The organism is Ancylobacter mangrovi (assembly GCF_024752355.1).
GTDB lineage: Bacteria > Pseudomonadota > Alphaproteobacteria > Rhizobiales > Xanthobacteraceae > Ancylobacter > Ancylobacter mangrovi.
Map to the genome: position 1 here is coordinate 1 of NZ_JANTHZ010000015.1, position 55111 is coordinate 55111.

The following is a 55111-nucleotide window of genomic DNA, read 5'->3' on the forward strand; positions in this document are numbered from 1 at the left end:
TCGACTGCACCTCGCTGGCGAGCTGCTCGTCCTTGAGCTTCTTGTTGCCCTCGAAGGCGACGCGGTTGATGACCTCGTTCTCCTTGACGGAGACGACGAGCCGGCCGCCGCGATGGCTGATGGTGACATCCGAGAACAGCCCCGTCGCGTAGAGCGACTTCAGCGCCTCGTCGATCTTCGCCGGCGTCAGCGACTGTCCCGGATCGGTCGCGAAATAGGAGCGGATCGTGTCCGCGTCCACACGCTGGTTACCCTCGACGATGATCGAGCTCGAACTCTGGGCGACAGCGGCGACGGGCGCCACGACAGTTCCGGCGACACCGGCAACAGCCATCAGTGCGACGACACCGACGACCGAGGCCATTCTACTCACAAACCGGACACAAGCAGCCATCTGGTGCGCAACCTTACCGTTGTTCTGACGTCGTGACCGCAAGCGCGCGCACGCTGCCACGATCCTTCACCGTGCGTCCCGCTTGTACAGGCTTTTGCTGGGCCTGCAAACCGAACGGAACCCTCACAGACACCTTTTCCCCGAGGCGTGGCGCGTGCGCCACGCCGCTCTCCAAGCGGCTCAAGATTTTGATATATTGAGGATATCGTTCCAAGTCGCAAACAGCATCAGCATCAGCACCAGAGCCAGTCCGATCCGGAAACCCACCTCCTGCGCCCGTTCGCTGAGCGGCCGGCCGCGCAGCGCCTCGATGGCGTAGAAAAGCAGGTGTCCTCCGTCCAGCAACGGTACGGGAAAGAGGTTAAGAAGACCGATCGACACCGAGAGCACCGCGGCGAGCTGAAGCAGCGCCGCCATGCCGAAGGTCGCGACCTGACCCGATACCTGCGCGATTCGGATCGGCCCGCCAAGCTGGTCGGCGGATTCGCGTCCCGTCACCACCCCGCCGATATAGCTGAAGGTGCGGTCGACGATGAACCAGACCTCGCGCGCCGCCATGGTGACGGCCTGCACCGGGCCGTAGGTCTGGGTCTTGATCTCCCCGCCCCCGGTCGAGCGCGAGATTCCCAGCACGCCGAGCCGCTGCACGTTGCCGAAGCGGTCGGTGATCTCGCGCCGGTCCGGCGTCGCGGTCAGCGTCAGGTGCTGGCCATCGCGGTCGATCTCGATGCGCAGCGGCTCGTCGGCGCTGACGCTGACGATGCGCTGCATGTCGCTGAAGGTCTCGATCGGCGTGCCGTCGATGGATAGGATGAGGTCGTGCGGCTGGAACCCGGCCTTCTCCGCCGCGCTGCCCGGCTGCACCGCGTCCACCAGTGGCGTCATCACCGGCCGGCCGACGGTCATGAACAGCACCGAGAAGATGACGATGGCGAGGATGAAGTTGGCGATCGGGCCCGCCGCCACGATGGCCGCCCGCGCCGCCACCGGCTTGTGGAAGAAGCTGCCGCGCCGGTCGGCCTCGCTCATCTGCTCGAGCTGGGCACGGTCGGGCGTGCTGGCGGCGTTGTCGTCGCCGAGGAACTTGACGTAGCCGCCGAGGGGAATCGCGGAAATCTTCCAGCGCGTGCCGTGCCGGTCGTAGAAGCCGACCAGCTCGGGGCCGAAGCCGATGGAGAACGCGACGATCGTCACGCCCGCCCGGCGCGCCACCCAGAAATGCCCGAGCTCGTGGAAGAAGACCACGATGGTGAGCACGAACAGGAAGGGGATGACGTAGCCGAGAAGCCAGCTTGCGGTGCCGCCCATCGAGGCGAGAATTTCCATATCGAGTTTCCCAACGTCTGCGCCGAATGATCCGCAGCTCACCCTTTAGGGGTGGTTTAAGGCGAACTTGGGCAAAAGTCCTGAGCAATTGACCGGTCTTTGGCGCCGCGTTGCCGCATTACCAGATCAGCAGCCCCTGGGCCGGCGCGGCACCGTCGCGCAGCAGCCCGACCACGAGCGCCAGCGCGGCCGCGGCGATGAAGCCGTCCAGCCGGTCCATCAGCCCGCCATGGCCGGGAATCAGGGCGCTCGAATCCTTCACCCCGAAGCGCCGTTTCATCGACGATTCGAACAGATCGCCCGCCTGGCTCACAACGCTGGCGAGCACCGCCACCGGCGCGGCCAGCATGAAGCTCTCGATGCCGGCCAGATGCACCACGATCATGCCCGCGAGCGTACCGAAGGCCGTGCCGCCGATGGCGCCGGACCAGGTCTTGTTGGGGCTGACGCGCGGCCAGAGCTTGCGCCCGCCGATCAGCCGGCCACAGAAATAGGCGGCGACGTCGGTGCTCCACACCACGGCGAACAGCCAGACGAGGCTCGCGAGCCCGAGCGCGGGATCGTCCCGCAGCACGCCGACCGGAATCGCCATCGCCGCCGCATAGAGCACGCCGAACGGCGTCCACAGCCGCGCGGTACGCCCGCCGCGCGCGATCAGCGCGGTCGCCACCAGCGCCAGCGCGACGATCATCACCGCCGAGGCCGGCGGACGTATATGGAGAATCAGCAGGGCGGCGAGCAGCCCGGCCCCGCCGACCGACACAAGCACCGCGCGCGGCCGGCCGCCGACGATACCGACCCATTCCCACAGCACCAGCACGGCGGCGACGCCAACCAGGATCTCGAACGGCCATCCGCCCAGGATCGCGGCGCCGATGACGACCGGCGCCAGCACCAGGGCGGAAGCCAGCCTTGGCAGGAAATCGGCACCGAGCCGCACTGCGTCACCGCTCCGTCGGGTCGAGGCCGCCGAAACGCCGGTCGCGCCGGGCGTATTCCGCCAGCGCCTGCTCCAGCCAGCTGCGATCGAAATCGGGCCAGAGCACCGGAAGGAAGACCAGCTCGGCATAGGCCGACTGCCATAGCAGGAAGTTCGACAGGCGCTGCTCGCCGCTGGTGCGGATCACCAGATCGAGTGGGGGCAGGTCGGCGGTGTCGAGCGCGCCGGCGAGGTCCTGCTCGGAGATTTGCGACGCCTCCAGCCGGCCGGCCGCGATCTCGGCGGCGAGCTTGCGCGCCGCGCGCAGGATCTCGTTGCGCCCCCCGTAATTGAACGCCACCGTCAGGTTGAGGCCGGTGTTGTGCCGGGTCAGTTCCTCGGCCTCTTCCAGCAGCGCCTGCACCTCGTTATCGGAGGGATGGCGCTCGCCGATGATGCGCACGCGCACATTCTTGGTGTGCAGGTCCCTGAGGTCTGAGCGGATGAAGCGCTTGAGCAGCGACATCAGCTCGCCGATCTCCGCCGCCGGGCGCGACCAGTTCTCGCTCGAGAAGCTGTAGATCGTCACCGCCTCGATGCCGAGCTCGCGCGCGGCCGCTATCGTCCGGCGCACCGCCTCGACGCCGCGGCGATGACCCTCGGCGCGCGGCAGCCCGTGGGCCCTCGCCCACCGGCCGTTGCCGTCCATGATGATGGCGACGTGGCGGGGGCCCGCACCGCCCGCCCGCGACATCTTCTCCGGTCCGATCGAGGCACTCGGTCGTGCCCCCAGCTTCATGACATTCACGGAGGCCCCCCTCCAGGAGCCTGGCGCGCCTAGACGGCCAGTATCTCTTTTTCCTTCGTCGACAGAACCTGGTCGACCTCGACGATCGACTGGTCGGTAGCCTTCTGGACCTGATCGGACATGCGGCTGAGCTCGTCCGAGCTCATCTCGCCATCCTTCTCCGCCTTCTTCAGCGTGTCGAGCCCGTCGCGACGCACGTGACGGATCGAAACGCGCGCGGCCTCGGCATATTTGTGCGCGACCTTCACCAGTTCCTGGCGCCGCTCCTGGGTGAGCTCGGGAATACGCACGCGCAGCACCTGCCCCTCGGTCTGCGGGTTGAGGCCGAGATTGGAATCGCGGATCGCCTTCTCCACCGCCGAGACCATGCCGCGGTCCCACACCTGCACCGACAGCAGGCGGGGTTCGGGCACGTTCACCGATGCGACCTGACTGAGAGGCATGTGGCTGCCATAGGCTTCGACCTGGATCGGTTCCAGCAGGCTTGCCGAAGCGCGGCCGGTGCGCAATCCGGAAAGCTCCTGTTTCAGCACGCTGATCGCGCCCTGCATGCGGCGTTTCAGATCGGCAATGTCGATCGTCTCAGAGCTCATGGCAAACCTCGTCTCTTCATGCTCCCGGCGCGGCAGGCGCGCCGATAGTCCGCCGCCGGGCCCGTTTCGGGATGCGGCTATATCAATGGTCTTGCGCCCGGAGGCAAGCCGTTAAGGCGCAACCGTGGTCGCGCGCCCCTGCCCCCGGATGGCGGCGGCGATGGCGCCCGGCTCACGGATCGAGAACACCACGATAGGCAGGCTGGCTTCGCGGGCGAGAGCGAAAGCCGCAGCATCCATGACCTTGAGGTCCTTGGCCAGAGCCTCGTCATGCGTCAGCCGGTCGTAACGGGTGGCGGAAGGGTCGAGCTTGGGATCGGCGGTGTAGACGCCGTCCACATTGGTCGCCTTCATCACGGCGTGGCATTCGAGCTCGGCCGCGCGCAGCACCGCGCCGGTATCGGTGGTGAAATAGGGATTGCCGGTGCCGCCAGCGAGCAGGACGATGCGGCCGCGCGAGAGGTGGCGCGCCGCCGTCTGGCGCGCATAGGGCTCGCAGATCGTCGGCATCGGGATCGCCGACAGGGTGCGCGCCGGGCTGCCGGCATGCTCGACCGCCTTCTCGAGCGCCAGCGCATTCATCACCGTGGCGAGCATGCCCATATGGTCGGCGGTGGCGCGGTCGAGCCCCTCGCCGGCGACGCTCGCCCCGCGAAGGATGTTGCCGCCGCCCACGACGACGGCGATCTCGGCGCCGGTTTCCTTGGCGTCGACCAGGTCGCGGGCGATGCGCTCGATGGTCGGCCAGTGGAGGCCGAAGGCCTCGCTTCCCATCAGCGCTTCGCCGGAAACCTTAACCAACACGCGCCCATAGGCGAGATTGTCCGGCTCGGACGGCATCGTCATGGGGCACCTCGGCTTTGCGCGATTCGCGACCGCGCGCAGTAAAGCACGCCGGGCAGCACGGTGACGGCCCGGCGTGGACTTATCAACGATCGGCGATCAGGCGCCGGCCGCGGCCGCGACCTCGGCGGCGAAGTCGCTCTCCTGCTTCTCCACGCCCTCGCCGAGCGCGAAGCGCACGAAGCCGACGATGCGCACCGGCGCGCCGACCCGGCCCTCGCTCTCCTTCACCGCCTGGGCGACGGTCTTGGAGGGATCGTGGATGAAGGCCTGCTCCACCAGAGTGACCTCCTTGTAGAAGGTCTTCAGGCCGCTCTCGACGATCTTCTCGACGACGTTCTCCGGCTTGCCGGAGGCCTTGGCCTTCTCCGCCAGCACGCCGCGCTCGCGGGCAACGACATCCGGGTCGATGGCGGCAGCGTCGAGCGCCTGCGGATTGGCGGCGGCGACGTGCATGGCGATCTGCCGGCCGAGCTGCGCGAGCTCGTCCGCCTTGCCCTCGGATTCGAGCGCGACCAGCACGCCGATCTTGCCGAGGCCCTCGCTCACCGAGCCGTGCACATAGGTGCCGACGACGCCGGACGTCACCTCGAGCTCGGCGGCGCGGCGCAGCGTCATGTTCTCGCCGATGGTGGCGATCGTGGAGGAGATGGTCTCCTCCACCGTGCCGCCGGCCGGGAACGGCGCGGCCTTGATCGCCTCGATGTCGGCGCCGGCGGTCAGCGCCACGGTGGCGATGCCGCGCACCAGCTGCTGGAACTGGTCGTTGCGCGCGACAAAGTCGGTCTCGGAGTTGATCTCGACGACGACGCCCTTGTTGCCCTCGGTGGCAATGCCGATCAGGCCCTCGGCGGCGACGCGGCCGGCCTTCTTGGCGGCCTTGGCGAGACCCTTCTTGCGCAGCCAGTCGACAGCGGCCTCGATGTCGCCCTCGACCTCGTTCAGGGCGGCCTTGCAGTCCATCATGCCCGCGCCGGTCTTCTCGCGCAGTTCCTTCACCATGCCCGCGGTGATGTTGGCCATATTCAATTCCTCACACGATCTCATGTGTCATTCGACGACACGGCCGGCCGGAGGGTTCCGGGCCGGCCGCGCGGTGCAGTATCTGGCGCCGCCAATGCTTGGCGCCGCTATGTGACGCCGTCGCGAAGGCGAACGGTCACTCGACCTCGGCGGTGAGGCCCTTCGCCTGGGCGATCCAGCCTTCGACACGACCCGGCAGGCCGACTTCCTCGCCGAGGCGATGCGCGTCCGCCGCGTCGAGGCCGGCGATCTGCGAATAGTGGAAGATGCCGAGGTCGGTCAGCTTCTTCTCGATCTCCGGCGAGACGCCGGTCAGCTTCTTCAGGTCGTCGGCGATGCCGCGCGGGCCCGAGAGCGGCTCGAAGCTCGACCAGGTGGCCTCGGCCTCGACCGGCAGGTCCTCGACCATCGGCACCTCGGAGGCGCCGACGTCGATGCCGAGATCGCCCTGGGCGCGGCCGATGCCGTCGATCGCGGCGCGGGCGATGAGGTCGCAATAGAGGTTGATCGCGCGGCCGGCATCGTCATTGCCCGGCACCGGGAAGGCGATGCCGTCGGGATCGCAATTGGTGTCGAGGATCGCCGCGACCGGGATGCCGAGACGGCGGGCCTCGGCGACGGCCAGATCTTCCTTGTTCGTGTCGATCACGAACAGCAGGTCGGGGATGCCGCCCATATCGCGGATGCCGCCCAGCGCGCGATCGAGCTTCTCCTTCTCGCGCTGCAGCGTCAGGCGCTCCTTCTTCGTATAGCCGACGCCCTCGCCGGCGTTCAGGAGCTCCTCGAGCTTCTTCAGGCGCGCGATCGAGTGCGAGATCGTCTTCCAGTTGGTCAGCATGCCGCCGAGCCAGCGGGAGTTGACGTAGTACTGGGCCGACCGCTTGGCGGCATCGGCCACCGCGTCCGACGCCTGGCGCTTGGTGCCGACGAACAGCACGCGGCCGCCGCGGGCCACGGTGTCGGACACCGCCTGCAGCGCACGGTGCAACGAGGGCACGGTCTGCGCCAGGTCGATGATGTGGATGTTGTTGCGGGTGCCGAAGATGAACGGAGCCATCTTCGGGTTCCAGCGGTGGGACTGATGCCCGAAGTGCACGCCAGCTTCAAGGAGCTGACGCATGGTGAAATCAGGAAGCGCCATCGTCGTTTCTCGTCCGGTTAAGCCTCCGCGGACATGGCCGTGCCGAGGGATTTCGGCTTACGGCACCGGAACGGCGATGGATGCCCCGTCAGAGCCACGTCTCGGTCACGTCGAAGCGTGCAGTCGTGTCAAAGGGTATCCGGCCGCGAGTCCGCGTGCGGAATGGCGCGGCTTATAGGCGAAGCCGCGCATACGCGCAAGCATATGGGCCGGATGGGACGCAACGGCAAGGACAGAGGCGGATCGCGCCGATTGCGGGCCGGCCCGAAAGCCGCGCCGCCAATGATTCAGCGATAGCCGGCCATGGCCTCGGCGCAGAACTTCTTGCCCGTGGCGCGGCGCAGCCGCCGCCTCGCCGAGCGAAGACCCCGACAGCGTCTGCGCGTTCTGTATCACCTGTTCCTGGTAGATGACGACGCCGGAGGCCTTCTTCAGGCGCATCGCTATGGGCACCGCTCCCGCCGCGATGGCCGAGGCCCCGACCTCGCCCGGGAGGAGAGCCCGACGGCAAAGACCCCGGCGGCGGGATCAGGAAGCACGATCCGAAGGCAAGTTCCCGAGGCTAGTGCGCCTCCACCTCCACCACGCCCGGCACCGCCTTGATGGCGCCGGCGATCTGCGGCGAGAGGCTGAAGCGCCCAGGCAGCTTCACCTCGACCTCGGTCGCCCCGCGCTCGCCGAGCAGCAGCACGAAGGCGACCTCCCCGTCCCCTCGCCCGCCGCCCAGCGCGCCCAGCCGGGCCGCCACGCTCTCCAGCGGATCGGGAGAGCGCAGGAAGATGCGCATGCCCTTCTGCATGCGCGCGGTCGCCGCGTCGAGCGGCTCGGCGGTCTGGATGCGCGCACGCACATCCTCGCCCTGGAGCTCGGCCGAGACCTGCAACAGCAGCGCCGTGCCCGGCTCCAGCAATTCGCGATACTGCGCCAGCGCCTCGGAGAACAGCACCGCCTCGAACTGGCCGGACGGATCGGAAAGCCCGACGATGCCCATCTTGCTGCCGCTCTTGGTCCGCCGCTCCTGCTTGCTCACCACGGTGGCGGCGAGGCGCCCGGCGATCGAGCCCGCGCGCACGGAGCGGGTGAAGTCGGTCCAGCGCTGCACGCGCAGCTTGTCCAGCGCCTTGGCGTAGTCGTCGAGCGGATGGCCGGTGAGGAAGAAGCCGATCGCCTCGTATTCCTTCTGCAGCCGGTCGGCCGGCAGCCAGGGCGCGGCGGCCGGGATCGGCAGTTCCACCGCCTGCGTCGGCCCGCCGAACATGTTGCCCTGCCCGATCGCGGCTTCCGCGCCGACCGAGGCGGCGTGCGCGAGGATCGAATCGATCGCCGCCGCCGCCCGCGCGCGGTTCGGCTCCAGCGCGTCGAACGCGCCGGCATTGACCAGGCTCTCCATGGTCCGCTTGTTCAGCGCCTTGGCGTTGATGCGCGAGGCGAAGTCGGCGAGGCTGGCGAACGGCCTGTCGCCGCGCGCCTCGACGATGGCGTCCACCGCGAGCACGCCGACGCCCTTGATGGCGGCGAGCGCGTAGAGGATGCGCCCCTCCTCGACCGCGAATTCGCGCCCGGAATAGTTCACCGACGGCGGCATCACCTTGATGCCGAGCCGCTGCGCCTCCTGGCGGAATTCCGCCAGCTTGTCGGTGTTGCCCATGTCGAGCGTCATCGAGGCGGCGAGGAACTCGGTGCAGTAGTTCGCCTTCATGTAGGCGGTCTGGTAGGCGACCAGCGCATAGGCCGCCGCGTGGCTCTTGTTGAAGCCGTAGTCGGCGAACTTGGCCAGCAGGTCGAAGATCTCCGACGCCTTGGCCTTGGCGACGCCGCGCTCGACCGCGCCGTCGACGAAGCGCGCGCGCTGCTTGTCCATCTCGGCGCGGATCTTCTTGCCCATGGCGCGGCGCAGCAGGTCCGCCTCGCCGAGCGAATAGCCCGACAGCGTCTGCGCGATCTGCATCACCTGTTCCTGGTAGATGATGACGCCGTAGGTCTCCTTCAGGCTCGCCTCGAGCGCGGGATGGACGTAGACCGCGTCCTCCTGACCGTTCTTCACCGCGCAATAGACCGGGATGTTCGCCATCGGCCCCGGCCGGTAGAGCGCGACGAGGGCGATGATGTCCTCCAGCCGGTCGGGCTTCATGTCGACCAGTGCGCGCCGCATGCCCGCGCTTTCCACCTGGAACACGCCTACCGTCTCGCCGCGGGTGAGCATGGAGTAGCTGGCCGCGTCGTCGAGCGGTATGGTCGACAGGTCGAGCTTGATGCCCCGCTGCGCCACCAGCCGCACCGCCGTCTGCAATACGGTCAGCGTCTTCAGGCCGAGGAAGTCGAACTTCACCAGCCCCGCCTGCTCGATCCACTTCATGTTGTACTGCGTCACCGGCATGTCGGAGCGCGGATCGCGGTAGAGCGGCACGAGCTTCGCCAGCGGCCGGTCGCCGATCACGATGCCGGCAGCGTGGGTCGAGGCATGGCGGTTGAGGCCCTCCAGCTTGGTGGCGATGTCGAAGGCCCGCTTCACCACCGGGTTCGCCTCGCTCTCGCCCTGCAGGCGCGGCTCGTCCTGGATCGCCTGCTTCAGCGACACCGGGTTGGCCGGGTTCTGCGGCACCAGCTTGCAGAGCTTGTCGACCTGGCCGTAGGGCATCTCCAGCACGCGGCCGACGTCGCGCAGCACGCCGCGCGCCTGCAGCGTGCCGAAGGTGATGATCTGCGCCACCTGATCGCGCCCGTAGCGCTGCTGCACGTAGCGGATCACCTCGTCGCGGCGCTCCTGGCAGAAGTCGATGTCGAAGTCGGGCATCGACACGCGCTCGGGGTTCAGGAAGCGCTCGAACAGCAGCCCGAACCGCAGCGGGTCGAGATCGGTGATGGTCAGCGAATAGGCCACAAGAGAGCCCGCGCCCGAGCCACGACCCGGCCCGACGGGAATGCCCTGCGCCTTCGCCCACTTGATAAAGTCAGACACGATAAGGAAGTAGCCGGGAAACTTCATCTTCTCGATGATCCCGAGCTCGAAGGCGAGGCGGTCCTCATAGTCCTTCTCGCTCAGCCCCGGTGCCGGCCCGTGGACGGCGAGCCGGCGCGCCAGCCCTTCCTGCGCCTGGATCCGCAGCTCCTCCGCCTCGTCGCGCTCCAGCGTGAAGCGCGGCAGGATCGGCTTGACCGTGCGCGGGCGATAGGCGCAGCGGCGGGCGATCTCGATCGTGTTCGCGAGCGCCTCCGGCAGGTCGGCGAACAGCTCCATCATCTCCGCCCGGGTGCGGAACCGGTGCTGCGGCGAGAGCTGGCGACGGTCCGGGTCGGCGACGATCCGGCCCTCGGCGATGCAGATCAGCGCGTCATGCGCCTCATAGTCCCCCTCGGCGGCGAAGAAGGGCTCGTTGGCGGCGATCAGCGGCAGCTCGAAGCGGTAGGCGAGCTCGATCAGCGCCGCCTCGACCCGCCGCTCCTCCGCCACGCCGTGGCGCTGGACCTCGACATAGAGCCGGTCGCCGAACAGGCCGGCCAGCGCGGCGAGGCGCTGCTCGGCATGGTCGTTGCTGCCGGCTGCCAGCGCCCGGTCGATCGGGCCGGCAGGGCCGCCGGTCAGGGCGATCAGCCCGCCCGTGAGACCTTCCAGCCAGTCGAGCTTGAGGTGCGGCGCGCCGTCGGCGGCGGTGTCGAGATAGGAGCGCGACACCAGCTCCATCAGGTTGCCCCAGCCCTCCTCGCTCGCAGCCAGCAGCACGATGCGCGGGCGCTGCGCGCTGGCGGGCCCACGCGGCGGGGAGCCGGGAAACTCGATGGCGAGCGAACAGCCGAGGATCGGCTGGACCCCCGCCCCTGCGAGCTTCTCCGAGAATTCGAGCGCGCCGAACAGATTGCCGGTATCGGTGAGCGCGATCGCGGGCTGGCGGTCCTGCTTCGCGAGCTCGGCGAGCTTCGCCACCGAGAGCGCGCCCTCCAGCAGCGAATAGGAGGAATGGACGTGCAGGTGCACGAACCCGACATCCGACAGCGCCATGTTCACCTCTCCCGACTCACTGACTCAAGGGTGGGCGCTCGGGCGCGGCGCGTCTACCGCTCGCGGGCGCCATCCCCGCTGTCCTCAGATGCCGGTGAAGACGCCGGCCCACAGGCCGATCATGGCGACGAACAGCCCGACCGAAGCGAGCGTGGCGACTTCCTGAAGAAGGATACGGATCATGTCGACCTCCATGGAACATATGGAGAACATTACCCCCGCAATCCCCAGAATCAACCCTTGTTCTTCTTTCGTTCCGCGCAATGGTTTACGATACGGAAATATTTGCGGACAGTTTCCCGCTATCAGCGCGGCTCGCGCAGGCGCGGCGGCCAGACGAGATCGAGCCTGAGCTGCAGCCCGGAACGGGCGCTGCCGACGACGATGGCGTCGCAGCGCGCCGCGCGCCCCTTCAGCACCTTCTCGAAATGGACGATCTCGTGCACGGCGACATGGCCGACGCGGGCCTCCTCGACGCGGACCCAGATCGCGGTCAGCTCGCCGGTCTGCGCCGCTTCGGGAATCAGCTCGGCGAGGCACTCCTGCCCCGATGCGGGCGGGTTGCGCCCCGCGATCCGCCCCAGCGCCGGCTGGTGCGCGTCGGCGCCGGCGACGCCGTATTCGAAGCTGCCGTCACCGCTGAGCGCCAGCCGCGCCTTCGGCGCGACGTAGCGCTGGCCGGTCCAGCGCAGGGCGATGATGATCGCCACCGCCGCCGCCACCGCGATGGCGAGCAGCGTCATATGATCGAACCGGCCGAGATACTGCGTCAGATACTCCACCATCGCCCCCGTTCCGCGCCCATGGGCACAAATTAGGGGAGGTAGCATGTCACGGCAACGGCGCCCGAACCGGCGGCCGGTTTCGCCTCTGCCGACGCCCTGCCCGGCGCTCTAGCGCAGCTCGACGACCTTGCCTTCCTGGAGCGTCACCCTGCGGTGCATCCGCTGGGCGAGGTCCAGATTGTGGGTGGCGATCACCGCCGCGAGGCCGGTCGCCTCCACGAGCTGCGACAGCGCGTGGAACACGTGGTCCGCCGTGTGCGGGTCGAGATTGCCGGTCGGCTCGTCCGCCAGCAGCACCCGCGGCGCGTTGGCGACCGCGCGGGCGATGGCGACGCGCTGCTGCTCGCCGCCGGACAGTTCGCCCGGGCGATGCTCCAGCCGCTGGCCGAGGCCGAGATAGCTCAGCAGCTCCTTCGCCCGCGCGGAAGCCTCGCGCCGCGACAGCCCGCGGATCATCTGCGGCAGCATGACGTTCTCGAGCGCGGAGAACTCCGGCAGCAGGTGGTGGAACTGGTAGACGAAGCCGACATCGGTGCGGCGGATGCGGGTGCGCGCGGCGTCGGCGAGCCCGGCGGTCGCTGTGCCGCCGATATAGACCTCGCCCTTGTCCTGGTGCTCCAGCAGGCCGGCGATGTGCAGCAGCGTCGACTTGCCGGTGCCGGACGGCGCGACCAGCCCGACCGACTGGCCCTCCATCACCGTGAACTCCGCGTCGCGCAGGATGTGCAGCGTACCCTCGCCCTGCACATAGCTGCGTTCGATGCCTTCGAGGCGCAATGCGACCGTCATCCTCGCCTCACTCGTAACGGAGCGCTTCGACCGGATCGAGGCGCGCGGCGCGCCAGGACGGGTAGAGCGGAGCGAGGAAAGACAGGACCAGCGACATCAGCACCACCGTCGCGGTCTCGCCCGCGTTCATCTCCGCCGGCAGCCGGCTGAGATAGTAGAGCTCGGGGGAGAACAGCTCGGTGGCGGTGATCCAGGAGATGAACTGGCGTATCTCCTCGACGTTCAGGCACACCACCAGCCCCAGCACGAAGCCGGCCAGCGTGCCGACGACGCCGATCGCCGCGCCGGTGACGAGGAAGATCCGCATGATCGCCCCGCGCGAGGCGCCCATGGTGCGCAGGATGCCGATATCGCGCCCCTTGTCCTTCACCAGCATGTTGAGGCCGGAGACGATGTTGAACGCCGCCACCACCACGATGAGGGTGAGGATGAGGAACATAACGTTCCGCTCGACCTGCAGCGCGTTGAAGAAGGTCGCGTTCCGCTGGCGCCAGTCGACGATGTAGACCGGCCGCTCGGCGGCGGCGTGCACCAGCGGGCGCAGGCGCTCCACGTCGTCCGGGTTGTCGGTGTAGACCTCGATCGCGGTCACGTCGCCATTCTTGTTGAAATAGGCCTGGCTCTCGGTGAGCGGCATGAAGACGAAGGCGCTGTCATATTCCGACATGCCGATCTCGAACACCGCCGCGATCTTGTAGACCTTGATGCGCGGCGTGGTGCCCATCGGCGTGACCGAGCCGCGCGGCGCCACCAGCGTGAGGTTGTCGCCCGCCCGGAGCGAGAGCTGGTCGGCGAGCCGCTTGCCGATGGCGATGCCCGAGCCCTGGTCGAAGCCGTCCAGCGTGCCCTCGCGGATGTTGGAGCCGATGGAGGGCAGCGCGCGCAGATTGGCCTCGGAGATGCCGCGCACCAGCACGCCGCCAGCGTTGAAGGCCGAGGAGGCCAGCGCCTGCCCTTCCACCAGCGGCACGGCGAGCTTGATGCCCGGCACGCCGGCGATGCGCTTGGCCACGGCGTCGTAGTCGGTCAGCGGGTTGTCGAGCGGCTGGATCAGCAGATGGCCGTTGAGGCCGAGGATCTTCGACAGCAGCTCGGTGCGGAAACCGTTCATCACCGCCATGACGATGATCAGCGTCGCCACGCCGAGCATGATGCCGAGAAAGGAGAAGCCGGCGATGACGGAGATGAAGCCTTCCTTGCGGCGCGCGCGCAGATAGCGCAGCGACAGCATCCACTCATAGGCGCTGAACGGGCGCGTGCCGGTCGGCTCGGCGTCCGGCATCGCCGACGCGCCCGTCGCCGCCTTGCTCGCCTTCGCCTTGCCGGCCGATCCCCTGGCCACCTTGCCCCGCCGCGCCTCGCTTCGTGCCGCCATGCGTTCTCCGCTCGCCCTTCGCGCTCAGCCGACGATCTTCGCCAGCGCCGCCTCGACCGGCAGCGTCTCGCGCGAGCCGTCGGCGCGGCGCTTGAGCTCGACCGTGCCGGCGGCGAGGCCCTTCGGCCCGACGATGATCTGCCACGGCAGGCCGATCAGGTCCGCGGTGGCGAATTTCGAACCCGGCCGCTCGTCGGTGTCGTCGTAGAGCACGTCGACGCCGCGGGCCGTCAGTTCGGCATAGATGGATTCGCACGCCGCGTCCGTCGCCGCGTCGCCCGCCTTGAGGTTCAGCACGCCGACCCGGAAGGGCGCGATCGCCTCCGGCCAGATGATGCCGTTCTCGTCGTGGGAGGCCTCGATGATCGCGGCCGCGAGGCGCGACGGGCCGATGCCGTAGGAGCCCATATGGACCGGCCGCTCGACGCCGTCGGGGCCGGCGACCTTGGCGCCCATGGGCTCGGAATATTTGGTGCCGAAGTAGAAGATGTGACCGACCTCGATGCCCCGCGCGGAGAGACGATTCTCTTCGGGAATCGCTGCGAAGGCCTCCTCGTCATGCTTTTCCTCCGTGGCCGCATAATGGCTTGTCCAGCGGTTCACGATGGATTGCAGTTCCCCAGCGTTATCGAAATCCACCCCGGAATCGGGGGTGGGCATTTCGAGATAGGCCGAATGGCAGAACACCTGGCTCTCGCCGGTGGTGGCGAGGATTATGAACTCGTGGCTGTGGTTGCCGCCGATCGGCCCGGTGTCCGCCACCATCGGGATCGCCTTCAGCCCGAGCCGTTCGAAGGTGCGCAGATAGGCGACGAACATGCGGTTATAGGCGGCGACCGCGCTCTCGAAATCGAGGTCGACCGAATAGGCGTCCTTCATCAGGAACTCACGCGAGCGCATGACGCCGAAGCGCGGGCGCACCTCGTCGCGGAACTTCCACTGGATGTGGTAGAGGTTCAGCGGCAGGTCCTTGTAGGACTTCACATAGGCGCGGACGATCTCGGTGAGCATCTCCTCATTGGTCGGCCCGTAGAGCATCTCGCGCTCGTGCCGGTCCTTGATGCGAAGCATCTCCTTGCCATAGTCCTCGTAGCGCCCGCTCTCGCGCCACAGATCGGCCGACTGGATGGTCGGCATCATGATCTCGATGGCGCCGGAGCGGTTCTGCTCCTCGCGGATCACGGCGCAGATCTTGTCGAGGACGCGCTTGCCGAGCGGCAGCCAGGCATAGATGCCAGCGCTCTCCTGCCGGATCATGCCGGCCCGCAGCATCAGCCGATGCGAGACGATCTCCGCTTCCTTCGGCACTTCGCGGAGGATCGGAAGGAAATAGCGGGAAAGACGCATAGGAAAGGACTCGCGATTCGACCGGCGCCGCGCCTGCGGCGGGATGGGCGAGTGAAACCGGATCGGTCGCGAAAAGACAAGCCCTTGCGGCCACCGCAGCTGTCCGGCCCGAACTTACGTGCGGGGCCGGCGCTCCCCGATCCCGTTCTATTGCATTGCACAATAGAACTATTGCGACGCAGGGATGACAAGCGCGCTTCGTTTGCTCTATGTTGCCGGCCTCTAGAAAGAGGTCCGCCAGTCGCCGCTTCCAGCGCGATGCCGGTCCAGGTCTCGGGAGGAATGACGGTCAAGAAAGCCCCCCGGCAGACGCCGAAACGGCGCGGAACCGGGTGCGGGCGGTCAGATCAAAGAGTAGGCGGGGCCGAGGTCCCGCCTCTTTTTTTTTTGCTCGACTGGCTTTTTCTTCGACCGCGCCGGGGCGTTATTTCAGGTCGTAGAGCTTCGGGTCGAACGGCATCGGGAACATGTCGAGCCTGATCCAGCCCGACTCGATGATCCAGGCGATGACCAGCACAACGATGAGCGCGACCACCGAGGTGATCAGCGCCTTGCGCAGCAGCTGCGGGCGCTGCGGCGCACCCGGCTCGGTACCGTCCTCCACCTTGCCGTCCTCATGCTGCGAGCGCACGCCGAACGGCAGGACGGCGAAGATCACCACCCACCAGACGATGAAATAGATGGCGATGTAGGTGGTCAGCCCCATGTCAGCCCCACGTGGTCAGCCCCATGACGTCACCTCAGGCCTGCTCGAGCTCGACGAGCGTGCCGAGGAAGTCCTTCGGGTGCAGGAACAGCACCGGCTTGCCATGGGCGCCGATGCGCGGCTCGCCCGAGCCCAGCACGCGCGCCCCGGCCGCTTTCAGCCGGTCGCGCGCGGCGACGATGTCGTCGACCTCGTAGCACAGATGGTGGATGCCCCCGTCCGGGTTGCGCTCCAGGAAGCGGGCGATGGGCGATTCCTCGCCCAGCGCGCCGAGCAGCTCGATCTTGGTGTTGGGCAGTTCCACGAACACCGTGTCCACCCCGTGTTCGGGCTGCGGCACGATGGCGGAGACGCTCGCGCCGAGCGTGTCGCGGTAGGTGGCGATCGCCGCGGCGAGATCGGGCACGGCGATCGCGACGTGGTTGAGGCGGCCGATCATGATGCGCCCTCCGTTCGTTCGAACGGCTCCTTCATACCGTGATGACGAGCACATGGCAGAGCGGCTTCTTGCCCCATGAGGCATTCAGCGCGCCGCGCACGGCCCGTGTGAGCGATTCCGCCACCGCGTCGGGATCGCGCCGGCGCGGCTTGGGCAGGCCGTCCAGGCAATCGAGCACGGCATCCTCGATCACGTCGTCGAGCAGCTTGCCGCCGGAGCCGCGCTGGGGGACGCCCGACAGGTCGATCATCGGATCGCCGACCACCTCGCCCTTGGCGCTCATCGCCACCGCGACCGAGACCAGCCCGGCGAAGGACATGCGCCGGCGCTCGGCGATCGAGGAATCAGCCGAGGCGACCAGCACGTGGCCGTCCTTGTAGAGACGCCCGACCGGCACCTCCTCGATCACCTCGGCGGCGAGCGCGGGATCGGCGCTGGCGAGGCGCACCATGTCGCCGTCGACGAGGCGCACGACCTCCCGCACGCCCGTTGCCCGGGCGAGATCGGCGTGCTCGGCGAGATGCAGCGGCTCGCCATGCACCGGCACAGAGACCTGCGGGCGCAGCCACTTGTACATCTGCTCGAGCTCGCCCCGGCGCGGATGGCCGGAGACGTGCACCAGCCCGTCGCGGTCGGTGATGACCTTCACCCCCTGCAGAACCAGCGCGTTGATGATGCGGTTCACCGCGCGCTCATTGCCGGGAATGGTGCGCGAGGAGAAGATCACCTGGTCGCCGGGCGAGAGCGCGATCTCGGGATGGTCGTCGTCGGCGATGCGGGCCAGCGCGGCGCGCGGCTCGCCCTGGCTGCCGGTGAGGATCGCCACCACCTTGTCGCGGGGCAGGAAGCCGTAGGCGTCCGCCGAGCGGAACGGGGGCAGGCCGTCGAGCAGGTGCTGCTCGCGCGCGACCGTGATCACCCGCTCCATGGCGCGCCCGACCAGCACGCATTCGCGCCCGGTGCGCATCGCCGCCTCGGCGATGGAACGGATGCGCGCGACGTTGGAGGCGAAGGTGGTCACGGCGACCCGGTGCGGGGCCTTGCCGATCAGCTCCGCCAGCACGCCCTGAACGTCGGTCTCGGAGGGCGAGATGCCCTCGCGGATGGCATTGGTCGAATCGCAGACGACCGCGCGCACCCCCTCGTCGCCGAGCGCGGAGAAGCGCGCCGGGTCGGTGACGTTGCCGACCACGGGCGTCGGGTCGATCTTCCAGTCGCCCGTGTGCACGACGAGGCCGAGCGCGGTGCGCAGCCCCAGCGCGTGGCTGTCGGGAATGGAATGGGCGACCGGCAGGAACTCGACGTCGAACGGGCCGATCTGTGCCCGCCCGCCCGAGGGCACCACGTGGAAGGGGATCTTCGGCGCGCCCGGCTCGCCGAGCCGGCGCGCCTCCGCCAGCGCGTGGGTGAAAGGCGTCGTATAGACCGGGCAGCCGAGCTTCGGCCACAGGTCGACCAGCGCGCCGACATGGTCCTCATGGCCGTGGGTCAGCACCAGCCCGACGAGATTGCCGCGCTCGCGCTCCTCCTCGAGAAAGGCGACGTCCGGCATGATGATGTCGATGCCCGGAATTTCCGGCGGCGCGAAGGAGATGCCGAGGTCGACCGCGAGCCATTTGCGCCGGTTCTTCGGGCCGTATCCATACACCCCGAGATTCATGCCGATCTCGCCGACACCTCCCAATGCGGCGAAAACCAACTCGTCCGGCGACTTGCTCACTCAACTTGCCTTTCACGCCTGAGCGCCGGGCGACGGGAATACGTCGCCGGCGCTGATCGTCTCGCGCACGCCATCGGCGCGGCGCAGAACCATAGCACCGGAAAAGTCCAGCGCCTCGAACACTCCGCTGGCCTCGCGGTCGCCGAAGCGCACCGTCACCTCGCGCCCGAGGCCGGGCGCCCGCCGGATCCAGGCCTCGCGCGTCTCGTCGAAACCGGCGCCGCGCGCCCATTCGTCGAGCCGCGCGCGCAAGGCGAGGTCGAGCGCGCCGAGCATCTCCATCGGTGCGGTAGGATAGCCCGCCGCCGCGAGGTCTGTCGTCGGATAGGGCGTATCGGCGGGGTGGTGCGCGCAATTGACGCCGAAGCCGATCACCGTCACCGGGCGTCCATCCGGCAGCACCGTGCCCTCCAGCAGGATGCCGGCGAGCTTGGCGCCGTCGATCAGAACGTCGTTCGGCCATTTGAGGCCGATGCGCAGCGGATCGATTCCCGTCACCGCCCGCACCGCGTCGTAGAGGCCGAGCGCGGAGACGAAGCAGAGCTCCGGCAGGCGGGCCGAGGGACCCGCATCCACCAGCAGCAGCGAGGCGTAGAGATTGCCGGGCTCGGACGTCCATGGCCGGCCGCGCCGGCCGCGCCCGCCGGTCTGGCGGTCGGCCACAAACCAACGTGGCGCAGGCCCCCTCGCCTGCGCCAGCGCTTCCGCATTGGTCGAGCCGATGCTCGGATAGTGAACGACCGGCGTCGCCCCCGGAACGCGGACCATCCCTAGAAGAGCGCCCTCGCCGCCGCGCCCGCCGCCGCCAGCAGCGGCGCGGGATAGACGAAGAACAGCAGCGTGAACAGGCCGGCGATACCGAGCACCGCACGCAGCTCGGTCGGCATCGGCTCGAACGCCTCGGCGGGCTCGTCGAAATACATCACCTTGACGATGCGCAGATAGTAGAAGGCGCCCACCACGCTCGACAGCACGCCGATCACCGCCAGCGTGTAGAGCCCGGCCTGGATGGCGGCGAGGAACACGTAGTACTTCGCCAGGAAGCCGGCGAGCGGGGGGATGCCCGCCAGCGAGAACATGAGCGCCGCCAGCAGGAACGCCTTCACCGGGCTGGTGCGGGCGAGCCCGGCGAGGTCGTCATAGTTCTCGACCATGCCCTCCTTGCGCCGCATCGACAGGATGCAGGCGAAGGTGCCGAGCGTCATCGCCACATAGATGGTCATGTAGACCAGCACGCCGCGCACGCCCTGCTCGGTGCCGGCCGCGAGGCCGACCAGCGCGTAGCCCATGTGGCCGATCGAGGAATAGGCCATCAGGCGCTTGATGTTGCGCTGGCCAATCGCCGCGAAGGAGCCGAGCAGCATGGAGGCGATGGAGACGAAGACGACGATCTGCTGCCACTGGTGGACGACATGCGGCAGCGCCTCGATCGCCACCCGCACGAACACGGCCATGGCCGCGACCTTCGGCGCGCCGGCGAAGAAGGTCGTGACGGGCGTGGGCGCGCCCTCATAGACGTCCGGCGTCCACATGTGGAACGGCACCGCCGAGACCTTGAAGCACAGCCCCGCGAAGATGAAGACGATGCCGAAGATCAGGCCGAGCGTCGGCTCCTGCGCCGCGGCGGCGATGTGCAGGAAGTTGACCGAGCCGGTGAAGCCGTAGATCAGCGAGGCGCCGTAGAGCAGCATGCCCGAGGACAGCGCGCCGAGGACGAAATATTTGAGGCCCGCTTCCGTCGAGCGCACGGAATCGCGGTTGTTGGCCGCGACCACGTAGAGCGCGAGGCTCATCAGCTCGAGGCCCATATAGAGTGCGATCAGGTCGCCGGCCGAGATCAGCATCATCATGCCGAGCGTCGACAGGATGACCAGGATCGCGAACTCGAACCGGGCCTGCTTCTCCACCTTCAGCCAGTCGACCGACATGGCGAGCGTGCTGCCCGCCGCCAGCAGCGCCAGCACCTTGAGGAAGCGCGCATAGGCGTCGAGCTGGAAGCTGCCGTTGAACAGCGTCGCCTCGGACGGGCCGAGGATCACCAGCACCAGCGCCGCGAAGATCGCCGCGAGCGCGAGGCCGTTGACGGTGTCGGTCGACTTCGGCCCGGCGATGGCGCCGAACAGGATGAGGATGACGGCGGAAACGGCCAGCAGCAGTTCGGGCAGCGCGGGACCGAGCGCGGACAGGGTGAAGATCATGAGCGGGGCTCCGCGGGGCTCTCGGTTCGGGTCACGGCAGCATCAGGCTCGCGGCCTTCACGGCGCCGCTCGCCATGTCGGCGCGCGCCATGATGGCGTTCACCGCGACATTGCAGGCGTCGAGGATCGGCTGCGGCCAGATGCCGAACAGGATGGTGAAGAACAGCAGCGGAATCAGGGAGAGCATCTCGCGATGGTTGAGGTCGAGGATGCTCTTGAGGCTCTCCTTCTCCAGCGGCCCGAAGATCACGCGGCGGTAGAGCCACAGCGCGTAGCAGGCGGACAGGATGACGCCGCTGGTGGCGAAGAACGCCACCCAGCTGTTCCGGCCGAAGGTCGCGATCAGGGTCAGGAACTCGCCGATGAAGCCCGAGGTGCCCGGCAGGCCGACATTGGCCATGGTGAACACCATGAACACCGTGGCGTAGATCGGCATGCGGTGCACGAGCCCGCCATAGGCCGCGATCTCGCGGGTGTGCATGCGGTCGTAGACCACGCCCACGCACAGGAACAGCGCGCCGGAGACGAAGCCGTGGCTCACCATCTGGAACACCGCGCCCTGGATGCCGGCCTGGGTCAGGGTGAAGATGCCCATCGTCACGTAGCCCATATGGGCGACCGAGGAATAGGCGATCAGCTTCTTGATGTCCTCCTGCATCAGGGCGACCAGCGAGGTGTAGACGATCGCGATCACCGAGAGCGTGAAGACGAAGGGCGCGAAATAGGCCGACGCCTCCGGGAACATGGGCAGGCTGAAGCGCAGGAAGCCGTAGCCGCCCATCTTCAGCAGGATGCCGGCCAGGATCACCGAACCGGCGGTCGGCGCCTCCACATGCGCGTCCGGCAGCCAGGTGTGCACCGGCCACATCGGCATCTTCACCGCGAAGGAGGCGAAGAACGCCAGCCACAACCACTTCTGCATGCCGGACGGGAAGTTGAAGTGCAGCAGCGAGACGATGTCGGTGGTGCCCGACTGCCAGTACATGGCCATGATGGCGAGCATCATGAGCACCGAGCCCGCCAGCGTGTAGAGGAAGAACTTGAACGTCGCGTAGATGCGCCGCTTGCCGCCCCAGATGCCGATGATGATGAACATCGGGATCAGGCCGCCTTCGAAGAAGATGTAGAACTGCAGCAGGTCCAGCGACGAGAAGGTGCCGATCATCAGCGTCTCGAGCACCAGGAAGCAGATCATGTACTCCTTGACGCGGAGCTGGATCGACTCCCAGCTCGCCAGGATGCACATCGGCATCAGGAGCGTGGTGAGCAGGACGAAGGGCAGCGAGATGCCGTCCACGCCCATGCGGTAGGCCGCGATGTCGCCGATCCAGCTCCGCGTCTCCACGAACTGGAACTCGGTCGCCGACGGATCGAAGCCGAGCAGCAGCAGCAGCGAGATGACGAAGGTCACCAGCGTCGCCCACAGGGCGACCCAGCGCGCATTGCGCTTGGCGACCTCGTCGTCGCCACGGATCATCAGCACGATGAGAAGCGCGCCGACCAGGGGCAGGAAGGTGACGACGGAGAGAATGGGCCAGTCGTACATCAGTGCGCGCCCCCGAACATGAACCAGGTGATGAGGGCCGCGACGCCCACCAGCATCACGAACGCATAGTGATAGAGATAGCCGGTCTGCAGCCGGATCACCCGGTTGGTGACGTCGACCACGCGGGCCGACACGCCGTTCGGGCCGTAGCCGTCGATGACGCGGATGTCGCCCTGCTTCCAGAGGAAGTTGCCGAGCCACTTCGTGGTGCGCACGAACAGGAAGTCGTAGATCTCGTCGAAGTACCACTTGTTCAGCAGGAAGCGGTACAGCACGTCGTTCTGCTTCGCGAGCGCCTTCGGCACCGCCGGGTTGGCGATGTACATCCAGTAGGCGGTGAGGAAGCCCAGCGCCATCATCGCCGTCGGCGCCCATTTGGCCCAGCCGGGAATGTGGTGCATCTCCTCGAGGATCTTGTTCTCCGGCCCCATGAAGATCGCTTCGCGGAAGAACTGATCGACGTCGTGCCCCACGAAATACGGGTACAGGATCATGCCGGCGAAGAGCGCGCCCAGCGAAAGCACGCCCAGCGGGATCAGCATGGTCTTGGGAGATTCGTGCACGTGATCATATGTGTGATGATCCGCGCGCGTCTCGCCGTGGAAGGTCATGAACATCTGCCGCCAGGTGTAGAAGGCGGTCAGCGCCGCGGCGGCGACGGTCAGCACCCAGGCATAGGTCGCGAACGGGCTGCTGCTGACGAAGGCGGTCTCGATGATCGCGTCCTTCGAGTAGTAGCCCGCGGTGAAGGGGAAGCCCGTTAGCGCGAGGCCGCCGATCATCATGGTGCCGTAGGTGAACGGGATCTTCCGCCACAGCCCGCCCATGTGCCGCATGTCCTGCTCGTGGTGCATCGCCGTGATGACCGAGCCGGCGGCAAGGAACAGCAGCGCCTTGAAGAAGCCGTGCGTCAGCAGGTGGAAGACGCCGACCGAATAGGCCCCCGTGCCGAGTGCGGTGAACATGTAGCCCAGCTGCGAACAGGTCGAGTAGGCGATGACGCGCTTGATGTCGTTCTGCACGCAGCCGATCGTCGCCGCGAAGAAGGCGGTCGAGGCGCCGACGAACAGCACCACGTTGAGCGCGGTCTGCGACAGTTCGAACAGCGGCGACAGGCGCGCCACCATGAACACGCCGGCGGTGACCATGGTCGCGGCGTGGATGAGCGCCGACACCGGGGTCGGGCCTTCCATCGCGTCCGGCAGCCAGGTGTGCAGGCCGAGCTGGGCTGACTTGCCCATCGCGCCGACGAACAGCAGCAGGCAGATGATGGTCGGCGCGTGCCATTCATGGCCGAGGAACAGGATGTTCTTGTCGACCAGCGAAGGCGCGCTGGCGAACACCTGCTCGAACGCGACCGAGCCGGTCATCATGAAGACGGCGAAGATGCCGAGCGCGAAGCCGAAGTCGCCCACGCGGTTGACGATGAACGCCTTCATCGCGGCGGCGCAGGCCGAGGGCTTGTCGTACCAGAAGCCGATCAGCAGGTAGGAGGCGAGGCCCACCCCTTCCCAGCCGAAGAACAGCTGCACCAGGTTGTCGCTGGTCACCAGCGTCAGCATGGCGAAGGTGAACAGCGAGAGATAGGCGAAGAAGCGCGGCCGGCTCGGGTCCTCGTGCATGTACCCCATCGAATAGAGGTGCACGAGCGCCGAGACGGTGGTGACCAGGATCAGCATGACCGCGGTGAGCGAGTCGACCCGGATCGCCCAAGTGACGTCGAGCCCGCCGGTCGACATCCAGGTGAACAGCTCGACCGTGCCGTCCTCGCCCCCGAAGGTGGTGCGGAAGAACACGATCCAGGCGAAGAAGGCGGCGATGAAGAGCAGCGTCGTGGTGACGAGCTCCGACGCGCGCGCGCCGATCATCCGCCCGAACAGTCCAGCAATCAGGAAGCCGAGCAGGGGGAGGAAAACGATGACCTGATACATGAAAGGCCCCTCACCCCTTCATCGTGTTGATGTCCTCGACGGCGATCGAACCGCGATTGCGGTAGAACACCACGAGGATGGCGAGGCCGATGGCGGCCTCGGCGGCGGCCACCGTCAGCACGAACAGAGCGAAGATCTGGCCGGTGATGTTGCCGAGGAAGGCGGAGAAGGCGACGAAGTTGATGTTCACCGCCAGCAGGATCAGCTCAACCGACATCAGGATGACGATGACGTTCTTCCGGTTGAGGAAGATGCCGAGCGTGCCGAGCGTGAACAGGATGGCCGCGACGGTCAGGTAGTGCGGAAGTCCGATTCCCATGGTCACAGCCCCTTGCCCGACGGCACCTTGACGACGTCGATCGCCGCCGCCTTGGTGCGTGCGTTCTGCACCGGGATGCTCTGGCGCTTGACGTTCGTCTTGTGGCGCAGCGTCAGCACGATCGCGCCGATCATCGCCACCAGCAGCACCAGCCCCGCCGCCTGGAAGAAGTAGACGTAGTCGGTGTAGAGCACCCGGCCGATCTGGACCGTGTTCGACACGCCGGCCGCGGCCGGCAGCACCGCCCCGGTCACCCCCTCGCCGAAGGTCCAGGAGCCGAACACCAGCACCAGCTCGGCGAGGAAGACGAGGCCGACCAGCGCGCCCACCGGCAGGTACTGCAGGAAGCCCTGGCGCAGCTCGACGAAGTCGACGTCGAGCATCATCACCACGAACAGGAACAGCACCGCGACCGCGCCGACATAGACCACCACCAGCAGCATGGCGAGGAACTCGGCGCCGATCAGGATGAACAGCCCGGCCGCGTTGACGAAGGTCAGGATCAGGAACAGCACGGAATGAACGGGGTTCCGCGACGCGATGACCATGAAGGCCGACGCCACCGCGACGGCGGCGAAGAGATAGAAGAACAGCGCGGCGAGGCTCATGTCCGGCTCCCCCTGACCCGTCCTGCCGCACGGACAGCCCGTCCGCCGGCAGCGCTCGCCTTTACGGCTTCTCTCGTCACGATCTTCACGTCGTCCAATCCCTTGCGTCGCTCAACGGTATGGTGCGTCGAGCACCATGTTCCGTGCGATTTCTCGCTCCCAGCGGTCGCCATTGGCGAGCAGCTTGGCCTTGTCGTAGTAGAGTTCCTCGCGGGTCTCGGTGGCGAACTCGAAGTTCGGCCCCTCGACGATGGCATCGACCGGGCAGGCCTCCTGGCAGAAGCCGCAATAGATGCACTTCACCATGTCGATGTCGTAACGCGTGGTGCGGCGGGTGCCGTCGTTGCGGCGCGGGCCGGCCTCGATGGTGATGGCCTGCGCCGGGCAGATCGCCTCGCACAGCTTGCACGCGATGCAGCGCTCCTCGCCGTTCGGATAGCGGCGCAGCGCGTGCTCGCCGCGGAAGCGCGGGCTCACCGGCCCCTTCTCGAACGGGTAGTTCAGCGTCGACTTCGGCTTGAAGAAGTAGCGCATCGCCAGGAAGAACGCCGAGACGAACTCGGTGAGCAGCAGCTGGCGGGCCGCCAGGTCCAATCTCATGTCGCTCTCCTCACTCGGCCATGGCCGCGGCGAGGCCGAAGCCCACCAGCGGCATGGAGACGGCGAACACCCGGATCACCGTCTTCCACCAGGAAACCACGCCCTCCAGCTGCTCACGGCTCAGCTTGCGGGCTTCTCGGGAACCGCGGATCGACAATTCCATCATCCGCGGCAGGATGAACCACTCGGCCGCCCCGAGCAGGGCGCCGATCAGCGCCCCCGCCCAGGCCACCGCCGAGGCTTCGAACAGGATCGCAAGCGCACCCTCGCTCATCTCAACCTCCCGCCCCGGGCGCCAGGCCCGAGAAGTGCAGCACGCCCGCGACCAGCACGACCATGAACAGCGAGATCGGCAGGAACACCTTCCAGCCGAGACGCATGAGCTGGTCGTAGCGGTAGCGCGGGACCATCGCCTTCACCATGGCGAACATGAAGAAGACCAGCAGAACCTTGAGCAGGAACCAGATCACGCCCGGCACCCAGGTGAAGGGCGCGAAGGGCAGCGGCGGCAGCCAGCCGCCCATGAACAGGATCGCGGTCAGCGCGCACATGGTCATGATCGCCACGTACTCGCCGAGCATGAACATCATGTACGGGGTCGAGCCGTACTCGACCATGAAGCCGGCTACGAGCTCGGATTCCGCCTCGCCCAGGTCGAAGGGCGGGCGGTTCGTCTCGGCCAGTGCCGAGATGAAGAAGATCACGAACATCGGGAACAGCGGCAGCCAGTACCAGCCGAGGATGCCGTAGCGGGTGTTCTGCGCCTCGACGATCGCCGACAGGTTCAGCGAGCCCGCGCACATCAGCACGGTGACGATGACGAAGCCGATCGACACCTCGTAGGAGACCATCTGCGCCGCCGCGCGCAGCGCGGAGAGGAACGGGTACTTCGAGTTCGACGCCCAGCCGCCCATGATGACGCCGTACACGCCGAGCGAGGAGATCGCGAAGATGTAGAGCACGCCGACATTGATGTCGGCCACCACCCAGCCGGCGTCGAGCGGCACCACCGCCCAGGCCGCCAGCGCCAGCAGGCAGGTGACGAAGGGCGCGAGCAGGAACACGCCCTTGTTCGACCCGTCCGGGACAACCGGCTCCTTCAGCACGAACTTGATGAGGTCGGCGAAGGACTGGAACAGGCCGAACGGCCCGACCACGTTGGGCCCGCGCCGCATCTGCACCGCCGCCCAGATCTTGCGGTCGGCGAGCAGCACATAGGCCACCACGATCAGCAGCCCGACCAGGAGCGCCAGGCTCTGGGCGAGGATGATGACGACCTGGATGAGAGTGTCGAGCCAGCTTGTGTTGGTCATGCTCTCCCCCTCACTCGGCCGCCGCCGCGAGGCGGCTATGGGCGAGCGCCGAGCACTCGGCCATCACCGCCGAGGCGCGGGCGATCGGGTTGGTGAGATAGAATTCGGTGACGGCGGCACGGAACGGCGCCCGCTCCGGCGTGCCGCCCAGCCCCGCCAGCGCGACGATCGCCGCCTGGCCGGCCGGCTCGACATGGTCGAGCCGGGCAAGGTGCGGGAACGCCGCGTAGAGCTTGACGCGCAGCTCCGAGAGGTTGTCGAACGGCAGGCGCTGGCCGAGTACGTCGGACAGCGCGCGCAGCACCGCCCAGTCCTCGCGCGCCTCGCCCGGCGGGAACGCCGCGCGATTGGCGAGCTGGGCCCGGCCTTCCGTGTTCACATAGGTGCCGGACTTTTCCGTGTAGGCCGCGCCCGGCAGGATGACGTCGGCGCGGTGGGCGCCGCGATCGCCATGGGTGCCGAGATAGACCACGAAGGCGCCCGGCGCGATGTCGATCTCGTCCGCGCCCAGCGCGAACAGCACGTCCACCCCGCCCGGATTGGTCATGGCGACGGCATCGAGACCGCCCTCGCCCGGCACGGCGCCGACATCGAGCGCGCCGACGCGGGCCGCCGCGGTGTGCAGCACGCCGAAGCCGTCCCAGCCGTCCTTCACCGCGCCGACCGACACGGCGAGCCGGGCCGCGAGCGCGAGCACCGCCGCGCCGTCCGGCCGCGACAGGGCGCCCTGCCCGATCAGCACCAGCGGGCGCTGCGCGTTCTTGAGCGTGGTGGCGAAGGTGCCGTCGCCGACCAGGTCGGTCAGCGTATCCGCGCCGGCGCCGAGATAGTCATAGGGATAGGTCAGGTCGACATGCTCGCCGACGAGGCCGATCGGAAAATTGCCCGCCAGCCAGCGCTTGCGGATGCGCGCGTTCAGCACGCTCGCCTCGCGGCGCGGATCGGCGCCGATGATCAGCAGCGCGTCCGCCTGCTCGATGCCGGCGATGGTCGGGTTGAACAGGTAGGAGGCGCGCCCCAGCGCGGGATCGAGCTTGGTCCCGTCCTGGCGGCAGTCGATATTGGCCGAGCCGAGCGCGCTCAGCAGCGACTTGAGCGCGAACGCCTCCTCGACCGAGGCGAGATCGCCCACCAGCCCGCCGATGCGGTTGCCGGGCACGCCCTTCATCTTCGCGGCGATGGCGGCGAAGGCTTCCGGCCAGCTCGCCGGCTTAAGCCGGCCGCCGACGCGCACATAGGGGCGGTCGAGGCGCTGGGTCTTCAGGCCGTCCCAGATGTAGCGGGTCTTGTCGGAGATCCACTCCTCGTTCACGTCCTCGTTGAGGCGCGGCAGCACGCGCATCACCTCGCGCCCGCGGGTGTCGACGCGGATGTTGGAGCCGACCGCGTCCATCACGTCGATGGATTCGGTCTTCACCAGCTCCCACGGACGGGCGTGGAACGCGTAGGGGCGCTGGGTCAGCGCGCCGACCGGGCAGAGGTCGGCGACATTGCCCTGCAGCTCCGAGGACATCGCCGCCTCGAGATAGGTGGTGATCTCCATGTCCTCGCCGCGCCCGATGGCGCCGAGCTCGGCCACGCCCGCCACTTCCGTGGTGAAGCGCACGCAGCGCGTGCACTGGATGCAGCGCGTCATGGAGGTCTTGATCAGCGGGCCGATATACTTGTCCTCGACCGCGCGCTTGTTCTCGATGTAGCGGGACGTGTCCACGCCATAGGCCATGGCCTGATCCTGCAGGTCACATTCGCCGCCCTGGTCGCAGATCGGGCAATCCAGCGGGTGGTTGATGAGCAGGAACTCCATCACCCCCTCGCGCGCCTTCTTCACCATGGGGCTCTTGGTGAGCACCACGGGCGGCTCGCCGTTCGGGCCGGGGCGCAGGTCGCGCACATTCATGGCGCAGCTCGCCGTCGGCTTGGGCGGACCGCCCTTCACCTCGACCAGGCACATGCGGCAATTGCCGGCGATCGACAGGCGCTCGTGGAAGCAGAAGCGCGGAATCTCCGCGCCGGCCGCCTCGCACGCCTGGAGCAGCGTGTACTCCGGCGGAACATCAAGCTCGATGTCGTCAACGATGATCTTAGCCATGATGCTCTCTCACTCCGCCGCGACCGGAACGGGGTCGGAATGCGGGTTCGCAGAATACTGGTCGATCCGCTTCTCGATCTCCGGCCGGAAATGCCGGATGAGGCCCTGGATCGGCCAGGCCGCCGCATCGCCCAGCGCGCAGATGGTGTGCCCTTCGACCTGCGTCGTCACCTGCAGCAGCAGGTCGATCTCGCGCTTCTGCGCGCGGCCCTCGACCATGCGGTCCATCACCCGCCACATCCAGCCCGTGCCCTCGCGGCACGGCGTGCACTGGCCGCAGCTCTCGTGGCGGAAGAAGTAGGAGATGCGGGAGATCGCCTTGATGACGTCGGTGGTCTTGTCCATCACCAGCACGCCGGCGGTGCCGAGGCTGGACTTCACGGCGCGGCAGCCGTCGAAGTCCATGATCAGCTCCTCGCACTGGTCGGCCGGGATGATCGGGCAGGACGCGCCGCCGGGGATGACGGCGAGCAGGTTGTCCCAGCCGCCGCGCACGCCGCCGCCATGCTTCTCGATCAGCTCCTTGAACGGGATGCTCATCGCCTCTTCGACGATGCACGGCGTGTTCACGTGGCCGGAGATGCCATAGAGCTTGGTGCCGACATTGTTCGGCCGGCCGATGGCCGAGAACCAGGCCGCGCCGCGCCGCAGGATGGTCGGCGCGACCGCGATCGACTCGACGTTGTTCACCGTGGTCGGGCAGCCGTAAAGGCCCACATTGGCCGGGAACGGCGGCTTCAGGCGCGGCTGGCCCTTCTTGCCTTCCAGGCTCTCCAGCAGCGCCGTCTCCTCGCCGCAGATATAGGCGCCGGCGCCGTGGTGAACGTAGATGTCGAAGTCCCAGCCATGGACGTTGTTCTTGCCGATCAGGCGCGCCTCATAGGCCTGGTCGACTGCCGCCTGCAGGTGCTCGCGCTCGACGATGAACTCGCCGCGCACATAGATGTAGGCGGCGTGCGCGCCCATGGCGAAGCCGGCGACGAGGCAGCCCTCGACCAGATGATGCGGATCGTGCCGCATGATCTCCCGGTCCTTGCAGGTGCCGGGCTCGGACTCGTCCGCGTTGACGACGAGATAGTGCGGGCGCCCGTCGGACTGCTTGGGCATGAACGACCATTTCAGCCCGGTCGGGAAGCCGGCGCCGCCACGCCCGCGCAGGCCCGAGGCCTTCATGTGGTCGATGATCCAGTCGCGGCCGGCGTCGAGAATGGTCTTGGTGCCATCCCAGGAGCCGCGCTTGAGCGCGCCCTGCAGCCCCCAGTCGTGGAAGCCGTAGATATTGGTGAAGATGCGATCCTTGTCGGCAAGCATGGTTCGCTCCTCAATCCGCCTTGGTGCCGGGCGGCGGCGCCACGGGCTTCTTCGGCTTCTCGCTGTCGGCCTCGCCCGCCGCCTCGACCGCCTTGGCCGGCGGGGGCTTGGCGGGGGCCGGGTCGCCCTTGGGCGGAGGCGGGGGCGCCGCAGCGGCGGCCGCCGCCGGCGGTGCGGAAGGAGCCGCCTCCCCGTTCTCGCGCGCCGCGATCGCCTCGCGGGCCAGAGCCAGCCCGGCGCCGGCCCCGACCATCGAGCCGTCATAGAGCTCCGGCGAGGTCAGGACGCGAAGCCCCGTGACGGGCTCACAGCTCTTGCGCCCGTTCTGCGGGCCGGGCGTCGGCTTCTCGCCGCGCTCGAACGCGTCGAGGATCTTCTCCAGATCCTCCGGCGTCAGGTCCTCGTAGACGTCCTTCCACACCTGGATCATCGGCGCGTTGGTGCAGGTGCCCGCACACTCGACCTCTTCCCAGGAGAAGTCGCCATCCGCGGAGAGGTGGAACGGCTCGGCGTTGATCCGCTTCTTGCAGACCTTCATCAGCTCGCCCGCGCCCATCAGCATGCAGGGCGTGGTGCCGCACACCTGGACATGCGCCTTACGGCCGACCGGCTGGAGCTGGAACTGGGTATAGAAGGTCGCGATCTCGTAGACGCGGATCGGCGCCATGCCGAGCATGTCGCCCACATAGCGCATGGCCGGCTCGGACACCCAGCCGCCGGCCTGCTCCTGAGCACGCATGAGCAGGGGTATCACCGCGCTGGCCTGCCGGCCGGGCGGATATTTCGCGATGGTCTTCTCGGCCCAGGCAAGATTCTCGTCCGTGAACACAAAGCTCTCGGGCTGAACCTCTTTTGGCGCAAGCCTACGGACAGACATTCCGTACCCTTCCGATCAGACCGCTGGACCCTTCCGGGTCAGCGGTCCACTTCTCCGAACACGATGTCCAGCGATCCGAGGATCGCCGAGACGTCCGCAAGCATGTAGCCGCGGCACAGGAAATCCATTGACTGAAGATGCGCGAAGCCGGGCGCGCGGATCTTGCAGCGATAGGGCTTGTTGGTGCCATCCGACACCAGATAGACGCCGAACTCGCCCTTGGGGGCCTCCACCGCCGAGTAGACCTCGCCGGCCGGCACATGGAAGCCTTCCGTGTAGAGCTTGAAGTGATGGATGAGCGCCTCCATCGAGCGCTTCATCTCGCCACGCTTGGGCGGCACGATCTTGTGGTCCACCGCAGAGACCGGGCCCGCTTCCTTCAGCAGGCGCTCGCAGCACTGGCGCATGATGTGCGCGGACTGGCGCATCTCTTCCATGCGGATGCAGTAGCGGTCGTAATTGTCGCAGTTCTTGCCGATCGGAATGTCGAATTCCATCTCGTCATAGCACTCGTAGGGCTGCGCCTTGCGCAGGTCCCACGCCGCGCCCGAGCCGCGCACCATCACGCCGGAGAAGCCCCAGGCGAAGGCGTCCTCCAGGCTGACGATGCCGATGTCGACATTGCGCTGCTTGAAGATGCGGTTGTCGGTCAGCAGCCCCTCGAGGTCGTCGCAGACCTTGAGGAAGGGGGGGATGAAATCGAGGATGTCCTCGACCAGCTTGCGCGGCAGGTCCTGGTGCACCCCACCCGGCCGGAAATAGGCCGCGTGCATGCGCGAGCCGGAGGCGCGCTCATAGAACACCATGAGCTTCTCGCGCTCCTCGAAGCCCCACAGCGGCGGGGTGAGCGCGCCGACGTCCATCGCCTGCGTCGTCACGTTGAGCAGGTGCGAGAGGATGCGCCCGATCTCGGAATAGAGCACGCGGATGAGCTGGCCGCGCTTGGGCACCTCGAGGTCGAGCAGGCGCTCGATGGCGAGGCAGAAGGCGTGTTCCTGGTTCATCGGCGCGACATAGTCGAGCCGGTCGAAATAGGGCACGGCCTGCGTGTAGGTCTTGGTCTCGATCAGCTTCTCGGTGCCGCGATGCAGCAGCCCGATATGCGGGTCGACACGTTCCACGACCTCGCCGTCCAGCTCCAGCACGAGGCGCAGAACGCCATGCGCAGCAGGATGTTGCGGACCGAAGTTGATCTGGAAGTTGCGGACGTTCGGGTCGACCTTGGTGGGTGCGTTCATCGATCTGACCTCACCTCAGCCCGCCTTCGGGCCGCTGGCCTTCTCGTCGCCGGGGAGCACGTATTCGGGCCCCTCCCAGGGCGACAGGAAGTCGAAGTTGCGGAACTCCTGCGCGAGCTTCACCGGCTCGTAGACCACGCGCTTGCGCTCGTCGTCATAGCGGACCTCGACGAAGCCGGTGGTCGGGAAGTCCTTGCGCAGCGGATAGCCGTCGAAGCCGTAGTCGGTCAGCAGGCGGCGCAGCTCCGGATGGCCGGAGAACAGGACGCCGTACATGTCGTAGGCTTCGCGCTCGAACCAGAGCGCGCCGGCGAACACCGGCGTGGCCGAGGGAACGGGCGTCGTCTCGTCGGCCTCGACCCGCACCCGCACCCGCGCATTCAGGGTCGGCGAGAGCAGGTGATAGACCACGTCAAAGCGGCGCTCGCGCTTCGGCCAGTCGACGCCGCAGATGTCGATGAAGCTGACGAAGCGGCAGGACGGGTCGTCGCGCAGGAAGGTCAGGACCTTGATGATGTCGCCGGCGGACGCGACGAGGGTCAGTTCGCCATAGGCGACGATCACCTCCTCGACGGCGTCGGCGAGCGCTTCCTTCACATGTGCGCCCAGCTCTTTCAGCGTCTCGTCCATGTCGTTCCCGTGTCTGCCTTCCGTTGAGGCCGGCGTCAGCGTTCGATGGTGCCCGTGCGGCGGATCTTCTTCTGCAGCAGAAGCACCCCGTAGAGCAGCGCCTCGGCCGTCGGCGGGCAGCCCGGCACGTAGATGTCGACCGGCACGATGCGGTCGCAGCCGCGCACCACCGAGTAGGAATAGTGATAGTAGCCGCCGCCATTGGCGCACGAGCCCATCGAGATGACGTAGCGCGGCTCGGGCATCTGGTCGTAGACCTTGCGCAGCGCCGGGGCCATCTTGTTGGTGAGCGTGCCGGCGACGATCATCACGTCCGACTGGCGCGGGCTCGCACGCGGGGCGAAGCCGAAGCGCTCCACATCGTAGCGCGGCATCGACACCTGCATCATCTCGACCGCGCAGCAGGCGAGGCCGAAGGTCATCCACATCAGCGAGCCGGTACGCGCCCAGTTGATGAGCTCGTCCGTAGCAGTGACGAGGAAGCCCTTGTCGGCGAGCTCCGCGTTCACCTCGACGAAGAACGGGTCATTGGCGCCGACCGGCCTGCCGGTCGACGGGTCGATGATCCCCTTGGCCGCCGGAGCAACGAGCGGGCTGTTGGCGGTCAATCCCATTCGAGCGCTCCCTTCTTCCATTCATAGACGAAGCCGACGGTCAGCACGCCGAGGAAGATCATCATCGACCAGAAGCCGAAATCGCCGAGATCCCCGAAGGTGATCGCCCACGGGAACAGGAAGGCGACCTCGAGGTCGAAGATGATGAAGAGGATGGACACCAGGTAGAAGCGGACGTCGAACTTCATGCGCGCGTCGTCGAACGCATTGAAGCCGCATTCATAGGCCGACATCTTTTCGGGGTCGGGGCGGCTGTAGGCCACCAGGAACGGTGCCACCAGAAGCGCGAGGCCGATGACAGCGGAAACGCCGATGAAGATAACGACGGGCAGGTAATCCTGGAGCAGGCTGCTCATTGACCTTCCTCCTCCCCGGTGAGGCGCGCCACGCGGCACAGCCGCTAGTCGCGAATTATTCAAAGCATGAGGGCAGGCTTATCTCACCGCCCCAAGCGAGGCAAGGGCATCGGTGGGCCTTTCGCTTCTGCGTGGTATACAGAATTCACAGCTTGCTGGCAGTCCCCCCGACATAACGTTGCGGGACCACGGTGCACTGCGGCATCTCATTGTCGCACGTCGCGATTATGACGGCGACCGCCAATTTCCGCATGGCAGACGGCCGGCGCATCCGGCGGCGTGACGGGCATACGGGGCGGGCGCGGGCCGGTATGGGAATGAGGCCGGGCATCGGGCCGGCGGAGGCTCCGCGAGGGCGCGGCGCAGGGGACAATCGGGACGCGAAACCGGCCCGCGAGAGGTCGCCCGGAAGGGCCCGGAATCACCTTTCGTCGAATCGTTGCCCGGCCCGCGCGCCGGACACCGAGATGTGACGTCAGCCCCGGCGGGCGCCCGGTGTCCTTCCCAGGGCCGTCCTATTGCTGGCGGACCCACTCATAGGTGGCCTGGATTCCCTCCAGCAGCGGCATGCCACATTGCCACCCGAAATCGGTGCGGGCGCGGCTGACGTCGAGCACCGAATGGGACACGTCGATCACCCGGCCGGGCTTGTAGATGGGCTGGATCGGCTGGCCCGTCACGGCGGCGAGGATCTCGATGATCTGCCGGATTGAGGTGCCCTGCCCGCTTCCCGCATTGTAGGGCCCGACCCTCTCGCTGGCGACGGCGCGCGCGCACAGCTCGGCGAGGTCGGTCACGTGCAGATAGTCGCGCACGACGCTGCCGTCGCCCCAGATCTCGATCGACTGGCCCGCATTCAGGCGCGACAGGAAGGTGGAGATCACCCCCTGCACGCCCGCATGGCCCTGGCGAGGCCCATAGGGATTCGACGCCCGGATCACCACCGGCGACATGCCACGCGTGCGCCGGTACATCTCGAGATAGTGCTCGATCGAGGCCTTCACGATCCCATACGAATTGATCGGCCGAAGCGGGTGCGTCTCCGGAATCGGCACGATGTCGGGAAGGCCGTAGACCGTCCCGCCCGACGACAGGAACAGGATGCGGCTGATTCCGAGCCCACCCATCGCGTCGAGCAGCGAGAGCGTGCCGATCAGATTGTCCTGCACGTCGGTGGTCGGGCTGAGGTCGGCCGTGCCCGGAAAGGTGGTGCTCACCAGGTGCATCACCGCCTCGACACCCGCGAGGGCCTCGATCAGCGCCATGCGGTCCCCGAAACTGCCGGTGACGTACTCGACGCCCTCGAGCGGCGGGCGGAAGCGTTCCATCTGCCGGTCGAACACCTTCACCGCATGGCCGTGGGCCAGCAGCCGGTCGACGACATGGGAGCCGATGAAACCGCATCCCCCGATAACAAGCACTTTCATTCCAGATCTCTTCCCGCTGCGCCGGCCATGGACGTGATCGCTGCCGGCGCGTGCCGGGCAGGACCGCGCCAGGTCAGCGGGTCACGCCGCGAATATTGGTCACCAGCGTATCCCATCCATTCAACGCCGGAATCACCCCGAAGAGGCGTTCCAGCGCGTGCAGGTCGGTCCCGTCGTCGGCCAGCGGCTCGCGCGGATAGTCCGACCAGTCGAGATTGAGGTCGACGAACGGCTTCAGCGCCGCCGAGCGCATCCAGAACATGGTGCCGATCGGGAAATTGATCATCCGCGGCAGCGATTCATGGCCCATCCGCGCGGCGATGCGGCTCGCCGCCCGCAGGTTGCGCGTCCAGCCGAAGACGTGCGGATCGTCCGGGTAGACCAGCCCGACCCGCGGCTCGTCCTGCATCGTCTTCATGATCAGGTCGAGCATCGCCCCGCCCTGCGCCCCGCCGAGCATGTTCTCGAACAGGAAATCGCTCCAGGCGGCGACGAAGTCCGTGCTCTTGAGCTGGCCGCTGCGCTTGATGTGGATGTGCCCGACGACGTCGTACTCTGCGACCATCTGCGGGCCGAAGGCGGTGAGGAACGGGCCGATGTCGCGCCCGGCATTCGGCGCGTGGTTCACTGTCACCGCGCCGCCGTAGTGCCGGAACACCGCCCTCACCTGCTCGGCCGACGCGCCCTCGCCGATGCTGACGAACAGATCCGGCCGGGTCCGGTTGCCCGCCAGACGTTCGGCGACCTCGGCCAGCCGGTCCGTGAAATAGGCGTGGATGTGCAACGCGCTATTCAGCGTCGCCGCCGGAACGTCCGCGGCCACCGCCGCGCCGCCCTCGAGCACCGGCAGCAGCCACGGGCCGGCCGGCCGGCCCTTGCGCAGGAAGTCGGCATAGGCGTCGGTGCCGCTGTCATAGCCGGTCGCCTGCGCGGCATAGATGAACGGGTTGAAGCCCGGCTCCGGCTTGCGGGCCGCGCCGACCCAGTGCAGGCGGTCGATATAGTCGGTCACGCCCCGCTCGGAGACGGCCGCCGACGCCGGCTCACCGGCGAAGAAGTCGGGCCGGAAGCCGCCCAGCCGCACGATGTCCCCGATATCCTTCTCCTGCGCCTCGTGCCGCCCCCCGGCCTTCAGCGCGAAGGCCTCGATCGTGGCGACGTAGCGGTCGAGGTCGGCGAAGGTCTCGGCGCACTGTTTCGTCTTCAGCGAAGTCTCGTCATAGAGGGCCTGCGAGGTCGCCAGCGCCCGGATCTTCTCGGCGAGTTCGGTCGTGTCCATGTATTCACCGAGGCAGGCATCCTGCAGCCCGCCCGCTGCCAGCAGGTCGGCAATGCCCGTCGCCTCCTTGAAGCAGAGCACCGGCAGGCCGCGGCACAGCGCGTCGATCGCCACGTTGGGCAGCGGGTCGAGCCGGCTCGACAGCAGCAGGACGTCGGTCAGCTCATACGCGTACTCGATCTCCGAGGTCGCCGGCAGAATGGTGACGCGGTTCTCGATACCCGCGCGCTTGAGCTGGTCGCGCAGATAGACCGAATAGGCGAAGTCGCGATCGGGCGCGTAGCCGGCACCGATCCAGGCGAAGCGGATGCGCTCCGCGCCCGGCCCGTTGAGCACCCGGGTCGCGATCTCGATGAAGAGATCGACGCCCTTGCGGATCTCGACCGTGCCGGCGCCGAGAACGACGAACTGCCGGTCCCCGGCAAGCTCGGGCGCCAGCGCCTCGCGCAGGCGGCTCCGCTCCGCCTCGCTCGACCCGGCCGACAGCTTCGGCGTCGGAATCCGGCATTGGCCCTGCGGCAGGACATGCAGCGTCGGCGTGAAGTCCATCAGGTTGTTGTCGAAAGCGTTGTCGAGCGTCAGCCGGGTCGAGAAGATCGTGTCGTCCGCGAACCGCATCGCCTCCGGGAAGGCCGCCTTCTTGCCGGTATAGGAGGCGAACTCGTGCAGCAGCGTCACGGTGGGCACGCCGCACTGGTTCAGCGCCCGCAGCACGGCGTGCGACTCGACCGAATTGACGACCGCGAAGGCGAAATCACGCTTCTCCGTCATCCGGCCGATGAGGTCGACATAGTCCTCCCACTCCATGCTGTGCAGACCGGCATCGACCACCTCCTCCGACGCCGCGCAGAAGTCGTCGATGAGCTCGCCGCCGGTGAGGCACATGAAGGTGACGTTGTAGCGCGCCGACAGTTTCTCGCCGATGTTGAGCGTCAGGATCGGCGCGCCTGTCCGGCTGGCCTGGTGGCTGACGATGAGCACGTTCGGCCGGTTCGGGTCGTGCCTCTGCCGGCCCGCATGGACGCGCTCCCTCTGCCCCGCCGATAAGACGGCGATGGCGGTGGACGCCGGCGCCTCGCCCGGACCGGACACCGGCCGGGCCGGATCGCGGCGCCGGGCGCGGAACTCGAACTTCGCTGCCGCCTTCCTTGAGAACGGGCGCGAGACACGCGACAGCCACCTGTAGAGCTTGAACTTCAGCTTGTTCTTGACGAGCTTCCAGGGACGGCGCCTCGCCCGCACCAGTTCCCGCTCGAGCTCGGCGATGTGCAGCGCGGTCGCGCTCGACTGCGCCGCCGCGTTCTGCAACTCCTGGCGCAGCGTCGCGTTCGTGGTGGCGAGTTCCTCGTGTCTTCCGCTCTGCGGAGCCGCACCCGCACCGCCGGCCTGGACGATTGCGATGCTCTCTTCCGCGATAGCGGGATCGAAGCCGTTGGCGCGCAGCACGCGCTCGCGCTCTTCGACGCTCAATTCCTGCAGCGCCGCCATCTTGATGAAGGGAAATCCCTCGCGGATGAGTTGGCGCCATTCGGTGAGCGTACGATTGGTGGTCCCGCGCGAGGGGAACAGCACCTCGCCCTTCAGGCCGGCCGCCTCGAAGGCCTCCAGCGCCTGAATCTCATACGCCCTGATGACTTCGTGCTTGCTCTCCAGCCACCGGACTTCGGAGAGGAAGTCGAGGAGCTTCTCCACTCCGCGGTCCTTGGCCGCCAGGAAGTAGCTCTGGAAGTGATGCTTGAACTCGAAATTGTCGGTCATGCCGATCAGCTGCGCATCGGCGGCATAGACGCGGCTGACGAGCGCCTTCATCGCCTTCTCACTGAACGGCCCCAGCAGGCTGTCATTGGCGAGGCACAGCAGGCGCGTGGCGCTCAGATCCAGCTCGCGCGCCACATGCGCCCAGGCGGCGAAGTCGAACCCGCCGTTCTCGCGGATGAAGAGTCCGTCGACCCGGTCCAGCAGCGGGGCGGTGTCGATCTGGTCTTCAGGCTCGCTGACGATGATCAGCACCGTGGCGAGGCCGGCGGCCCTCAGCGCGTCGAGATAGACCGCCACATGCGGCTTGATGCGGCCCGCCGGCGCGTGGGTGACGAACAGCACCAGCTCGTCCGTCCGCTGCGGCACCTTGAGCGCCTGGAGCAGCGCCTCCTCGACGTCGCGCGAGAGGTCCATCTGGTTGCGCCGCCGCCGCTCGGCCTGGCCGTGATGGAGATAATGGAACAGCGGGTCGACCCCGGCGGCCGTGGCGTCCGGATATGTGTGCCGGTACCAGGTGGGATCGAAGTCGGCCGAGGGCCGCAAGCCGGCCTCGGAGCCGAACCTTATGTAGTGCACGAGCGGGTTGAGCAGGCTCGCCGCGGCCTCGGGGTGGCTCGCGACGTACCAGCGGCTCGAGAAGAAGGGATTGGGATCGCGCCCCTCGCGGGCGCCGTAGTCGAGATAATGGCGGATCGGGCCGCCACCATAGGCCGCCGCGTCGGGGTTGCGGGCGAGATACCAGTCGGCATCAAACAGGCCCGACGCCGCGACCAGCGCCTCGTCCTCGCTGGGGGCGACGCCTTCCGCCCGCTCGCGGCGGCGCTTCGCCTTCCGGCGCGCACCCCAGTAGAGGAGCAGGCTGCCGCGCTTCTCCAGACCCGCGACACGCTCGTCCAACTCGACGATATCGGCCCGCTCCTCGGACAGCTCCCTCTTCGACTGGCTCAGTTCCTGCGCCTGGCTCTGCAGGCCCTGGACCGTCTGGGCCTGCTGCTTTTCAAGCGCAGCGTGCATCTTCGCGTTCTCGGCCTGCAGCGACGCTACCCGCCCGCGCAGGTCGCCGATCACGGTCTCCGCCCTGTCCAGCCGGGCGACGGCCTGCGCCAGCACGTCCGGCGTCGCCTCGATCGGCACGCTCTCCTGAACCTCGATCTCCGCCGAAAACACGTCGACGTCATGCGAGAGGTCGTGCCCGTTCGTCGGCGAGCCGGTCCCCGGCTGCGCCTCGGCCGCGGCGGCGCGCGCTTTGGCGGCGGCAGCGGCCGCGTTGCGCTCGGCGATCTCGATCCGCGCCAGGACGAGGCGCGACTGCGCCTCCAGCTCGTTCGGGTCCGGCGCCCGCTCGCGCCGCTCGAACAGGATCGCCCAAGGGCACAGGAACGAGCCGTCATAGCCCGCCCTCGGCGCGAACCCTTCCTCGGCGAAGAGCTGCATCCAGTAGAGCGGCGGCTGGACGTTGATGTGGGTCTCTTCCTCGAAATCGACCGGGCTCGAGGAGAACAGCACCTGCGGCGCGACGCTGCACAGGTTCTTCACCGCCAGCCGCGCATCCTCGGGCGGCATGTGTTCCAGCACCTCGATGCAGGTCACGAGGTCGTAGCTGCCTTCGATCGGATCGGTGATGGAGGCGCATTCGCAATAGGGCCTCAGCCCGGCCGGCACCTGGCTGATCGCATAGGTCGAGAAGTCGCGGCCGAACGCCTCGATGCCGCGTGCGCGCAGTGTCTCGACCAGGAAGCCGATGGCGCAGCCTGCATCGAAGACAGTCTTGGGGCTCAGCGTCTCGTCGATCCGCTGCGCGACGTTGCCAAAGAACCGGAGCCAGTGGGGCTCGTCGCGATTGTAGGGAATGCCACAATGCGACAAGAAATAATCCGCACCATAATCCTGCTCAGCCACAACTCTACTGCCCTTGTCGAGGTAAAAAGGTCTGCGTCGCACCCGAGATACTGGTCACGCGGGAAGGCTTCGGCGCCGGCTCCGAACGGTATCCGGCAGCGCGAGGGGGCATGAGGGCGAGGCGGTGCAATATCAAGGGTGATTCCGAAATCGCAATATATCGATACGTGCATATTACGTGATTCACGGCCCGCCCACCCCGCAGCTTTTGCTTGAGCGCCAGGCCGCTGTTCGCATGCCTGCACCGCCCCTGCGCCGTCACGACCCTCGGAAATAGACGCGTTTGAACGCGGCCAAACAATGACCCTATCCCCCGCTTCGAACGCACTGCACAACCCTGCGTTCCGCAACGGTATTTCGAGGTGGGCTGAGGGGCCGGCCACGGGGATACCGAGGGCCACGGGGAAAGAGATCGGCAACGTTCGCAAATGGCATCGGCCAACAGGACGGACCGATTCGCGCTACCTGGCGCCGGGTCGACCGCGACCGGCAAGCCGGCGCTTCACCGATCGCCGAAGAAAGCGCCGCAACCCGGCGGCCCGCCCCGGATCGCTCGCCGCCAGCGCCGCGCCGAAACTTCCCTGGGCGAAGGTCCCACCGACGCTCCGTGGCGGCTGGACGCCCGCGACCAGCAGGGGATAAGGAATAATTCGAATTCGTTGTATTTCGAGGAGCGAACCTCTCGGACCCCGATGGCCATTCCCGACGCCATATACACCGGCATCCTGACATACATGCAGGGAGGCGTGGTCGTCATAGACCTTCAGGGCACCGTCCGGGCGTTCAACCCCGCGGCCGAGCGCATGCTGGGGCTGGCGGCTCGGTCAACGCTGCGCCAGCCCTTCGCGGCCTACTTCTTCGAAAACCCGGCCAACGACACCTTCGCGCAGGCCGTGCTCGACGCGATCTATGATCCGAACACCCAGCACACACGCGACCTCACCTTCCACCGCGACGACGGCGTCAGCTGGCTGAACGTCATCACCTCCTTCCTCTGGTCGCCGGCCGATGCCGACGGGCCGTCGCGGAAGATCGGGGTGGTGGCGCTGTTCGTCGACATCACCGAGCGCAAGAAGGCCGAGGCGAACCTGCAGCGCATCAACGACCAGCTGGAGCAGCGGGTGCGGGCGCGCACGTCGGACCTCGCGGCCATCAATCGCGAGCTCCAGCACGAGATCGACGAGCGGACTATCGCGCAGCGCCGCCTCGCCTATCTCGCCGAGCACGACGCGCTGACCGGGCTGCCCAACCGCCGGCTGCTGGAGCAGCGCCTGACCCGCGCCCTGGTGAGCCTGCCGCACTTCGCGGTCGCCTATCTCGACCTCGACAACTTCAAGATCGTCAACGACGCCTACGGCCACGATGTCGGCGACTGGCTGCTTTCCGCCGTCGCCGGCCGCCTCGAGGAATGTCTGGGACCGGAGGACCTCCCCGCGCGCCTCGGCGGCGACGAGTTCGCGATCTTCCTCAGCGACGCCTCGGCCGCCGAAGCGACCGTGAGCCAAGTCGTCGAGCGATTGAGCCAGCCCTACCGACGCGCCGACGGCACGACGCTCGACATCGGCGTCAGCGCCGGCATCGCGCTGCATCCCGAGGGCGGGCGCACGGTGCGCTCCCTCATCCAGTCCGCCGATGCCGCCATGTACCGTTCGAAGCGCTCGAGCCGGCGCTGACCGGCCGGGATATCGAGCCAAGTAAGGCATAGGCGCCCGCCCGGCCACGAACCGGCCCCCGCGAGCCGTTTCCACGGTAAGCTGTTACAGCCCCGACGTTTCCCTGTAGTATTGGATACCGGGGGTCGTCATTCATCGCTGTTCTCTGGGGAAATTTCATGACGTTCAAGCTGAAGACCACGCTCGTCGCTGCCGCCATTCTCGTTGCCGCGCCGGCTGCCGCCCAGCAGTCGAACTATGTCGCCGCCGCCTACAGCAAGGATACCGGTAATGTCGGCTTCGCTACCGGCCATTCCGAGGATTCGGTAAAAACCACGGCGCTTTCGGAGTGCCAGACCGGCGGCGCCAGCGACTGCGTCGTCGCCATTGCCGGCCCCGACATGTGCATTTCCCTCGCCCGGGCGACCAACAAGAACCGGCTCGGCCTCGGCGGCGGCGCAACGCGCGCCGACTCGCAGAGCAAGGCGATGAGCGAATGTGCGCAGAACGACGCCCAAGGCTGCAACATTCACGACACCTATTGCGCGCCAGAAACCATCCGGTAGCGGGCGCGCTCGCACAGGTCGCCCGGCGCACGGACAGGCCCGTCACGGTGCCGGGCCGATGTCACGGATCTTGCGGAAGCGGTGCTGAAGCGGCGCCAAGCCGTTGAAACGACTGGCGGGAGTGACGGGGCTCGAACCCGCGACCTCCGGCGTGACAGGCCGGAAGAAGATTAGTCGTTTCCGCAGCTTGTGACACTTTCGGGCGCCATTTCAGGGCTCCAAATGCGCGAAAGTGTCACGCTGTCGATTGTAGAAAGTCCGGTGTGCGGTCGACGAAGATAATGTGCGGGGCGATCCTCTATGGTGAGCGAGTTAGGGCAACCTCGACCAAGAGGCTGGGATGAGGCACGAAGACTCAAATGGCGAAGACCCGTGCAGGCAACGTCTTTGCGCTGCCTGTGTAGGTGAGCGCTTCTTGAAGGCGGTCATCCGCAAGGAAGGCGAAATTGCTCGATGCAATTTCTGCTATCGTCGGAAGAGCCGCACCTTCACTCTGGAGCAAATGGCGGACAGAGTCGAAGCGGCCTTTGCCGACCATTACGTGCGGACGTCTGATCAGCCCGACGATCTAGAGACTATGGCGATCCGTTATGGCGAACTCGTTTGGCATCGGCATGGCGAACCGATCGGTGAAGCGATTCAGATGGCGGCAATGATTGATGAACCGCCAGCGAGCGCCATCGCAGAAATACTCGCTGAGCGCCACGACACTTTTGTCCCCGGGGACGTCGACGGGGAGCAAGAATTTGGCCCTGACAGCCACTACGAGCGATTGGATGTGGTCAAAGATGATCATTTTCATCAGAACTGGGAACGGTTCGAACAGAGCCTGAAGAGCGAGGTTAGGTTCTTCAGCCGCACCGCCCAGCAGGTATTGTCAGACACTTTTTCGGGGATCACTGAGGCTCGGACAAAGTCCGGCATGCCAGTTATCGTCGCAGCCGGTCCGGGAACAGCAATCACGTCACTTTTTCGCGCACGCGCCTTTCAGTCGCGCGATCGCCTCGAGGCAGCCCTGTCTCGCCCGGACTTGGAGATTGCTCCACCCCCCTCCAAAGACGCGCGAGCGGGCCGCATGAATGCCCGCGGCGTGCCGGTGTTCTACGGTGCGACGGATGCGCAGATCGCCATGGCCGAGGTCCGGCCTCCAGTCGGGGCAGAGGTTATAGTAGGCCGCTTCGAGATTATACGATCGCTTCGGCTCTTAAACGTTACCTTACTTGGTAAGGTTTTCGTCGAGGGCAGCGTTTTCGATCCGACGCTTGCCGGAAGAGCACGACGCGCCAGTATTCTCGCTACACTCAGCCGGCGGATCGTTCGGCCGGTGATGCCCGACGCTGAGGACTTCGAATATCTCGTCACCCAGGCTATGGCCGATTACTTAGCTGACCATCCCGGCTTCGCGCTCGACGGCGTGCTCTTTCCCTCAGCGCAGAGCAGGGTAAAGGGTTACAATGTCGTGCTCTTTCATAAGGCGGCTCGCACTGCCGAGTTCGACATGCCTAAGGGGACAAAGGTTCAGGCATACTTGCACGGCGGCCGTTCGGACGAAGATGACGAGCCATTGATGTGGTCGGTGCTCGAAGAGACACCTAAATCGACCAGGGAGAGCAAGCCGATGACTACCGGGGGTTCATGTGGGGATCTAGAGGCTGTCTTTTCCATGCCGAGCCTAGTGCGGGATTTTTGGTGGGGCGAGGAGAAGGATCCACGCGAGTTAAGCCTTCGGCTCGACCCAGATTCGCTATTGGTGCATCGTATCAACACGGTGCAGTTCCGGACGACCGTAACGCCGGTTAAGCGGACACGCCGCGAAAAGCCGGAAAGCGAGCCGTTCTAGCGCACGTTGACACACCAACCGGCCGGGCTGATGCCGAACAGGGACCGTTTTCAAGGTTACTTGCGAGCCTGTCCGCGATTTTCGGAATCCTAAGCTGGGGCGGCCAGAAGCTCGCTTTGGAAGGTCAGCGACGATAGTCGAACTGACCCAAGAACTACCGGCCATCACCCTTCGCCTCGCCGGCCCCGATTCCGCTGCAAACTACGCGATCACCGCCGCACAACGTCGCATGCCCGATCGGGCGACGGTCGCCCCATCGAGCCGCCCGCATGGCGATGAAATGCTTGAGCGTCATGTTCCTCGCCGAACCACACCGCGACCCAGCGCTGCCCATCCACGTGCTCCACGGTCGCGCGTGACGCCGCAGAGGCGTAGAATCGAGCGCCGCGCAGCATGTCGGTTGCCAGTTGCTCCGGTAGCCAGACGCTGTACGGAAAATCGCGTCGGATCGCGTCGGGGCTGATCTCACCCTTGCGCCGCATCGCCTACCCTCCGCGACGGCCGACCGCGAATGTAGCCCCAGGAGGCTTCCTGCCGGGCCATCTCCAGCGCCACCTCGAGATATTGCTGGCCGATGAGCAGCGCCTTGATCGTCGCCCGCAAATCGCCATCGCAGGCCGCGATCGCCTCGTCGACGTCGGCCTCCGAGATGGCAATGGGTTCCCGTTCGGCGGGCGGTTGCTCGCTCGGCATGGTCGTCTCCCTCGTCTGAGGAGGGATTGATTCCACGAGAACGAAAAGAGAACAAGCCCGGCGGAAGGACATGTCACCGTTTTGAGGAGAGGTTGGCGGAAGAGGGCTGAGTAGCTCCCCGGAACCAACGTTCCGCCACGTCGTTCTTCAGCCGCTTGGGGTTGGCATCGATGGAGATCGACATGACGGACAAGGCCCTCGACACCCTCTTTCACGAAACCCTGAAGGATATCTATTTCGCGGAGCGGAAGATCCTGAAGGCCCTTCCCAAGATGGCCCGAGGCTGCCAGGCGCCTGAGCTCAAGGCCGCTTTCGAGAAGCATCGCGACGAGACCGAAGGTCAGATCGAGCGGCTTCAGCAGATCTTCGAGCTCATCGGCAAGCGCCCCCAGGGCAAGACCTGCGCGGCGATCGAGGGCATCCTCGAGGAAGGCGAGGAGATCCTGGAGGAGTTCAAGGGACAGCCCGCGCTCGATGCCGGTCTCGCTGCGGCGGCCCAGGCGGTCGAGCATTACGAGATCAGCCGCTACGGTACGCTGAAGCGCTGGGCGCAGGTGCTCGGCATGAAGGACGCCGAAAAGCTGCTCGACGCCACGCTGCAGGAAGAGTCGAAGACCGACGCGGCGCTTTCCAAGCTCGCGGACAAGGTCGCCAACAACAAGGCGCTGAAGGCCGCGTGACATGCCGAGGGCTCGGCTCGAGGCCGGGCCCTCGCATGCGTCTGGCCGGGTGTGGTGCGGGCCGCTCCCTATCGGTGACGGTCCGCCCCGCCGCGGTTAGAGCTGTAATTCCCGTTCCCGAAACGCCGGGATCGCCCGCAGGGCGAAGCGAAGCAGGGCGTCCCGTTCGCGTAGTCCGAGCCTGGCTCCCTCCAGCACCGCCGACGCCAGCATTGTGCGGATGCCGTCGTTCAGCGGCACACGCACCGAGACCCGCCCGCAGGCGTCCTCGAGGACCTGCTCGAGAAACGCCACGGTTTCAGGGTCGTAGCTCTGATCATACATGACCGACGCTCCCGTTCAGGATGGCGACGCTCATGTAGACGAGCGGGGCCGTTCCGCAAGAGCCCATCTTCCTGACATCAAAAGAAAATCCGCTTGCCGGGCAAGACTGGCCCTCGCGGAACGCCCGGCCGGGCGTGGCCCCTCGGCGGGGGATCTCCTTGGCACGGATGTCGGCCCCTTCGGCCGCGGCGGGATGAGCTCAGGGCTGGCCTGGTCGGGGCGGGTATTTCCCGGCCCCGATGGCGATCGTCACAGAGCGAATGCCGGCTGTTGTGAAAGCATCGCCTCGAATTGCGCCACCGGAACGGGCTTTCCGAAAAGGTAGCCCTGAGCCTCCGCACAGCCATTCTCGCGCAGGAACGCGAGTTGAGTACGGGTCTCCACTCCTTCAGCGATGACCTCGAGACCGAAACTCTTTCCCAGATAGATGATGGCCTTCACGACGGCGGCGTCCTCGGGATCGGTGTCGACGTCGCGGATAAAGGACCGATCGATCTTGAGGCAGGTCACCGGATAGCGCTTGAGAAGGCTGAGCGACGCAAAGCCGGTGCCGTAGTCGTCGAAGGCCAGCCTGACGCCGAGCGCTTTCAGTTCCTGGAGGAGCCGGAGAATGGTGGTGTCATTGCGCAGCAGGATCGTTTCGACGATTTCCAGCTCGAGTGCCGCCGGGGGGAGATTATTCTCGGCGAGCGCCTCCCGGACGGAGGTCAGGAGCCTGCCGGCGCGGAATTGCGCTGCGAACAGATTGACTCCTATGCGGAAGGAAGGGACGGCTTCGCGCCAGATTGCAGCCTGCGCGCAGGCCGTGCGCAGGACCCATTCCCCGACGGCGCCGGCCGACGGCTTCTCACTGAGGACTTCCATGAACGAGGCTGGCGTGAGCAGGCCGCGTTGAGGATGGTTCCAGCGCATCAGGGCTTCGGCGCCGACCAGTGCGCCCGTCCGGGTGTTCACCTGCGGCTGGTAAAACAGTTCGAACTCACCGTGCTCGAAGGCAAGCCGAAGTTCCTGCGCGAAAGCGCGGCGTGCGATTACCACATCTCGAAAGACAGGCGAGAACATCTCGGCCCGGCCCCGGCCCGACGCCTTTGCCCGATAAAGCGCGAGATCGGCGGCGCTCAACAGTTCCTCGGGGCGCGCGCTGTGGGCCGGCGTCAGGGCGACGCCGATGCTGACGCCGACCTCGACCTTTTCTCCTGCAAACTCATAAGGGCAGGAGACAATGGAAACGAGCTGATCGGCAAACGTGGCGGCATATTGCGGATCGTCTCCGGGAAGCAGCGCGACAAATTCGTCGCCTCCGAGCCGGGCGATTATGATCGCATCTTCACAGGCGAGCTTCAGCCGCGCGGCAACCTCCTTGAGCACGGCGTCCCCGGCCGAATGGCCGAGCGCGTCGTTGACCTCCTTGAAGCCATCCAGGTCGAGAAGAATGATGGTGGCCGGCGTCTCGGCAGCGAGCGTGTCGGTGAGACAGTCGCGCCAGGCGCCACGGTTCGGCAGGTCGGTGAGAGGATCGAGCGAGGCGAGGCGAAACAGGCGTTCCTCGTTGCGACGGCGTTCGCTGATATCCCGGACGATGGCGCCGACGCTCGTCTCGCCGCCTTCTCCCCAGGTCGAGAGCGAAAACTCGGCGGGAAACTCGGTCCCATCCTCGCGCAGGCCGGAAAGTTCCACCGTCCGGTCCGCCAGTTCCAGTTTCTTGCCCTGGTGCAGTCGGGTCAGTTCCGCTTCATAGATCCGCCGCCAACTGTCCGGGACAATGACAGCGCCTGTCCGTCCGATCATCTGATCGGCGGAATACCCGAATATCCGTTCGGCCGACCTGTTCCAGAAGGTGATTTCTCCCCTGGCATTGCTGCAGATGATGGCGTCGGGAGATGTGGCCGCGATGTTCTCGAAACGGGCCTGGCTCAGCGAACGCACATAGTCGAGGCGCCTCATTTCCATGCGGTCCATCACCAGCGCCGCCAGATCGGAGAGATGCTCGCGATCCAGTTCGGTGAAGGATGAGCGCGGCTCGGTGTCGATGAGGCAGACGGTGCCGATCTTCTCTCCGCCTGGAGCGACCAGCGGCTTGCCGGCATAGAATCGAATGAAGGGCGGGCCCAGTACCAGCGGGTTCGACCGAAAACGCGGATCGCGCGTCGCATCGGGAATGAGCAGGATATCGTTCTGAACGATGGCATGGGCACAGAACGAGACTTCACGGCTGGTCTCGCAGACGTCGAAACCGACGCGCGCCTTGAAGAACTGCCTGTCGCGCTCGAGCAGAGAAATCAGGACGGTCGGAACATTGAAGAGACGTGCGGCCAACTTGGCCAACCGCTCGAAATCCTCCTCCGGCGGCGTATCCATGAGCCGGTACTCGGCCAGGACGCGAAGGCGCTCCTCTTCGTTGCTGGGCACTGGGTAAGGCAAGTTCATATGCGGGAATATAGTTCGACATCGGAGCGGGAAGAAGTGCCTCTCCGGGCATCTTCCAGGTCAACAGGCACGACCGGATCCGCCGATGCCGGAAATAGATTTAACCGATCTGCAGATCGCCATATTGCGAGCGATGGCAACGGACTATGTCCGCAACGGCAAGCTGCGCATCCATACCGTCGCCTCTATTCGCGGCCCACACGTAAACGGGCGCCATCGGGATCATGCCAGATTCAACACCGGCCGCGCCGCACGGTTCACGTTGAGGAAGCCAAAAAACACCCTGCCTCCCCTGGGCGCACTGATGGGCAGGAGGCAGGGCAAGAGATGATTACAGGCTCTTCTCCAACGAAGCCCGCCGACGTCGGTTCCGAAACCAAAAAAGCCCCCCTCCCGGAGGAGAGCGGGACCAGGGTGATATTCGGCGCGACGGCACCCGGGGAGGCGCACACCACGTGATGCCGGGATCGGTCCCGGCGGCCATCCGCGCAAAGCGCGCGGATCTCTCACACGTCGGCGAGGGTGCGCAGGAAGTCCTTCGGCCAGAAGCTGGCCTCGGCTTCCGCCTCGAGCGCGGCCCGCCGGCGGGCGACCTCGCGCAGGATGAAGCGGCCATGCGCCTCCTGCGCGTCCAGCGTCCCAATGCTGGTCGCCCCGCGGAAATGGACGATCAGCCGGCCGGTCGGCGCGTGCCAGGCCGAACGCTCCGCATCATATCCAGATGGTCCAAGGTGCTGATGCGGCGCCGTTTTCATCGCTCGAATACATTCCAGAATGTAATTGGGAGAACGGCGCAACCTCGACGACAATGCGCGAGGGAGGGCACGACATGGAACAGTCGCCGCGCCAGATCATCGAAGCGTTATCCGCGCTGGAAGGCGCGCTTGAGGATCACTCATTCGCGCTGTCGCGGGTCAGGCGCGCCCTGATTTCCGGCGAGGATCCACTCACCGCCATCGCGAGGGCTCGAGTTACATGGCAGCGGCTTGCCGGCGTTCAGGGACAGGCCGATCAGCGGCTGTCGGGTCCTGCGCTCACGATCGTGCAAAAAGGCCCCTGAGCACGGCCAGCAGTTCGTGCCAATAGGTCGTGATCAGCCAGACCACGCCGCCGAAGACGAGCGAGAAGCCCGCGCCGCCCACCGCCGTCACCGCGCCGAACCGATCCCGGAACGTCCTGTTGGTCGCGATCTCCCCGGCGTGCTCGTCGAGTCTCTTCTCGTGTTTCTTGACCGTCTCCGCGACCGGTCGGATCGCGTGTCCGACTTCCGAGACGCCGGCCTTCACCTCCGACATCTCGTCGCGGACCTCCTTGCGGAAATCGGCGTTCACCCGCCGGTCGGCCGTCTGGTCGTCCTTGAGGTTGCGCATGTCGGCCGCGAGCTCGCCCAGCTTGCTCATGATCTCGAGAAGGATCGCATCGGACATCAGCCGGTCCCGTTCCGGTAGCGCTGGGCCATGGCGTTCCATCCTTCGCGGCAGCCCTTCAGCCGGGCGCCGAAGGCGTCGCGCTCGCCGGCGAGCTTGGCGACGGTCTGCTCGAGCGGCTCGCCGGTGCGGTAGTCGACCGGTGGCGGGGCGTCGCACACCGCCGGTGCCGGCGGCACCCGCACGCTGGCCGCGGTAAGGCTATTCGGGCCGGCGCAGGCTGCGGCGAAGATCATCGCCGAGCACGCAATCACCGGCCCGGCGCACCGCCGAGGCATATTTGGTCGCGAGCGCATCCCGCTCCTCCTGAAGGCTGGCAAGGTCCATCTGCGATTTGGCGAGCGAGGCCTCGGAGCGCTGCTGCACCTCCTCGGCGATCGTGGCGTCTCGCTTGAGCGCGGCGTTCTCAGCCGCGAGCCGTCCGGCCTCGCAGGCCGCCTGCGCCCCGGAATAGCCGGCGAGGTAGCAGGCATAGCCGATGGCTGCCGCGCCCCCGATCTGCACCAGGGCGCGGTATGGGGCGAGCGGGAACAGGCCGTAGACCAGCGCTGCGCCGCCGAGCACGAGGAAGGCCCATGCCGAGAGACCGTTAAGCCAGGCGGGGAAGAGATCGAGCAGGGCCCCCATCACTGCAGCCCCGTCACGCAGAGCTCGCCCTCGCCGAGGCGGCTCGCATCGCCCATCTCGCGGCGGTGGACGAGGCCTTGCAGCACCTTCCCGCCGGCGCGGTTGAACGCGGTCTGCGCATCGCACGCCGCCCGCCAGTTGGCGGCCCGGATCATCCGCGCGGCGGTCGATCCGCACCACCCACGTCGAGGCTCGACACTGCCGACCCCGAAATTGTAGGCACCTCCTGTCATGGCCGCCTGCACCGGCACCGGCGCCCGAGTGAAGTTCGGCGCCGCGCATTGCGAGATCGGGATGTAGAAGTCGCGGTAGACGCGCTCATAGAGCATCGCCACGCATTCGGCCTTGGTCTTGCGCATCCCGGCGCGAACGCCCTTGGTTTCGCCGTAGCAGATGGTCCAGACCCCGACGGCGTCGCGATAGGCGGAAAGGCGCAGCCCCTCCCAATCCTTGATGATGAGGTCGGCCGCCATCACCACGGCGGTCGGGTACTGCTTGCCGGTCGGGGCGACCGAGTACCACGTGCCGCCGATCAGCATGGCGGCGGCCATCACGGCCGCGATCGCCGCCGAGGCGCGCTTCGTGGGGCGGAGCTTCTGCGTCGGCATCAGCGGTCTCCCATGGATTTCTGCGCCAGCAGGCGGGCCACGAAGGCGCCGGCGACGACGAAGGTGGTGAGGGTGGCGAGCAGGCCGGCGGGGATCGGCAGTTCGCCGAGGTAGGGCAGCGCCGCCTCGAGGCCGGACAGCAGTCCGGCGAGTACGAGCAGGCGCACGCTCCAGGCGCGCGTGAGCACGGCGCGCCAGTCATTGACCAGCCGCATGGAGAGTCTCCGGATTGTGAGGGACGAAGGAGGTCGCGCCGGAGCGCTTCGAAAAGTGCTAGGCGTGCCACCGGGACGATGATTGCGGACGTGGCGAAACTGGTAGACGCACGAGACTTAAAATCTTGCGCCGTTAAAGGCTTGCGGGTTCGAGCCCCGCCGTCCGCACCATGCTGAAACCGCTTTGTCAGCGGCAACGTTTGGGCAGGTCCTCTTGGGAGAGGACGAATGCTTCGGCGCCTGGCTGCAACTTGGCGCTCTCATCGACATGCCGCGAGTATCATCAGGTACAAGAATCGATGGACAAGACTCGTTCAGGCACCAGGATATGATTGATATTGACGCTCTGATCCGCCGCTCCGAGGCGCTCCAGATGCGAAAGCAGGGATCTGCCGCAACCGGCTACGAGGCGATGTCGCGTATCCGCCAGGATCTATCCAGTAAGGTCGATCCGACGGCGCTTTCGAAGCTGGATGCCCACATTCGGCAATTGTGGTGGTGCCAAGCCCGACACCGAGGCTCACCCCTGGACAGGTCGACAGTCGTCGTGAAGTAGCCGACAACGGCATTGTCGGTGGCGGAGGAGCGTTGTGTGAGCCGTCGTAGAAGTGGACCCGCGCGGACTCGCTACCCTCACCGCATGTCCGCGCGCCGCGCGCGTTTCGAAGCGCGGCGTGCCCGCAGGCAAGGGCGATACCTTCCTGCCGGCCATCCCTATGCCCTTCTGCCGACATGGGTTCCTTACGTCCTGGCGCGCATGCTGGGCGGCGTGTTCGGCGCCATCGGACGCCTTGGGGGCCTCGCTCGATAAGCAACGTCACAAAAAAACCCTTCGCCGCCGAGACGGTGCCGCTCCTTTCGAGGAGGCGACGGCAGGCCTTTTCGGTAGATGAAACGGCATGTGAGCGCTCGATGCGGCCCCAAGACGCCCGCTATCTCCTGACGGCGATTTTCATTGGTCTCGCGATCTGCGCCGCCATAGGAGGCGCGGTCGGATTTGCGCTCTACCATCTTCCGGATGCGCTCGCCTGGCTGAAGGCGCACTGACGTTTCGAGCTCTCTATGCCGGCAATTCGGGGGGATGCGCCGGGGCATGGGCAGCCTTCACACTGCAGGATATCAGACGGACATCGACGCGCCGCGGAGGTGCCTGTGCTTTTCGCGTGGAATAAGTTCTACTTTCCTTGCGTCAACCACCTGGACCGAATGGCTGGCGCGCTGCGCCGGCGCCTGCTTGGCGTGGCGGGATGGGCCGGGGACGTGCCACCCACTTTCCCGGCCCACCTTTCAGATAGCGATGTTCGCTTCTGCGATTGGCCGTAGGTATATTACCACTCGCGTTGCCGTCGCTCGTCAGCTCCCAGTACCTGCCACGGGCGCGAGGTACGGACGGGGCCGAACGAAACCGGGGCGGTCGCACGGCCCGTCAGGGTCTCGCTCTTCGTGTCCCCCTCATCCCCACACGCGCAGCGGCGGGTCGGGATCGATGCGATAGGCGGCGAGCGCCTCCGGCAGGCTTTCCAGCGGGCCGCACCACAGGCCGTTGACGTGGTAGCCGGGCAGTTCGTCCATGACCGGCGCGCCGTCCTCATCGACCTCGCCAGTTGGCTCGTAGAGCGCGCCGATGTCGTCGATGCACCAGTAGATGCCCTCCCACCAGCCATCCGCGGCGAGGTGCTCGATCGTTTCCTCGCCGATCAACGCGGCGCCCGTGGTAAGTGCCGCCTCGCGATCGGGGAAGCGCAGATAGATCGGATTACGCTGCATAGGGCACCGCCAGACTTTGAATGCGGGCGTTGTCCGCGATTTCCGGGAACCACGCCGTCTGATCGTAGAAACCCGACCCGACGGGCGCGGATAACGCGGCGCAGCGACCGAGATACACGACGCCGTCGGTCACACCGGTTTCATTGGCGTCCTCAGCGATCGCGCTGCCGTTCAGGCAGACTTTTCGGCTAGGTGCGTTCGAACCTGCGAAGACGGCCCCGAAGTCGGAAGAGAAGCCTCCGTCGTCACTATCTGCCCGGAGAGCCACCACCTGATTGTAGGCGGTAATATTGGCGTCGGACGGCCCGCGCGAAATAAGAGCGACGGAGCTTCGGCCGCCAAGGACCCGTGCATTGGGCGCTGGCGTTGTCAGTTTGCCGCGCACCAGGGCCGTCGCCCCTCCCGCCAGCATTGAGACTATCGCGGGCAGGATCTGGAAGCTCTCGATCGGCCGCGTCACTGCTGCCAGCGCGTCGCCGGGGATCGGCGCGTGCGGAGCGAACGCCTGTTCGTAGAGACCGGGCAGGATGAAGAACACCGTCGTGCCAGGCCAGACGATAATCACGATGCGGTCGGACGAACTGCCGGGCGTCAGTCCCGGACAGGTCACCCTCCCGGGAGAGGACTCGATGATCTTCGCGCCCGTCCCGCCGCTCTCAAGTCGCAGGGTCGGCTTAGTGCCGGCACCGGTCGACCAACCGAACAAGTCGAGCGTGTGCGGGTTGACGTTCCCAGTCAGCCCGACCGGATAGATGAAAAACGGAGCACCCGATCCGCTCGGGTTGTCAGCGAAGTACACCTTGCCGTTGGTGCAGATCGGGTCCAGCCCCATTGCCGCGATCTCGTCCGGCCGGTCGGCGACGCCGTAGGTTGCGCCCGCAGGTGGCGCGCCGACAGCGATCTTGCCGGCGTCGACCGGATTGTGCTTGCGGCACTCCAGCTTGTTGGTGAGCGCGTCCTCGAGCACCAAGCGGCGCCGGCCGGACTCCCAGGAGAAGCGCGGCTGATTGGCGGCGAGGTTGCTGCGCAGCTTGCCCGACGCATCCCAATAGGTGCGCGAGGAGGTCCCGGCCGCCATGAAGCTGGCGAACCATTCGGCCTGGCTCGCGCGCGTCGGCAGGCCGGACACCGGGTTCGGCAGCCAATAGATGCCGCGCACGAAGTCTGCGCCGGCTGTCGAGCCGGCGAGGCCCTGGGCGGCGAGCCATGAGCCCATGTAAAGAATCCTACCCCGCCGACGGCGCGAGACCAGCGAAAGCCCGAGGTCCATCTCAGGCCACCGTGTGGATTTCGAGGCCCTCGGTCGTGCCCGTCGCGAGCACGCGCCGCACCAAATATTCGAGGATGCTCACCTGCCCGACTGGCAGCGACAGGATGAGCGGCGCGTCGTCGGCCTGGTCCACCGGCAGGACCGAGATCTGCGCATCCTCGGCATCGGCCGGCACGAAGATGCGCAGGCGGGCATAGCGCGCGAGATCGTCATCGTCGCTCGGCGTCACCACCGCTCCGGAACGGCCGAGGCCGACCGAGGGCGTCACCTGTGCGTACCACGGGTCTTTGGCGGGATCGTAGGGCATGGGGAGCTCCGGACATAAAAAAGCCGCCCGAAGGGGGCAGCGGCAAAAGAGAATCCAACTGGAACAGAGCAGTTCTTTTGTAGCTATTGCCGCCCAAAATCACCGCTGCGTATAATGAAGGCCACGAGCGTGTCTGATGTCATTCCGATCTCGCCATGGACCTCTTGAATGTCGATAGTTAGAAATTCAATTAGAAAAAGAACGATTATTATCGGACGGCATGTAACGAGCGTCTCTCTTGAGGACGATTTTTATAACGCGCTAAAGGAGATCGCTGCCGCTCGACACCTCCCGCTCTTCGCTTTGATCAACATGATCGACGCCGACCGGAGAACATCCAATCTTTCGTCAGCGCTGCGGCTGTTCGTTCTTGGTGAAGCCCGCAATGGCAGGCTGCCCCCGGCACGAACCTAGACGTCTCGGCGCGCACCGCCCCGTGCCCCATGCCGCTTAAGCAGCATGGACAGATAATACCTCTAGCGTTCATGATCAACGAGCGATCACTTTTGG

General features: G+C 66.7%; 55 protein-coding genes and 1 tRNA gene. 8 read left to right on the plus strand and 48 right to left on the minus strand.

The window, feature by feature from the left end; all coding sequences use genetic code 11:
- The 35 genes from NVS89_RS22160 to NVS89_RS22330 all read right to left on the minus strand — a co-directional run.
- Nucleotides 1-304, minus strand: a 304-nt coding sequence (locus tag NVS89_RS22160; RefSeq protein ID WP_441296724.1) for a POTRA domain-containing protein, incomplete at its 3' end; no start/stop codon positions are given.
- A 270-nt stretch (nt 305-574) separates the two neighbouring features.
- The gene (rseP, locus tag NVS89_RS22165) at nt 575-1720 is read right to left on the minus strand and encodes an RIP metalloprotease RseP (protein WP_258734956.1); all 1146 of its coding nucleotides are present in this window, start codon (nt 1718-1720) and stop codon (nt 575-577) included.
- 118 nt (nt 1721-1838) lie between these two features.
- Nucleotides 1839-2660: a phosphatidate cytidylyltransferase gene (locus NVS89_RS22170; RefSeq protein ID WP_258734957.1), complete on the minus strand. Its 822-nt coding sequence runs from the start codon at nt 2658-2660 to the stop codon at nt 1839-1841.
- Nucleotides 2661-2664: 4 nt separating this feature from the next.
- Nucleotides 2665-3438 carry an isoprenyl transferase gene (locus NVS89_RS22175; RefSeq protein ID WP_258734958.1) on the minus strand — a complete coding sequence of 258 codons (774 nt, stop codon included), beginning with the start codon at nt 3436-3438 and terminating at the stop codon, nt 2665-2667.
- Between the two features lie 38 nt (nt 3439-3476).
- Nucleotides 3477-4040, minus strand: a complete 564-nt coding sequence (gene frr, locus NVS89_RS22180) for a ribosome recycling factor (protein WP_258734959.1) — start codon at nt 4038-4040, stop codon at nt 3477-3479.
- A 111-nt stretch (nt 4041-4151) separates the two neighbouring features.
- On the minus strand, nt 4152-4886 hold the full coding sequence (pyrH, locus tag NVS89_RS22185; protein WP_258734960.1) for a UMP kinase: 735 nt from the start codon (nt 4884-4886) through the stop codon (nt 4152-4154).
- Between the two features lie 96 nt (nt 4887-4982).
- The gene (gene tsf, locus NVS89_RS22190; protein WP_258734961.1) at nt 4983-5906 is read right to left on the minus strand and encodes a translation elongation factor Ts; all 924 of its coding nucleotides are present in this window, start codon (nt 5904-5906) and stop codon (nt 4983-4985) included.
- A 136-nt stretch (nt 5907-6042) separates the two neighbouring features.
- Nucleotides 6043-7047: a 30S ribosomal protein S2 gene (locus NVS89_RS22195; RefSeq protein WP_258734962.1), complete on the minus strand. Its 1005-nt coding sequence runs from the start codon at nt 7045-7047 to the stop codon at nt 6043-6045.
- Between the two features lie 105 nt (nt 7048-7152).
- Nucleotides 7153-7488, minus strand: a complete 336-nt coding sequence (locus NVS89_RS22200) for a hypothetical protein (RefSeq protein WP_258734963.1) — start codon at nt 7486-7488, stop codon at nt 7153-7155.
- Nucleotides 7489-7609: 121 nt separating this feature from the next.
- Entirely contained in the window at nt 7610-11044 is a 3435-nt protein-coding gene (gene dnaE / locus NVS89_RS22205) for a DNA polymerase III subunit alpha (RefSeq protein ID WP_374114628.1), read from the minus strand.
- Between the two features lie 305 nt (nt 11045-11349).
- Nucleotides 11350-11829, minus strand: coding sequence for a hypothetical protein (locus NVS89_RS22210; RefSeq protein WP_258734964.1), 480 nt, complete (start codon nt 11827-11829; stop codon nt 11350-11352).
- 108 nt (nt 11830-11937) lie between these two features.
- A complete protein-coding gene (locus NVS89_RS22215) occupies nt 11938-12618 on the minus strand; it encodes an ABC transporter ATP-binding protein (RefSeq protein ID WP_258734965.1) in 681 nt (226 codons plus the stop codon).
- Nucleotides 12619-12625: 7 nt separating this feature from the next.
- Nucleotides 12626-13900 (minus strand): lipoprotein-releasing ABC transporter permease subunit, encoded by a 1275-nt coding sequence (locus NVS89_RS22220; RefSeq protein ID WP_258735082.1) that lies wholly within the window; start codon nt 13898-13900, stop codon nt 12626-12628.
- Between the two features lie 117 nt (nt 13901-14017).
- Nucleotides 14018-15340, minus strand: a complete 1323-nt coding sequence (gene proS / locus NVS89_RS22225) for a proline--tRNA ligase (RefSeq protein WP_258734966.1) — start codon at nt 15338-15340, stop codon at nt 14018-14020.
- A gap of 424 nt (nt 15341-15764) precedes the next feature.
- Nucleotides 15765-16046: a DUF1467 family protein gene (locus NVS89_RS22230; RefSeq protein ID WP_258734967.1), complete on the minus strand. Its 282-nt coding sequence runs from the start codon at nt 16044-16046 to the stop codon at nt 15765-15767.
- A gap of 34 nt (nt 16047-16080) precedes the next feature.
- Entirely contained in the window at nt 16081-16485 is a 405-nt protein-coding gene (mce, locus tag NVS89_RS22235) for a methylmalonyl-CoA epimerase (protein WP_258734968.1), read from the minus strand.
- Nucleotides 16486-16516: 31 nt separating this feature from the next.
- On the minus strand, nt 16517-18205 hold the full coding sequence (locus NVS89_RS22240; protein WP_258734969.1) for a ribonuclease J: 1689 nt from the start codon (nt 18203-18205) through the stop codon (nt 16517-16519).
- A gap of 12 nt (nt 18206-18217) precedes the next feature.
- Complete coding sequence (locus NVS89_RS22245; protein WP_258734970.1) at nt 18218-18973, minus strand: biotin--[acetyl-CoA-carboxylase] ligase; 756 nt, start codon at nt 18971-18973, stop codon at nt 18218-18220.
- 2 nt (nt 18974-18975) lie between these two features.
- The gene (gene nuoN / locus NVS89_RS22250) at nt 18976-20403 is read right to left on the minus strand and encodes an NADH-quinone oxidoreductase subunit NuoN (RefSeq protein WP_258734971.1); all 1428 of its coding nucleotides are present in this window, start codon (nt 20401-20403) and stop codon (nt 18976-18978) included.
- A 31-nt stretch (nt 20404-20434) separates the two neighbouring features.
- Nucleotides 20435-21949, minus strand: coding sequence for an NADH-quinone oxidoreductase subunit M (locus NVS89_RS22255; RefSeq protein WP_258734972.1), 1515 nt, complete (start codon nt 21947-21949; stop codon nt 20435-20437).
- Nucleotides 21949-23880: an NADH-quinone oxidoreductase subunit L gene (nuoL, locus tag NVS89_RS22260; protein WP_258734973.1), complete on the minus strand. Its 1932-nt coding sequence runs from the start codon at nt 23878-23880 to the stop codon at nt 21949-21951. The genes NVS89_RS22255 and nuoL overlap by 1 nt, the downstream gene beginning before the upstream one ends.
- A gap of 10 nt (nt 23881-23890) precedes the next feature.
- Nucleotides 23891-24199, minus strand: a complete 309-nt coding sequence (nuoK, locus tag NVS89_RS22265; RefSeq protein WP_258734974.1) for an NADH-quinone oxidoreductase subunit NuoK — start codon at nt 24197-24199, stop codon at nt 23891-23893.
- A gap of 2 nt (nt 24200-24201) precedes the next feature.
- A complete protein-coding gene (locus tag NVS89_RS22270; protein ID WP_258734975.1) occupies nt 24202-24807 on the minus strand; it encodes an NADH-quinone oxidoreductase subunit J in 606 nt (201 codons plus the stop codon).
- Between the two features lie 111 nt (nt 24808-24918).
- Nucleotides 24919-25407: an NADH-quinone oxidoreductase subunit NuoI gene (gene nuoI / locus NVS89_RS22275; protein ID WP_258734976.1), complete on the minus strand. Its 489-nt coding sequence runs from the start codon at nt 25405-25407 to the stop codon at nt 24919-24921.
- Nucleotides 25408-25417: 10 nt separating this feature from the next.
- Nucleotides 25418-25681: a hypothetical protein gene (locus NVS89_RS22280; protein ID WP_258734977.1), complete on the minus strand. Its 264-nt coding sequence runs from the start codon at nt 25679-25681 to the stop codon at nt 25418-25420.
- Nucleotide 25682: 1 nt separating this feature from the next.
- Nucleotides 25683-26720: an NADH-quinone oxidoreductase subunit NuoH gene (gene nuoH, locus NVS89_RS22285; protein ID WP_258734978.1), complete on the minus strand. Its 1038-nt coding sequence runs from the start codon at nt 26718-26720 to the stop codon at nt 25683-25685.
- A gap of 10 nt (nt 26721-26730) precedes the next feature.
- Nucleotides 26731-28809: an NADH-quinone oxidoreductase subunit NuoG gene (gene nuoG, locus NVS89_RS22290; RefSeq protein ID WP_258734979.1), complete on the minus strand. Its 2079-nt coding sequence runs from the start codon at nt 28807-28809 to the stop codon at nt 26731-26733.
- Nucleotides 28810-28818: 9 nt separating this feature from the next.
- The gene (gene nuoF / locus NVS89_RS22295) at nt 28819-30120 is read right to left on the minus strand and encodes an NADH-quinone oxidoreductase subunit NuoF (protein WP_258734980.1); all 1302 of its coding nucleotides are present in this window, start codon (nt 30118-30120) and stop codon (nt 28819-28821) included.
- A gap of 10 nt (nt 30121-30130) precedes the next feature.
- On the minus strand, nt 30131-30997 hold the full coding sequence (nuoE, locus tag NVS89_RS22300; protein ID WP_258734981.1) for an NADH-quinone oxidoreductase subunit NuoE: 867 nt from the start codon (nt 30995-30997) through the stop codon (nt 30131-30133).
- 38 nt (nt 30998-31035) lie between these two features.
- On the minus strand, nt 31036-32235 hold the full coding sequence (locus NVS89_RS22305) for an NADH-quinone oxidoreductase subunit D (protein ID WP_258734982.1): 1200 nt from the start codon (nt 32233-32235) through the stop codon (nt 31036-31038).
- Nucleotides 32236-32250: 15 nt separating this feature from the next.
- Entirely contained in the window at nt 32251-32865 is a 615-nt protein-coding gene (locus NVS89_RS22310; protein WP_258734983.1) for an NADH-quinone oxidoreductase subunit C, read from the minus strand.
- Between the two features lie 35 nt (nt 32866-32900).
- Nucleotides 32901-33479, minus strand: coding sequence for a NuoB/complex I 20 kDa subunit family protein (locus tag NVS89_RS22315; RefSeq protein ID WP_258734984.1), 579 nt, complete (start codon nt 33477-33479; stop codon nt 32901-32903).
- Nucleotides 33470-33835 (minus strand): NADH-quinone oxidoreductase subunit A, encoded by a 366-nt coding sequence (locus tag NVS89_RS22320; protein ID WP_258734985.1) that lies wholly within the window; start codon nt 33833-33835, stop codon nt 33470-33472. Before NVS89_RS22320 ends, NVS89_RS22315 begins: the two co-directional genes overlap by 10 nt.
- Nucleotides 33836-34350: 515 nt before the next feature.
- A complete protein-coding gene (locus NVS89_RS22325; protein ID WP_258734986.1) occupies nt 34351-35262 on the minus strand; it encodes an NAD-dependent epimerase/dehydratase family protein in 912 nt (303 codons plus the stop codon).
- 73 nt (nt 35263-35335) lie between these two features.
- Nucleotides 35336-40165: a rhamnan synthesis F family protein gene (locus tag NVS89_RS22330; protein WP_258734987.1), complete on the minus strand. Its 4830-nt coding sequence runs from the start codon at nt 40163-40165 to the stop codon at nt 35336-35338.
- Nucleotides 40166-40890: 725 nt separating this feature from the next.
- Between NVS89_RS22330 and NVS89_RS22335 the strand changes: the two genes are divergently transcribed.
- The 3 genes from NVS89_RS22335 to NVS89_RS22345 all read left to right on the plus strand — a co-directional run bounded on the left by NVS89_RS22335 (nt 40891) and on the right by NVS89_RS22345 (nt 44256).
- Entirely contained in the window at nt 40891-41871 is a 981-nt protein-coding gene (locus NVS89_RS22335) for a diguanylate cyclase domain-containing protein (RefSeq protein WP_258734988.1), read from the plus strand.
- 158 nt (nt 41872-42029) lie between these two features.
- The gene (locus NVS89_RS22340; protein ID WP_258734989.1) at nt 42030-42416 is read left to right on the plus strand and encodes a DUF4189 domain-containing protein; all 387 of its coding nucleotides are present in this window, start codon (nt 42030-42032) and stop codon (nt 42414-42416) included.
- Nucleotides 42417-42831: 415 nt separating this feature from the next.
- Nucleotides 42832-44256: an RES family NAD+ phosphorylase gene (locus tag NVS89_RS22345; RefSeq protein ID WP_258734990.1), complete on the plus strand. Its 1425-nt coding sequence runs from the start codon at nt 42832-42834 to the stop codon at nt 44254-44256.
- A gap of 209 nt (nt 44257-44465) precedes the next feature.
- Here NVS89_RS22345 and NVS89_RS22350 read toward each other — a convergent pair whose 3' ends face one another.
- The gene (locus NVS89_RS22350) at nt 44466-44738 is read right to left on the minus strand and encodes a hypothetical protein (protein WP_258734991.1); all 273 of its coding nucleotides are present in this window, start codon (nt 44736-44738) and stop codon (nt 44466-44468) included.
- Entirely contained in the window at nt 44722-44949 is a 228-nt protein-coding gene (locus NVS89_RS22355) for a hypothetical protein (protein WP_258734992.1), read from the minus strand. Before NVS89_RS22355 ends, NVS89_RS22350 begins: the two co-directional genes overlap by 17 nt.
- Nucleotides 44950-45131: 182 nt before the next feature.
- Between NVS89_RS22355 and NVS89_RS22360 the strand changes: the two genes are divergently transcribed.
- The gene (locus NVS89_RS22360) at nt 45132-45629 is read left to right on the plus strand and encodes a YciE/YciF ferroxidase family protein (RefSeq protein ID WP_258734993.1); all 498 of its coding nucleotides are present in this window, start codon (nt 45132-45134) and stop codon (nt 45627-45629) included.
- A 96-nt stretch (nt 45630-45725) separates the two neighbouring features.
- On the opposite strand, the gene NVS89_RS22365 is transcribed toward NVS89_RS22360, so the two are convergent.
- Complete coding sequence (locus NVS89_RS22365; RefSeq protein WP_258734994.1) at nt 45726-45953, minus strand: hypothetical protein; 228 nt, start codon at nt 45951-45953, stop codon at nt 45726-45728.
- Nucleotides 45954-46202: 249 nt separating this feature from the next.
- Nucleotides 46203-48311 (minus strand): putative bifunctional diguanylate cyclase/phosphodiesterase, encoded by a 2109-nt coding sequence (locus NVS89_RS22370; RefSeq protein ID WP_258734995.1) that lies wholly within the window; start codon nt 48309-48311, stop codon nt 46203-46205.
- Nucleotides 48312-48465: 154 nt separating this feature from the next.
- Here NVS89_RS22370 and NVS89_RS22375 point away from each other — a divergent pair, with 154 nt between their 5' ends.
- The gene (locus NVS89_RS22375) at nt 48466-48711 is read left to right on the plus strand and encodes a hypothetical protein (RefSeq protein ID WP_258734996.1); all 246 of its coding nucleotides are present in this window, start codon (nt 48466-48468) and stop codon (nt 48709-48711) included.
- A 175-nt stretch (nt 48712-48886) separates the two neighbouring features.
- On the opposite strand, the gene NVS89_RS22380 is transcribed toward NVS89_RS22375, so the two are convergent.
- Nucleotides 48887-49135, minus strand: coding sequence for a hypothetical protein (locus tag NVS89_RS22380; protein WP_258734997.1), 249 nt, complete (start codon nt 49133-49135; stop codon nt 48887-48889).
- Between the two features lie 74 nt (nt 49136-49209).
- Here NVS89_RS22380 and NVS89_RS22385 point away from each other — a divergent pair, with 74 nt between their 5' ends.
- Complete coding sequence (locus NVS89_RS22385) at nt 49210-49440, plus strand: hypothetical protein (protein WP_258734998.1); 231 nt, start codon at nt 49210-49212, stop codon at nt 49438-49440.
- On the opposite strand, the gene NVS89_RS22390 is transcribed toward NVS89_RS22385, so the two are convergent.
- Genes NVS89_RS22390 through NVS89_RS22410 form a run of 5 tightly spaced genes read right to left on the minus strand, consistent with a single transcriptional unit; the run spans nt 49415 to nt 51257 of the window.
- Nucleotides 49415-49807: a hypothetical protein gene (locus NVS89_RS22390; RefSeq protein ID WP_258734999.1), complete on the minus strand. Its 393-nt coding sequence runs from the start codon at nt 49805-49807 to the stop codon at nt 49415-49417. The genes NVS89_RS22385 and NVS89_RS22390 overlap by 26 nt on opposite strands.
- Complete coding sequence (locus NVS89_RS22395; protein ID WP_258735000.1) at nt 49807-50043, minus strand: hypothetical protein; 237 nt, start codon at nt 50041-50043, stop codon at nt 49807-49809. The genes NVS89_RS22390 and NVS89_RS22395 overlap by 1 nt, the downstream gene beginning before the upstream one ends.
- The gene (locus NVS89_RS22400) at nt 50009-50434 is read right to left on the minus strand and encodes a hypothetical protein (RefSeq protein ID WP_258735001.1); all 426 of its coding nucleotides are present in this window, start codon (nt 50432-50434) and stop codon (nt 50009-50011) included. Before NVS89_RS22400 ends, NVS89_RS22395 begins: the two co-directional genes overlap by 35 nt.
- Nucleotides 50434-51042, minus strand: coding sequence for a lysozyme (locus NVS89_RS22405; RefSeq protein WP_258735002.1), 609 nt, complete (start codon nt 51040-51042; stop codon nt 50434-50436). Before NVS89_RS22405 ends, NVS89_RS22400 begins: the two co-directional genes overlap by 1 nt.
- The gene (locus tag NVS89_RS22410) at nt 51042-51257 is read right to left on the minus strand and encodes a DUF7940 domain-containing protein (protein ID WP_258735003.1); all 216 of its coding nucleotides are present in this window, start codon (nt 51255-51257) and stop codon (nt 51042-51044) included. Before NVS89_RS22410 ends, NVS89_RS22405 begins: the two co-directional genes overlap by 1 nt.
- Before the next feature lie 84 nt (nt 51258-51341).
- Here NVS89_RS22410 and NVS89_RS22415 point away from each other — a divergent pair.
- A tRNA-Leu gene (locus NVS89_RS22415) sits at nt 51342-51428 on the plus strand.
- Nucleotides 51429-52709: 1281 nt separating this feature from the next.
- Here the strand turns inward: NVS89_RS22415 and NVS89_RS22420 are convergent.
- Genes NVS89_RS22420 through NVS89_RS22430 form a run of 3 tightly spaced genes read right to left on the minus strand, consistent with a single transcriptional unit; the run spans nt 52710 to nt 54601 of the window.
- Nucleotides 52710-53024, minus strand: coding sequence for a hypothetical protein (locus tag NVS89_RS22420; protein WP_258735004.1), 315 nt, complete (start codon nt 53022-53024; stop codon nt 52710-52712).
- Nucleotides 53014-54240, minus strand: coding sequence for a hypothetical protein (locus NVS89_RS22425; RefSeq protein ID WP_258735005.1), 1227 nt, complete (start codon nt 54238-54240; stop codon nt 53014-53016). The genes NVS89_RS22420 and NVS89_RS22425 overlap by 11 nt, the downstream gene beginning before the upstream one ends.
- Before the next feature lie 55 nt (nt 54241-54295).
- Nucleotides 54296-54601, minus strand: a complete 306-nt coding sequence (locus tag NVS89_RS22430; protein ID WP_258735006.1) for a hypothetical protein — start codon at nt 54599-54601, stop codon at nt 54296-54298.
- Nucleotides 54602-54769: 168 nt separating this feature from the next.
- On the opposite strand from NVS89_RS22430, the gene NVS89_RS22435 reads away from it, so the two are divergent.
- On the plus strand, nt 54770-55015 hold the full coding sequence (locus NVS89_RS22435) for a ribbon-helix-helix domain-containing protein (RefSeq protein WP_258735007.1): 246 nt from the start codon (nt 54770-54772) through the stop codon (nt 55013-55015).
- The last annotated feature ends 96 nt before the right edge of the window (nt 55016-55111 follow it).

Excerpts from the sequence above, each read along its gene's own strand:
- rseP (WP_258734956.1), bottom strand. The coding sequence starts at position 1,720 with ATGGAAATTCTCGCCTCGATGGGCGGCACCGCAAGCTGGCTTCTCGGC.
- NVS89_RS22175 (WP_258734958.1), bottom strand. The coding sequence starts at position 3,438 with ATGAAGCTGGGGGCACGACCGAGTGCCTCGATCGGACCGGAGAAGATG.
- frr (WP_258734959.1), bottom strand. The coding sequence starts at position 4,040 with ATGAGCTCTGAGACGATCGACATTGCCGATCTGAAACGCCGCATGCAG.
- pyrH (WP_258734960.1), bottom strand. The coding sequence starts at position 4,886 with ATGACGATGCCGTCCGAGCCGGACAATCTCGCCTATGGGCGCGTGTTG.
- tsf (WP_258734961.1), bottom strand. The coding sequence starts at position 5,906 with ATGGCCAACATCACCGCGGGCATGGTGAAGGAACTGCGCGAGAAGACC.
- NVS89_RS22195 (WP_258734962.1), bottom strand. The coding sequence starts at position 7,047 with ATGGCGCTTCCTGATTTCACCATGCGTCAGCTCCTTGAAGCTGGCGTG.
- NVS89_RS22200 (WP_258734963.1), bottom strand. The coding sequence starts at position 7,488 with ATGCGCCTGAAGAAGGCCTCCGGCGTCGTCATCTACCAGGAACAGGTG.
- dnaE (WP_374114628.1), bottom strand. The coding sequence starts at position 11,044 with ATGGCGCTGTCGGATGTCGGGTTCGTGCACCTGCACGTCCATTCCTCC.
- NVS89_RS22210 (WP_258734964.1), bottom strand. The coding sequence starts at position 11,829 with ATGGTGGAGTATCTGACGCAGTATCTCGGCCGGTTCGATCATATGACG.
- NVS89_RS22215 (WP_258734965.1), bottom strand. The coding sequence starts at position 12,618 with ATGACGGTCGCATTGCGCCTCGAAGGCATCGAACGCAGCTATGTGCAG.
- NVS89_RS22220 (WP_258735082.1), bottom strand. The coding sequence starts at position 13,900 with ATGCCGGACGCCGAGCCGACCGGCACGCGCCCGTTCAGCGCCTATGAG.
- proS (WP_258734966.1), bottom strand. The coding sequence starts at position 15,340 with ATGCGTCTTTCCCGCTATTTCCTTCCGATCCTCCGCGAAGTGCCGAAG.
- NVS89_RS22230 (WP_258734967.1), bottom strand. The coding sequence starts at position 16,046 with ATGGGGCTGACCACCTACATCGCCATCTATTTCATCGTCTGGTGGGTG.
- mce (WP_258734968.1), bottom strand. The coding sequence starts at position 16,485 with ATGATCGGCCGCCTCAACCACGTCGCGATCGCCGTGCCCGATCTCGCC.
- NVS89_RS22245 (WP_258734970.1), bottom strand. The coding sequence starts at position 18,973 with ATGGTCCGCGTTCCGGGGGCGACGCCGGTCGTTCACTATCCGAGCATC.
- nuoN (WP_258734971.1), bottom strand. The coding sequence starts at position 20,403 with ATGATCTTCACCCTGTCCGCGCTCGGTCCCGCGCTGCCCGAACTGCTG.
- NVS89_RS22255 (WP_258734972.1), bottom strand. The coding sequence starts at position 21,949 with ATGTACGACTGGCCCATTCTCTCCGTCGTCACCTTCCTGCCCCTGGTC.
- nuoL (WP_258734973.1), bottom strand. The coding sequence starts at position 23,880 with ATGTATCAGGTCATCGTTTTCCTCCCCCTGCTCGGCTTCCTGATTGCT.
- nuoK (WP_258734974.1), bottom strand. The coding sequence starts at position 24,199 with ATGGGAATCGGACTTCCGCACTACCTGACCGTCGCGGCCATCCTGTTC.
- NVS89_RS22270 (WP_258734975.1), bottom strand. The coding sequence starts at position 24,807 with ATGAGCCTCGCCGCGCTGTTCTTCTATCTCTTCGCCGCCGTCGCGGTG.
- nuoI (WP_258734976.1), bottom strand. The coding sequence starts at position 25,407 with ATGAGATTGGACCTGGCGGCCCGCCAGCTGCTGCTCACCGAGTTCGTC.
- NVS89_RS22280 (WP_258734977.1), bottom strand. The coding sequence starts at position 25,681 with ATGAGCGAGGGTGCGCTTGCGATCCTGTTCGAAGCCTCGGCGGTGGCC.
- nuoH (WP_258734978.1), bottom strand. The coding sequence starts at position 26,720 with ATGACCAACACAAGCTGGCTCGACACTCTCATCCAGGTCGTCATCATC.
- nuoG (WP_258734979.1), bottom strand. The coding sequence starts at position 28,809 with ATGGCTAAGATCATCGTTGACGACATCGAGCTTGATGTTCCGCCGGAG.
- nuoF (WP_258734980.1), bottom strand. The coding sequence starts at position 30,120 with ATGCTTGCCGACAAGGATCGCATCTTCACCAATATCTACGGCTTCCAC.
- nuoE (WP_258734981.1), bottom strand. The coding sequence starts at position 30,997 with ATGTCTGTCCGTAGGCTTGCGCCAAAAGAGGTTCAGCCCGAGAGCTTT.
- NVS89_RS22305 (WP_258734982.1), bottom strand. The coding sequence starts at position 32,235 with ATGAACGCACCCACCAAGGTCGACCCGAACGTCCGCAACTTCCAGATC.
- NVS89_RS22310 (WP_258734983.1), bottom strand. The coding sequence starts at position 32,865 with ATGGACGAGACGCTGAAAGAGCTGGGCGCACATGTGAAGGAAGCGCTC.
- NVS89_RS22315 (WP_258734984.1), bottom strand. The coding sequence starts at position 33,479 with ATGGGATTGACCGCCAACAGCCCGCTCGTTGCTCCGGCGGCCAAGGGG.
- NVS89_RS22320 (WP_258734985.1), bottom strand. The coding sequence starts at position 33,835 with ATGAGCAGCCTGCTCCAGGATTACCTGCCCGTCGTTATCTTCATCGGC.
- NVS89_RS22325 (WP_258734986.1), bottom strand. The coding sequence starts at position 35,262 with ATGAAAGTGCTTGTTATCGGGGGATGCGGTTTCATCGGCTCCCATGTC.
- NVS89_RS22335 (WP_258734988.1), top strand. The coding sequence starts at position 40,891 with ATGGCCATTCCCGACGCCATATACACCGGCATCCTGACATACATGCAG.
- NVS89_RS22340 (WP_258734989.1), top strand. The coding sequence starts at position 42,030 with ATGACGTTCAAGCTGAAGACCACGCTCGTCGCTGCCGCCATTCTCGTT.
- NVS89_RS22350 (WP_258734991.1), bottom strand. The coding sequence starts at position 44,738 with ATGCGGCGCAAGGGTGAGATCAGCCCCGACGCGATCCGACGCGATTTT.
- NVS89_RS22355 (WP_258734992.1), bottom strand. The coding sequence starts at position 44,949 with ATGCCGAGCGAGCAACCGCCCGCCGAACGGGAACCCATTGCCATCTCG.
- NVS89_RS22360 (WP_258734993.1), top strand. The coding sequence starts at position 45,132 with ATGACGGACAAGGCCCTCGACACCCTCTTTCACGAAACCCTGAAGGAT.
- NVS89_RS22365 (WP_258734994.1), bottom strand. The coding sequence starts at position 45,953 with ATGTATGATCAGAGCTACGACCCTGAAACCGTGGCGTTTCTCGAGCAG.
- NVS89_RS22370 (WP_258734995.1), bottom strand. The coding sequence starts at position 48,311 with ATGGATACGCCGCCGGAGGAGGATTTCGAGCGGTTGGCCAAGTTGGCC.
- NVS89_RS22375 (WP_258734996.1), top strand. The coding sequence starts at position 48,466 with ATGCCGGAAATAGATTTAACCGATCTGCAGATCGCCATATTGCGAGCG.
- NVS89_RS22380 (WP_258734997.1), bottom strand. The coding sequence starts at position 49,135 with ATGAAAACGGCGCCGCATCAGCACCTTGGACCATCTGGATATGATGCG.
- NVS89_RS22385 (WP_258734998.1), top strand. The coding sequence starts at position 49,210 with ATGGAACAGTCGCCGCGCCAGATCATCGAAGCGTTATCCGCGCTGGAA.
- NVS89_RS22390 (WP_258734999.1), bottom strand. The coding sequence starts at position 49,807 with ATGTCCGATGCGATCCTTCTCGAGATCATGAGCAAGCTGGGCGAGCTC.
- NVS89_RS22395 (WP_258735000.1), bottom strand. The coding sequence starts at position 50,043 with ATGATCTTCGCCGCAGCCTGCGCCGGCCCGAATAGCCTTACCGCGGCC.
- NVS89_RS22400 (WP_258735001.1), bottom strand. The coding sequence starts at position 50,434 with ATGGGGGCCCTGCTCGATCTCTTCCCCGCCTGGCTTAACGGTCTCTCG.
- NVS89_RS22405 (WP_258735002.1), bottom strand. The coding sequence starts at position 51,042 with ATGCCGACGCAGAAGCTCCGCCCCACGAAGCGCGCCTCGGCGGCGATC.
- NVS89_RS22410 (WP_258735003.1), bottom strand. The coding sequence starts at position 51,257 with ATGCGGCTGGTCAATGACTGGCGCGCCGTGCTCACGCGCGCCTGGAGC.
- NVS89_RS22420 (WP_258735004.1), bottom strand. The coding sequence starts at position 53,024 with ATGCAGCGTAATCCGATCTATCTGCGCTTCCCCGATCGCGAGGCGGCA.
- NVS89_RS22425 (WP_258735005.1), bottom strand. The coding sequence starts at position 54,240 with ATGGGCTCATGGCTCGCCGCCCAGGGCCTCGCCGGCTCGACAGCCGGC.
- NVS89_RS22430 (WP_258735006.1), bottom strand. The coding sequence starts at position 54,601 with ATGCCCTACGATCCCGCCAAAGACCCGTGGTACGCACAGGTGACGCCC.
- NVS89_RS22435 (WP_258735007.1), top strand. The coding sequence starts at position 54,770 with ATGTCGATAGTTAGAAATTCAATTAGAAAAAGAACGATTATTATCGGA.